The organism is Hymenobacter jeollabukensis, from assembly GCF_005771675.1.
GTDB lineage: Bacteria > Bacteroidota > Bacteroidia > Cytophagales > Hymenobacteraceae > Solirubrum > Solirubrum jeollabukense.
Genome location: NZ_VAJM01000011.1, coordinates 57,672 through 115,342 on the forward strand (window position 1 = coordinate 57,672; position 57,671 = coordinate 115,342).

The 57,671-nt window shown below is 64.5% G+C and carries 30 protein-coding genes (2 of these 30 cut by a window edge); 6 read left to right on the forward strand and 24 right to left on the reverse strand.

All coding sequences use genetic code 11. From position 1 onward, the window contains the following. The 4 genes from FDY95_RS19440 to FDY95_RS19455 all read left to right on the forward strand — a co-directional run. Positions 1-1,171 carry the 3' portion of a glycosyl hydrolase gene (locus FDY95_RS19440; RefSeq protein ID WP_171025756.1) on the forward strand. 2,345 nt of this gene lie to the left of the window's left edge, so the window shows 1,171 of its 3,516 coding nt (coding positions 2,346-3,516); its start codon lies off the left edge, out of view; it ends in the stop codon at positions 1,169-1,171. Positions 1,172-1,287: 116 nt separating this feature from the next. Next, a complete protein-coding gene (locus FDY95_RS19445) occupies positions 1,288-3,342 on the forward strand; it encodes an aceric acid hydrolase (protein ID WP_138080198.1) in 2,055 nt (684 codons plus the stop codon). A 273-nt stretch (positions 3,343-3,615) separates the two neighbouring features. After that, positions 3,616-5,046: a sialate O-acetylesterase gene (locus tag FDY95_RS19450; protein WP_138080199.1), complete on the forward strand. Its 1,431-nt coding sequence runs from the start codon at positions 3,616-3,618 to the stop codon at positions 5,044-5,046. Positions 5,047-5,174: 128 nt separating this feature from the next. Continuing rightward, a complete protein-coding gene (locus FDY95_RS19455; RefSeq protein ID WP_262710202.1) occupies positions 5,175-7,493 on the forward strand; it encodes a DUF5703 domain-containing protein in 2,319 nt (772 codons plus the stop codon). Positions 7,494-7,781: 288 nt separating this feature from the next. Here FDY95_RS19455 and FDY95_RS19460 read toward each other — a convergent pair whose 3' ends face one another. The 17 genes from FDY95_RS19460 to FDY95_RS19540 all read right to left on the reverse strand — a co-directional run bounded on the left by FDY95_RS19460 (position 7,782) and on the right by FDY95_RS19540 (position 38,131). After that, positions 7,782-9,368: an SLC5 family protein gene (locus FDY95_RS19460; RefSeq protein WP_138080200.1), complete on the reverse strand. Its 1,587-nt coding sequence runs from the start codon at positions 9,366-9,368 to the stop codon at positions 7,782-7,784. Between the two features lie 433 nt (positions 9,369-9,801). Next, on the reverse strand, positions 9,802-10,872 hold the full coding sequence (locus FDY95_RS19465; RefSeq protein ID WP_138080201.1) for a Gfo/Idh/MocA family protein: 1,071 nt from the start codon (positions 10,870-10,872) through the stop codon (positions 9,802-9,804). A 45-nt stretch (positions 10,873-10,917) separates the two neighbouring features. Continuing rightward, positions 10,918-11,691: an L-rhamnose mutarotase gene (locus FDY95_RS19470; RefSeq protein ID WP_138080202.1), complete on the reverse strand. Its 774-nt coding sequence runs from the start codon at positions 11,689-11,691 to the stop codon at positions 10,918-10,920. A 1-nt stretch (position 11,692) separates the two neighbouring features. Then, positions 11,693-13,885, reverse strand: coding sequence for an alpha-L-rhamnosidase-related protein (locus FDY95_RS19475; protein WP_138080203.1), 2,193 nt, complete (start codon positions 13,883-13,885; stop codon positions 11,693-11,695). Between the two features lie 151 nt (positions 13,886-14,036). Next, a complete protein-coding gene (locus FDY95_RS19480; RefSeq protein ID WP_138080204.1) occupies positions 14,037-15,947 on the reverse strand; it encodes a right-handed parallel beta-helix repeat-containing protein in 1,911 nt (636 codons plus the stop codon). 167 nt (positions 15,948-16,114) lie between these two features. Further along, positions 16,115-17,515: an alpha/beta hydrolase family protein gene (locus tag FDY95_RS19485; RefSeq protein WP_138080205.1), complete on the reverse strand. Its 1,401-nt coding sequence runs from the start codon at positions 17,513-17,515 to the stop codon at positions 16,115-16,117. Positions 17,516-17,661: 146 nt separating this feature from the next. Next, entirely contained in the window at positions 17,662-18,816 is a 1,155-nt protein-coding gene (locus tag FDY95_RS19490; RefSeq protein ID WP_212744933.1) for a sialidase family protein, read from the reverse strand. Between the two features lie 246 nt (positions 18,817-19,062). Next, entirely contained in the window at positions 19,063-21,828 is a 2,766-nt protein-coding gene (locus tag FDY95_RS19495; protein WP_138080206.1) for a glycoside hydrolase family 78 protein, read from the reverse strand. 206 nt (positions 21,829-22,034) lie between these two features. Beyond that, positions 22,035-22,988: a hypothetical protein gene (locus FDY95_RS19500; RefSeq protein ID WP_138080207.1), complete on the reverse strand. Its 954-nt coding sequence runs from the start codon at positions 22,986-22,988 to the stop codon at positions 22,035-22,037. A gap of 5 nt (positions 22,989-22,993) precedes the next feature. Beyond that, positions 22,994-23,632: a Fe(II)-2OG oxygenase family protein gene (locus FDY95_RS19505; protein WP_138080272.1), complete on the reverse strand. Its 639-nt coding sequence runs from the start codon at positions 23,630-23,632 to the stop codon at positions 22,994-22,996. Between the two features lie 146 nt (positions 23,633-23,778). After that, complete coding sequence (locus FDY95_RS19510; protein WP_138080208.1) at positions 23,779-26,616, reverse strand: glycoside hydrolase family 2 protein; 2,838 nt, start codon at positions 26,614-26,616, stop codon at positions 23,779-23,781. A 135-nt stretch (positions 26,617-26,751) separates the two neighbouring features. Further along, positions 26,752-28,650, reverse strand: coding sequence for a sialidase/neuraminidase family protein (locus FDY95_RS19515; protein WP_138080209.1), 1,899 nt, complete (start codon positions 28,648-28,650; stop codon positions 26,752-26,754). Further along, a complete protein-coding gene (locus FDY95_RS19520; RefSeq protein ID WP_138080210.1) occupies positions 28,647-29,612 on the reverse strand; it encodes a glycoside hydrolase family 43 protein in 966 nt (321 codons plus the stop codon). The genes FDY95_RS19515 and FDY95_RS19520 overlap by 4 nt, the downstream gene beginning before the upstream one ends. Before the next feature lie 150 nt (positions 29,613-29,762). Then, positions 29,763-31,229, reverse strand: coding sequence for a glycoside hydrolase family 140 protein (locus FDY95_RS19525; RefSeq protein ID WP_246074085.1), 1,467 nt, complete (start codon positions 31,227-31,229; stop codon positions 29,763-29,765). A gap of 68 nt (positions 31,230-31,297) precedes the next feature. Next, the gene (locus FDY95_RS19530; RefSeq protein ID WP_246074086.1) at positions 31,298-34,459 is read right to left on the reverse strand and encodes a DUF6298 domain-containing protein; all 3,162 of its coding nucleotides are present in this window, start codon (positions 34,457-34,459) and stop codon (positions 31,298-31,300) included. A 198-nt stretch (positions 34,460-34,657) separates the two neighbouring features. Further along, positions 34,658-36,322: a pectate lyase family protein gene (locus FDY95_RS19535; RefSeq protein WP_138080211.1), complete on the reverse strand. Its 1,665-nt coding sequence runs from the start codon at positions 36,320-36,322 to the stop codon at positions 34,658-34,660. A 138-nt stretch (positions 36,323-36,460) separates the two neighbouring features. Then, entirely contained in the window at positions 36,461-38,131 is a 1,671-nt protein-coding gene (locus FDY95_RS19540; RefSeq protein WP_138080212.1) for a fucose isomerase, read from the reverse strand. A gap of 664 nt (positions 38,132-38,795) precedes the next feature. Between FDY95_RS19540 and FDY95_RS19545 the strand changes: the two genes are divergently transcribed. Then, entirely contained in the window at positions 38,796-39,689 is an 894-nt protein-coding gene (locus tag FDY95_RS19545; RefSeq protein ID WP_138080213.1) for an AraC family transcriptional regulator, read from the forward strand. A 218-nt stretch (positions 39,690-39,907) separates the two neighbouring features. Here the strand turns inward: FDY95_RS19545 and FDY95_RS19550 are convergent, their stop codons facing one another. The 7 genes from FDY95_RS19550 to FDY95_RS19580 form a co-directional block, all read right to left on the reverse strand. Further along, a complete protein-coding gene (locus tag FDY95_RS19550; protein WP_138080214.1) occupies positions 39,908-40,834 on the reverse strand; it encodes a dihydrodipicolinate synthase family protein in 927 nt (308 codons plus the stop codon). Between the two features lie 79 nt (positions 40,835-40,913). After that, positions 40,914-42,509 (reverse strand): sodium:solute symporter, encoded by a 1,596-nt coding sequence (locus FDY95_RS19555; RefSeq protein ID WP_138080215.1) that lies wholly within the window; start codon positions 42,507-42,509, stop codon positions 40,914-40,916. A 298-nt stretch (positions 42,510-42,807) separates the two neighbouring features. Beyond that, entirely contained in the window at positions 42,808-46,380 is a 3,573-nt protein-coding gene (locus FDY95_RS19560) for a malectin domain-containing carbohydrate-binding protein (protein ID WP_138080216.1), read from the reverse strand. Between the two features lie 75 nt (positions 46,381-46,455). Next, positions 46,456-49,266: a glycoside hydrolase family 95 protein gene (locus FDY95_RS19565; protein WP_138080217.1), complete on the reverse strand. Its 2,811-nt coding sequence runs from the start codon at positions 49,264-49,266 to the stop codon at positions 46,456-46,458. Positions 49,267-49,329: 63 nt separating this feature from the next. Then, entirely contained in the window at positions 49,330-50,916 is a 1,587-nt protein-coding gene (locus FDY95_RS19570; protein ID WP_138080218.1) for a glycoside hydrolase family 28 protein, read from the reverse strand. Positions 50,917-51,169: 253 nt separating this feature from the next. After that, on the reverse strand, positions 51,170-52,717 hold the full coding sequence (locus tag FDY95_RS19575) for an MGH1-like glycoside hydrolase domain-containing protein (RefSeq protein WP_138080219.1): 1,548 nt from the start codon (positions 52,715-52,717) through the stop codon (positions 51,170-51,172). A gap of 130 nt (positions 52,718-52,847) precedes the next feature. Beyond that, the gene (locus tag FDY95_RS19580; protein WP_212744934.1) at positions 52,848-55,637 is read right to left on the reverse strand and encodes an alpha-d-galacturonidase; all 2,790 of its coding nucleotides are present in this window, start codon (positions 55,635-55,637) and stop codon (positions 52,848-52,850) included. Between the two features lie 761 nt (positions 55,638-56,398). Between FDY95_RS19580 and FDY95_RS19585 the strand changes: the two genes are divergently transcribed. Continuing rightward, on the forward strand, positions 56,399-57,671 hold the beginning of the coding sequence (locus FDY95_RS19585; protein ID WP_138080220.1) for a cation-translocating P-type ATPase. Its footprint extends 1,409 nt past the window's final position; only the first 1,273 of its 2,682 coding nucleotides appear in the window; the start codon lies at positions 56,399-56,401; its stop codon lies beyond the right edge, outside the window.

Below are 57,671 nucleotides of genomic sequence, written 5' to 3' on the forward strand. Positions count from 1 at the left end.
CGGGGCCAGCTACGCGCTGCTGGTGGTGCCCGGCGCCACCTCCCTCTGGCCCGACAGCACCTCCATGACGCCCGCCGTGGCCCAAAAGCTGCGGGAGCTGGTGCAGGCCGGCGCCACCGTGCTGCTCGACCGGCAGCCCGGCCGCAGCCCCGAGCTGCGCGGCTATCCGCAGGCCGACCAGCAGGTGCAGCAGCTCACGGCGCAGCTCTACGCGGCGGGCGCCGCCCAGGCTACCGCCGCCGCCACCGGGGTGCCCGCGCCGGCCGGCTCGGGGCGGGTGCTGCGCGGCCCCTACGCCGCCGACTCCTTCGAGCCGCTGGGCCTCCCGCGCGACGTGACGGCCCACTACGCCAGCGGCCAGCGGGCCCGCGGCCTGGCCTGGACGCACCGCACCGCCGAGCAGTTCGATATCTACTTCATTGCCAACCAGCTCGACTCCACGCAGACCATCGATTTGTCGTTGCGCGTGGCCGGGCGGCAGCCGGAGCTGTGGGACGCGGTGACGGGCGAAATCCGGTCCGCGCAGGACTGGCAAACCGACAACGGCCGCACCCGCCTGCCGCTGCGCCTGGAGCCCAGCGGCTCGGTGTTCGTGGTGCTGCGCCAGCCGACTTCGCAGACGGCTGTTCACAACGGCCCGAACTGGCTGACCACCACGCCCGCCCAGCCACTGAGCGGCCCCTGGCAGGTGCAGTTCGACCCGAAAGCCGGCGGCCCGGCCCAGCCCGTGGCCTTTGCGCAGCTCACCGACTGGAGCCAGCACCCGGACGCGGCCATCCGCCACTACTCCGGCACGGCCGACTACCGGCAGACCTTCCGCTGGAAGACCAAGAAACGCCCCGGCCAGCGCGTGTACCTGGAACTCGGGCAGGTGAACAATCTGGCCGAAGTGGAGCTGAACGGCCAGCCCGTCGGCACGGCCTGGACGGCCCCCTACCGCCTCGACATCACCGACGCCGTGCGCAAGGGCGACAATCAGCTGCGCATCCGCGTGACCAACACCTGGGCCAACCGCCTCATTGGCGACGCGGCCTTGCCCCCGGAGCAGCGCCGCACCAGCCTGACCACGGCGCCCGCGCCGGCTGCTACCCGGCCGCTGTTGCCGGCCGGCTTGCTGGGGCCGGTGGTCATCAGCACGGCTACTGAAACTGATTCAAAGACCTCGAAATAGAACGTCATGCTGAGCTTGTCGAAGCATCTCTACCGCTTCGCCTGCAACCATTCAACGAAGCGGTAGAGATGCTTCGACGGGCACAGCATGACGACCTCATTTACTCCGTTTGCTCCATGAATTTTCCCACCCATAAGCTCCTCACCGCCGCCCTGCTAGCTGGCCTGGCCGTGGCCGCCCGCCCGGCCGCGGCCCAGGACAAGGGCCTCGTCAATACCACCGCCAGCAAGCACGTCAAGCTCAGCAATGTTGATATGGGCAGCGTGCAGTGGCAGCCGCAGGGCTTCTGGGGGGAGCGGTTCCAGGTCTGCCGCGAGGCGATGATTCCGACCATGTGGGCGCTGTACCACGACCCGGTGCGCAACCACGCCTTCCGCAACTTTGAAATTGCGGCGGGGCTGGAGAAAGGCACCCACATGGGGCCGTCGTTCCACGACGGCGACTTTTACAAGCTGTTGGAATCGGTGGCGGCGACGTACGCGGTGACCCGGGACCCGAAGCTCGACCAGATGATGGACGAAGCTATTAGCGTCATTGCCAAGTGCCAGCGGGCCGATGGGTATCTGAATACGCAGGCCACCATTGCGGCCATCAATACGGGCAAGAGCACCGCGTTTCAGAACCGGCTGAACTTCGAAAGCTACAACCTGGGCCACCTGATGACGGCCGCCTGCGTGCACTACCGCGCCACCGGCAAGACTTCGATGCTGGATCTGGCCCGCAAGGCTACCGACTACCTCTACGCCTTTTACAAACGCTCCTCGCCCGAGCTGGCCCGCAACGCCATCTGCCCCTCGCACTACATGGGCGTGGTGGAAATGTACCGCACCACCCAGGATGCGCGCTACCTGGAGCTGGCCCGGCAGCTGATTGACATCCGCGGGCTGGCCGGCGACATCGGCACCGACGACAACCAAGACCGACTCCCGTTCCGGCAGATGCAGAAGGCCGGCGGCCACGCCGTGCGCGCCAATTACCTCTTCGCCGGGGTGGCCGACGTGTACGCCGAAACCGGCGACGCGACGCTGCTCACGACGCTCAACAAGATGTGGGACGACGTGACCCAGCACAAGATGTACGTGACCGGGGCCTGCGGGGCCTTGTACGACGGCGTGTCGCCCGACGGGACGGCCTACAAGCCCGACACGGTGCAGAAAATCCACCAGGCCTACGGCCGCGACTACCAGCTGCCCAACCACACGGCCCACGGCGAAACCTGCGCCAACATCGGCAACGTGCTCTGGAACTGGCGCATGCTGCAGCTCACCGGCGAGGCCAAGTACGCCGATGTGATGGAAACGGCCCTCTACAACAGCGTCCTGAGCGGCATTAGCCTCGACGGCAAACGGTTCCTCTACACCAACCCGCTGGCCTATTCCGACGCGCTGCCCTTCCACCAGCGCTGGTCGAAGGACCGCGTCGACTACATCAGCCTCTCCAACTGCTGCCCGCCCAACGTGGTGCGCACCGTGGCCGAAGTCGGCAACTACGCCTACAGCGTGTCGGACAAAGGCCTGTGGCTGAACCTGTACGGCGCCAACGACCTGACTACCAAGCTCCGCAATGGCGCGGCCGTGAAGATCCGGCAAACGACCAACTACCCCTGGGACGGCGCCGTGCAGCTGACGGTGCAGGAAGCCCCGGCCGCGGCGTTTTCCGTGTTCCTGCGCATTCCCGGCTGGGCCGCGGGCGCCAAGCTGCTGGTAAATGGCAAAGTGCAGTCGGTAGCGCTGACGCCGGGCAGCTACGCCGAAGTCAACCGCGGCTGGAAAAGCGGCGACCAGGTGGAGCTGATGCTGCCCATGCCGGCGCAGTTGGTGGAAGCCAACCCGCTGGTGGAGGAAACCCGCAACCAGGTAGCGGTGAAGCGCGGCCCCATCGTGTACTGCCTCGAAACCAAAGATTTCCCGGCGGGTCAGCCGCTGTCGGCCCTTACCATCCCGGCCGACGCCAAGCTCACGCCCAAGGCCATTACCATCGACGGCAGCCGGGTGATGAGTTTGACCGGCAAGGGCCTGCTGGCCGCCGACCCGCAATGGACGGGCAGCCAACTGTACCGCCCGGTACCGGCCCGCAAGCCCACCACCGTGCCGCTGACGCTGGTGCCCTACTACGCCTGGGGCAACCGCGGCCACGCCGACATGGAAGTGTGGATTCCGCTGAGCCGGTAGGGGCCTCACCCCCCGGCTCCGATGGCCTCACCCCCGGCCCCTCTCCCGTGGAGAGGGGAGCCAGCCATCAGCAACGATTCCGTTCAACGACGCGGGGCTGCTCCGCTCGCGCTCCGCAGCCCCGCCAACGATTCAACTATTTTCACCCGCATCATTTAACCTCCCCAGCCACTACAGCTGGTAGCAGTTGCAGCGGCCCGCGCTGCTGCAACTGCGCTGCCGTCGTCAGGCTCCCCTCTCCCCTAGGAGAGGGGGCCGGGGGGGTGAGGCCCCATGAAACACCTGCTGCTTTCCGCCGCCCTGCTCCTGGCCCCGCTGCTGCTGCGGGCCGAGCTGCGCCTGCCCTCCATCTTCACCGACAACATGATTTTCCAGCAGCAGGCCGAGTGCGCCGTCTGGGGCTGGGCCAAGCCGGGCAGCCGCATCACCGTGGCGCCGTCGTGGGGCAAGCCGAAGTATCAGGCCCAGACCGACGACAAGGGCCGCTGGAAGCTGAAGGTGAAGACGCCGGCCGCCGGCGGCCCGTACACGTTCAGCGTCAGCGGGGATGAGAAGCCGGTGACTTTGCAGAACGTGCTGGTGGGCGAGGTGTGGCTGTGCGGGGGGCAGTCGAACATGGAAATGCCGATGAAGGGCTTCAAGGGCCAGCCGATTCTGGGCTCCAACGAGGCTATTCTGCACGCCAGCAACCCCAATATCCGCCTCTACAACGTGCCGCGCAGCTCCCGCACCGCGCCCAAGGACAACAGCAAGCCCTTCGCCTGGAAGGTGGCCGAGCCCGAGGCGGTGGCCAATTTCAGCGCCACGGCGTACTATTTCGGGCGGCTCTTGCAGGAGCAGCTGCACGTGCCGGTGGGGCTGATTAACTGCAGCTACGGCGGTTCCACCATCGAGGCCTGGCTGAGCGAGGAGACGCTGCGGCAGTTCGCGGGCGTGACGATTCCGCCCCGCACCGACTCCATCAAGGTGGTCAACCGCACGCCCACCACGCTCTACAACGGCATGCTGCACCCGGTCGTCGGCTACGGCATCCGGGGGGCGTTGTGGTACCAGGGCGAGTCGAACTACGAGCACCCCGACGAGTACCCGGCCCGGCTGCAGGCGCTGGTGAAGCAGTGGCGCGCGGAGTGGAACATGGGTGAGTTTCCGTTCTACTACGCCCAGATTGCGCCCTACAACTACGCCCAGCTGCCGCCTTACAACAAGGGCGGTAAGTTCAACTCCGCCTTTATTCGCGACGCTCAGCGCAAGGCGGAAGCCACGATTCCCAACGCCGCCATGGCCGTGCTGCTCGACGTGGGCGAGGAGGCCAGCATCCACCCCATGCGCAAGGAGCCAGGCGGGCAGCGGCTGGCCTTGCTGGCGCTACAGAAAACCTACGGCCGCAAGGGCTTCGGGGCGGTCAGCCCGGCGTATGAGTCCATGGAAGTCAAGGAGGGCACGGCCGTGGTGAAGTTCCGCGACGCGCCGAACGGCATGACCTCGTTCGGCGAGCCGCTGACGGGCTTCGAGGTGGCTGGGGCCGACCAAAAGTGGTTTCCCGCCAAAGCCAGCATCGACGGCAGCGTGGTGAAGGTATCGGCGGAGCAGGTGAAGCAGCCGGTAGCGGTGCGCTACGCCTTCCAGGACTTCACCCGCGCCACGTTGTTCAGCACCGAGGGCTTGCCGGTGTCGTCGTTCCGGACTGATGATTGGGCACAATGAGGCATTTTCTTGACTTTTTAGCCCGCAGAAGGCGCAGAGGTTTTACGCAGAGGGCGCAGAACGTTCAGCGCCCTCTGCGTAATCTTCTGCACCCTCTGCGGGCCAAAAACGCATGGGTACTCCTGCTGCTGCTAAGCACGAAATCCGTTGCCCAGAGCCCCGAGCTGCCCACCAACAACATCACCTGGACCAGCCCGAGCCGCAACAGCGCCGAATCCATGCCCTGCGGCGGCGGCGACGTGGGCCTGAACGTGTGGAGCGAAGCCGGGGACGTGCTGTTCTACGCCGCCCGCAGCGGCACTTTCGACGAGAACAACAGCCTGCTCAAGCTCGGCCGCGTGCGCCTGCGCCTCACCCCGAACCCGTTCGGAACCGGCGGCCGCTTCCAGCAGACGCTGAACCTGCCGCAGGGCGACGTGACGCTGACCGGCACCAACGGCAACACCACCGCCCAGGTCCACATCTGGGTCGACGTATTCCGGCCGGTGGTGCACGTCGAGGTGAGCAGCAACCAGCCGCTGCAGGCCGAGGCCCGCTACGAAAGCTGGCGCGTGGAGGACCGCATCCTCAAGGGCAAGGAAAACAACCAGAATTCCTACAAATGGGCGCCGCAGGGCGAGGTCAAAACCCGCCACGACAGTCTCAGCTTTCGGGGGCAGACGGTCGAGTTCGTGCACCAGAATCGGCCCGAGACGGTGTTCGACGTGACCGTGCGCCAGCAGGGCCTCGACGCGGTGAAGGCGCAGCTCTACAACCCGCTCCAAGACCTGATTTTTGGCGGCATCCTGTGGGGAAACCGCATGCTGCCGGCCGGCACTACCGACGGAACGTACCAACGCACGCCCTTCCGCGCCTACACGCTGAAAAGTCAGGCCCCAGCCCGCTCGCACACCCTCACGCTGGCCCTGCACACAGCGAAGGTGGTGCCCCAGCAGCGCCAGGGGCAACTGCCGGTTGCCTCCCCGGCACAAGAGCAGTGGCGGGCGGGTTTGCAGCAACTGCTGGCTACTTCCCCAAATCCCAAAGCCGCCCGGCAGCAGACGCTGGCCTGGTGGCGCAGTTTCTGGCAGCGCAGCTTCATTCACATCCAGCCCACGCAAGCCGCCGCCAACGCGCCCCAGTGGCAGGCCGGCCGCAACTACCAGCTGATGCGCTATATGCTCGGCTGCAACGCGCTGGGCCAGTGGCCGACCAAGTTCAACGGCGGCCTGTTTACCTACGACCCGGCCCTGACCGACTCCACGCTCCGGTTCACGCCCGACTTCCGCAACTGGGGCGGCGGCACCCACACAGCCCAGAATCAGCGCCTGGTGTACTGGCCCCTGCTCAAAAGCGGCGACGCGGTCCTGCTCAAGCCGCAGTTCGACTTCTACCTGCGCATCCTGAAGAATGCTGAGCTGCGCAGCCAGACCTATTGGAATCACCCCGGCGCCTGCTTCACCGAGCAGATCGAAAACTTCGGCCTGCCCAACCCCGCCGAGTACAACTGGAAACGCCCCGCCGACTTCGACAAGGGCCTGGAATACAACGCCTGGCTGGAATACGAGTGGGACACCGTGCTGGAGTTCTGCCTGATGATGCTCGACGCGGAGCAGTACGCCGCCCAGGACGTGCGGCCCTACCTGCCCTTCATCGAAAGCTGCCTCACGTTCTTCGACCAGCACTACCAGCACTTGGCCCGGCAGCGCGGCGCCAAAGCCCTCGACGGCGAAGGCCACCTGGTGCTCTACCCCGGCTCGGGTGCCGAGACCTACAAGATGGCCTACAACTCCACCGCCACCGTGGCCGGCCTGCGCACCGTCCTCACCCGCCTGCTGGCCCTGCCGCCGCAAATTGGCTCGGCGGAGCAGCGCAAAGCGTGGACGGCCATGCTCGGCCGGATTCCGGCTATCAGCTTCCGCGAAATCGACGGGCACAAGCTCATAGCGCCGGCCAAAAGCTGGGAGCGGGTCAACAACGTGGAAAGCCCGCAGCTCTACCCGGTGTTTCCCTGGGGCCTGTACGGTATCGGCCGGCCCGACCTGGAACTGGCCCAAAACACCTACCGCTACGACCCGGACGTGCAGAAATTCCGCAGCCACGTGGGCTGGAAGCAGCACAACATCTTCGCCGCCCGCCTCGGCCTGACGGACGAAGCCGCCACCCTCACCATGCAGAAGCTGCAGGATTCCGACCGCCGCTTCCCCGCCTTCTGGGGCCCTGGCTACGACTGGGCGCCCGACCACAACTGGGGCGGCGCGGGCATGATTGGCCTGCAGGAAATGCTGCTGCAAACCGCCGACCGAAAAATCCTGCTGCTGCCCGCCTGGCCCCGTGCCTGGGACGTGCACTTCAAGCTCCACGCACCGTATCAGACCACCGTGGAATGCACGGTGCAGAATGGCAAAGTCACGCAGCTGCTGGTGACGCCCGAGGCGCGGCGGGCGGATGTGGAGGTGAAATGGTGAGATGGTGAGTTGACGTTCGGTAACACTGGCCGTCATTGCGAGCGAAGCGAAGCAATCTTTCCTCTCGCGGCACGACGGTACGAGAAGCACAAACCGAAAAGTCGTCAGCACGAAAACGGCACCGCCCGAAACCTGAGTTACTTGGTTTCGGGCGGCGCCGTTTTGGGTTGTTGCCAGTTGGACCTTTGTGCCGCGAGAGGAAAGATTGCTTCGCTTCGCTCGCAATGACGGCCGCTGGGGCCGCCCGAACGTCAAACTCACCATTTCACCAGCTCACCATTTCACCGCCTAGTGCCCGTTGAACACCAAATACAGCGCCACCATCACTACGGCCAGCGCGGCCCAGAGCAGCTTTACCCGCGGCGAGGTGGCCGGCAGGGCGGTGCGGTCAAAGGGGACTCGGGGCTGGTGGGTGCCGTCGAGCAGGGAAATGACGATGGCGGCCAACAGCAGCACCGCGAACAGCAGGAACGAGAGGACCAGGTAGTGCGGCCAGAACGTGTACTCGCTCGGCGGCAATATCCAGAGGTAGACGACGCCCACGCCCAGGCTGAACGCGGAGCCGACGGATAGGGTAAAATTGACGGCCCGGCGGGTGGTGCGCGGCCAGAACACCGTCAGCAGAAACACGGCCGAGAGGGGCGGCGCGATGAAGCCGAGCACGGCCTGGAACACGTCGAACAGGTTCAGGCCCTTCACCGCGTCGATGGCCAGGGCCATGAGCACAGCGAAGGCGCAGCCCACCAGCACCGTGAGGCGGCCGACGCGGACTACGTCTTTTTCCGAAGCCTCAGGATTGATGTTGCGGGCGTACACGTCGAGGGCGAAGACGGTGCTCAGCGCGTTCAGGGAGGAGCTGATGGTGCCGACCAGCACGGCAATCAGCACCACGATAACCAGGCCCTTGAGGCCGGCCGGGAACAGGCTGGTTACCATCGTCATGTAGGCCTGGTTGGGGTCGGCCAGGTGCGGGAAAAGCACGTAGCAGAGCACCCCGGTGAGGATGAACAGCGGCAGCGACAGAATCTTGAGCCAGCCGATGAAGTTTACGCCCAGCTGGCCCTGTTCCAGGTTTTTGGCACCGAGCACCGACTGCACCATGGCCTGGTCGGTGCAGAAGAAGGCCACGGCCGACACGGGGTAGCCCAGCAGAATGGCGTACCAGGGGTATTTCGGGTCGGAGGCGGGCTGGATGAGGTTCCAGTAGTGGCCCGGCACGCTGTGCCAGAGCTGGCTCAGGCCGCCCACTTTCAGCACGCCGATGACGGTGAGCGTGAGCGAGACGCCGATGAGCAGCAGCATCTGGAACACGTTGACCTTGGCAATGGCCTTCAGGCCGCCGGCGAAGGTGAAGAAGCCCGCGAACAAGACCAGCACGATAACCGACTGCCACATCGGGATGCCCAGAATCTGGCGCACCAGCACGCCGCCGGAGAAGAGGCCCAACGACAACCAGGAAATCAGAATCTTGATCAGCGCGTACCAGGCCAGTATATTCTGCGTCGAGCCGCCGTACTGCTGGCCCATGAAGCCCGGCATGGTGCTGACGCGGGCCGCCAGGTAGCGCGGGGCAAACACGGTGGCCAGCAGCAGCAGGAACACGAAGGCGTACCACTCGAAATTCACCGCCACGATGCCGGTGCTGTACCCGATGCTGGCAAAGGCCAGCAGCATGCTGGGCCCCACGTTGGTGCCCCACATGTTGAAGCCGATGCTGGCCCAGCCCAAGGACTTGCTGGCCAGGAACTGGGAGTCTTCGGTCTGCTCCTTTTTCGAGGCGCTGGCCCGGTAGCCGATGCCTACGAGGATGACGACGTAGGCCGCCACGATGGCGTAGTCCCAGGGGCTCAGGTGGCCGAGTAGATTGTTTCCCATGCGGGTGGGGGTGGTTCGGGTGGGAGTTAGAACGGTATTCGTTGGGTGGCATGGTGCGCGAAGCCGGACGGCCTCGCGCGACCTGACATGGCCTTCGGCGGCAGTGACATGGACCTCAATGAGCGTGACATGAGGTTCGACGGAGGTGACAACGACCTTGCACGGAGTGTCAACGCGCTCAATTGAGGCGTCAATGACCTTGAAGCGGGTGTCAAGGCGTTTGCTGAAGGTGTCAATGAGCTTGCCCGGGGCGTCAAGGCGTTCAACGAGCGCGTCAATGACCTCGCGTGCGGTGTCAAACCGTCCGGGCAAGGTGGCAGCGCGTTCAACGGGGGTGACAATGGGTTGAGCGGAAGCGCCAAGCCGTTCAACATCAGCACGTGAGATGCCTCGACAAGCTCGACATGACGTTCTGTTGTAGCTGTTCTGCCAACTATAGCGTCAGGCCGTGCTCGTCGAGCAACTCCTGCACCCGCACGGGGCGGCCGGTTTGCAGGGAGCGGTCCATGGCCTGGAGCAGGGCAATGGTGCCGATGCCTTCGCGCACGTCGGGGTAGGCGGTGAAGCCTTCGGTGATGGAGTCGGCGAAGTATTCGAGGTAGTTCTGGTACTCGCCGGCGTGGTGGCTTTTGCCCTCGAAGCGGAAGTAGTGCTTGAGCTTATGCTCCCAGGTGACGAGGCGTTCCTCCCCGGTGCGGTCGGTAATGGCGTAGCGCAGGTCCATGTAGTCGCCCTGGCTGGCGCCCTCGGTGCCGCGCAGCACGCAGCTCATTTCCGAGTCGCGGGTGACGGGCTGCACCGGGCCGGTATAGCAGCCGCTTACGCGGGCCACGCGGCCGTCGGTGCTTTTGAAGATGAAGTGCATGGTGTCCTGGTGCTTGAGGCCGCCCGCCCGGCCATTCGAGCTGAGCATGCCGTAGCCCATGACTTCCTCGATGTTGGGCAGGTACCAGCGGATGAAGTCGACGGGGTGGCTCAGGCCGCCGTAGAGCCATTTGAAGCTTTGCTGCAGGGACCAGCCTTTGGCGAGGAACCAGCGGTGGTCGGCGTGGTAGTAGCTTTCCACCGTTATCAGCTCGCCGATGAGGCCGGCCTCGTAGTCGGCGCGCTGCCGCTTCATGGGCTCGAAAAAGCGGGAGCTTTGGCCCACGAACACCTTTTTGCCGGTTTGTTCCACCAGCGCCAGCAGCTCCCTGGCCTGGCTGAGGTCGTCGATGAAAGGCTTGGTGCAGACCACGTGCTTGCCCGCCCGCAGCGCCTGGCCGACGTGCTCGGCGTGCAGGTGGTCGGGGGTGTATATGGCAATGATGTCGATTTCGGGGTCCGAGAGCAGGTCCTGGTAGTCCTGCGTCACGCGGCCCTGAAACTGGAATTCGGCCACGCGGTGGCGGCACAGCTCCTCGTTCCGGTCGCAGATGGCGCGCAGCTCCAGCTTCTCGCTTTGCAGGGCGGCCGACATGGTGCTTCTCCCCTCGCCCAGGCCCAGAATGGCTATTTTCAGCATTGATTGTGAGTTGTCAGTTGGTAGTTGTCAGTTGTCAGGGCGGGCTTAGCCTTTCTTGGCGGGCTGCTTCGGCTTGGCCAGCAGCGGCGGCAGGGGCTGCAGGAATACCCAGACTTCGCCGGGTTTGGCGCCGTTGCGGCCTTCCTGGTACTGGCGCATGCGCTGGTTCCACTCGTCCACGCGCGGGTTGTTTTCGGTGGTTTTGGGGTTGAGCGCGTCCAGGCTCTGGCCCTTCGGAATGCTGATGACCAGCATCAGCTCCCGGCCCCGGCGAAACACCAGCAGCTGCTGGAAGCTGGCGTGGCAGAAACCGTTGGATACCTCGGGCCACTGCTCAAACTGCGTGGCGTGGTAGCGCAGGTACTCGTTTTGCTTCGCCGTATCGGCCACCAGGCTTGCGGTGAGGATGATGTTGTCCCACTGCCGGGCCGTCGTCTTATCGGTGCAGCGGCTGCGCTCGAAGCGGTAGAACGGGGCGGCGTATTCCTTGACGCGGGCCGTGGGGTAGGCTTGTTTCAGCGCGGGCCGCAACTCCCGGATGCGGGCTTGGGGGGCATAGGCGACCAGGTGCGTGAGGTGGTTGGCGTCCTGCCAGCGGCGCAGGTCCACGTCGGGGTAGCGCTGGCCGAGGGCTTGGAGCTTCTGCGGCGGCAGGCGCAGGTCGTAGTCGGTCAGCTCCACGATGGACATGGGGCCGCGGGCCTGGGCGGGGGCCAGCAGCGGGAGCAGCCAGAGCAGCAGCCCCACTGCCAGGCGGCGCGAACGACGGAGCCCGCAGAGGGCGCGGAGGTTTCGCAGAGGACGCAGAGGTCGTTCCATTTTACTGCGCCTGATAGGTCACCACGTATTCGCGGCCGGGAGCCAACGAAAGCTCGTACAGCCCCCCACCTTTCGCCTCGATTTTGGCGCCTTTCACGCTGGGTTTCGACTTGCTCTTGAAGCGCAACACCCCGGTACCGGTGGTGCCTTTCACTTTCAACTCTTTAGGGGTGGCGCGCAGCGTAATGTCGCCCTGGGGCGTAGGTACCGAGCCTTCCATCCACTGCAGGCCGCCGAGGTTGGGCGTCACTTCGTAGGTGGCGTAGCCGGCCGAGAGGGGTTTGACGCCCAGGTAGTACTTGCCCAGCAGGTAGATCGGGCTGGCGCCCCAGGCGTGGCAGAGGCTTTTGCCGAAGGGGCGGCCGTACATCGAGAGGTGCTCGGTGCCCTTCTTGGTGGGGTCGTATTCTTCCCAGAAGGCGGTGGCGCCCTCATTCAGCATCCCGCCCCAGTAGGCCTTCATTTCCTTGAGCACGTAGGGCTGCTCGCCGAGGGCGCAGAGGGCTTCCAGCTCGTAGAAGCGCATGTAGGGCGTGGTGATTTTGGGCACCTGCGGGTTCAGCAGCACCGACTGCTTCACCTGCTGCTGCTGCGCGGGCGAGAGGTAGCCGAAGAAGATGCTGAACATGTTGGCGTAGCGCGTCACGTTCTCCGTCGGCTGCCCGCCGATGCGGCTGTGGACCAGCGCGCCCTTCGCGGGGTTCCAGTAGGTAGCAAAGATTTTGGCTTTCAGCTCAGCGGCCAGCTGCTGGTACTTCCGGGCGCCGTCCTGGTCATTTACCAGGTTGGCGCACAGGGCCATGCTTTCCAGGCTGCGGCACAGCAGCAGCTGCTCGAAGCTGACCTCGCCCTTCTTGCTGAGCCCGTCGGCCCAGTCGATAAACACCCAGTCGCCGGCCAGGCCTTCCATGTAGCCGTCCTGGTTGCGCCGGCTCAGGCAGTAGTCCATCAGGCTCTGCATGCGCGGGTAGAGCTGCTGCACCACGGTTTTGTCGCCTGAGTACTGGTAGGCGTCGTAGATGCCGATAAACCAGTAGAAGGTGTAGTCCATGATGGTATTCACGTGGCTGGTCACCGGGTCTTTGCCGCGCAGGGCGAAGGTGGTCCGGTTCACCGTCGGCGTGTCGAAGTACAGGTAGTAGTTCATCAGGTAGCTCTGGTAGGCGTCGCCCGACCACACCCACCTGTCCCGCTTGATGCCGTCGATGAAAAACTCCCGGCTCGTCAGCTGCATGGTGTAGGCGGCCACGTCCCAGATCTTGTTGAGCTGCTCATCCGAGCACCGGAACCGCCCCCGCACCGTCAGCGGCGCGTACTCGTAGAGCATCGACACCGAATCCAGGGTCACGCCCTTATCCGGCCGGATGTTCACGAAGCGGAAGGCCTTGGTCAGCGACGTGAGCTTGTCGGCCTTCTGCGGCTGGTTCACTTCCAGGCGCTCCAGCGTCTCGCAGCCCTCCACGCTCAGCGCCTCCTCCTTCGACTCGCCGAAGTACAGCGTAGTCGGGCCCTGCCCCTGCAGCCCGTGCAGGCGCACGTAGCCGAAGGTTTCGCGGCCGAAATCCACCAGCATACTGCCGTCGGCATTGCGCGTGACCTGGGCGGCCCGCCGCGGCTCGGTCTTCAGCTTAAAGGCCGAAGGCACGGCCTGCGCATCGTTGAAGTTCCAGCTGCCGGCCGTCAGCCAGGTGGTGCCCGACTGGTCCGACACCTTGCCCGAGGCGTCAATCCACTCCTTGTCCTCGTAGGTCACCAGCCACTTGCCGTCGGTGCCGATGGTTTTGCCCCGCACGAACACCGCCGGTACGTGCTGCTGGTTGTACACTTTGATGTTGAGCCGGTGCTTGCCTGCGGGCACCGTCAGGCGCGTGGGGTAGCCGGTTATCAGCTTGCCATCGAGCTTGACGTTGTACTGGCCCTCGGCGCGCAGCTCCACCTGCTCGGCCTCTTTCAGGTCGAAGTCCTGGTGGAAGTCGATGAGCGGGTAGTGGCTGTCGAGGCGCCAGAAGGGCGGGAAGAAGGAGCCGCGCTCGGTGCGGCGGTTTTGCATCTGGTTGCTGAGCCAGATTTCGTAGTCGCCGGGGTACCAGATCCAGGTGGCCTTGCTGGCCTGCTGGGCCTGGGTGGTTTCGGCGGCAAACAGCGTGAGGAGCGCGGCGGCAGTGGTGAAGCGTTTCAGGGTAGCGTGGGGCATCCGGGGAGGTTGATGGCTGCAAATCAGGGCGTCATTCCGAGCTTGTCGAAGAATCTCGCGTGCTGACGTTGGGTACTATTGTTCTCGTTGGGGTTGCTCTCGGAAGTCAGCACGCGAGATGTCTCGACAAGCTCGACATGACGTTCTTTTACTACTGACTCTTGCCGGTTTTCTGTCCGGCCTTCGGCGCCGCGCCGCGCAGGTCGCGGAACGCGGCTTCCAGCCCGGCGGCCTGCTTGATGGCGTCGGCCACCATCGGGCCGTTGTTTTTCCAGACGTTGTTCGGGCCGTTGGCATTGGCCAGGAATTTCTCGGCCGGGCACCAGTTGTCCTGCACCGTAATGCCGGAGGAGCCTTCGTCGAGGTAGAGGTAAAACCAGTGCTCCGGGTCGTGCACGTAGGCGGCGCGGCCGATTTCGTCGATGCGGTTTTCGCTGATGACGGTGCCGGGCTGGGCCGAAAGGGTGTACACACCGGCCACGTCGTAGGTGTGCTGGGCGTAGTGGTGGATGTAGTTACGGGTCACCCGGTTGCCCTGCATGGCGTTGGCCGATTTGGTCCAGCCCCAGCCCAGGCTGATGCCGGTGTAGGGCACCTGGCTGATTTCGTTGTGGCGGATAATGGTCTGGCGCACGTAGCCGGCGGCAATGCCCACCGCGCCCCAGTCCTCGTTGCCGCAGTCGGTCAGCAGGTTGTTTTCCACCAACTCGCCCGTGCAGATTTCCCGCTCGTCCTTGGGCAGGTAAGGCAGGTGGGTTTCGATGCCGGGGTCGGAGAACTTGCCCAGCTGCAGCCCGTTCACGGCCACGTCGCGGAACACGCAGCCGACGATGGCATCGTCGTGGGTGCCCTGCTGGTAGTCGAGGCCAGAGGCGCCCAGGTGCTCGAAGCGGCAGCGCTCAAAGCGGGTGTGGTCGGCGCCGCTGAGCTGCACCGCGCCGGGCGGGCGGCCGATCCAGGCCTGGTTTTCGAGGCCGGCCTTGTCGGGCGTGCCGGGCTTGACCAGGGAGTAGCCGTCGAGCAGGTACATGCCGGCTTGCAGGGGTACGTGGCCCTGCTCGGAGGGGCGCAGCCAGGTGGTGTAGGCGAAGGTCAGGCCCTTGAACTGCACGTGGCTCACCGGCGCGTCGAGGGAGCCGGCCACCTGCACCAGCGTCTCCAGCGCGGGCACCACGGCTTGGGCCGTGCTCATGGTTTCGCCGGGGCGGGGCCAGTAGAGCACCTGCCGCCGGGCCTGGTCGTAGTACCACTCGCCGGGCTCATCGAGCAGCTCCGGGGCGTTGGCGATGTAAAAGGCCGAGCTGCCGTTTTTGCCGTTGATGATAGGCCGGGGCCAGGGGTGCTCAAACTGCACCCGGCTTTCGGGCTCGTGGAAAGTAACGCGGGCTTCCTTACCCTGCACGGTCACCGATTTCACGCGCAGCACGTTCACGGCCCACATCTGGTGCAGCACCATTTCCAGCTGCCCGGCCCGCGTCACGCCGTTGAGGGCGGCGGCCGGAATCCAGGCTTCGCGCTTGTCGGTGTCCCAGCGCAGCAGGCGGGGCAGGTTGTCGTCGGTGGCGGTGCGGGCGCGCTGGGCCTTGCGGCCGTTCACCCACAGCTGCCGGAAGTCGAAGCTGCGGCCGGCCAGCAGGGGCGCATCGGCCACCCACACCTGGCCCTGGGCAGCTTTCGGCAAACCCGTTACGGCACCTGCCGCCTTTTTCCAGCCCGTTACCGATACGCCGCCGCTAAGTACCGGCTGCTCCCCGGGCGCGGCTTCGATGATGGTCGGGCTCGTGGCGGTGCCGGCATCCTCGGGCCGGAACAGCCAGGGCTCCTGCAAGCGGTACTCGCCGCCTTTCACCCAGATATGGATGCCGTTCGTCACCGAGGCATCGTGCAGGCGGCGCAGGTCGCGGGCCTGGCGCAGGGCCATGTTCAGGGTCGCCAAGGGCTGGGCGGCGGTGCCGGGGTTGCGGTCGGAGCCGGTGGGCGCCACCCAGATATCGGCGGCAGCGGCTGGCAAAGTCAGCGCACTGAGCAGCAGGAGCAGACTGGCAGAAATCGAGCGGGTCATTTGCGAGGGATGTAGCGCTGAGCGGTGCTCGGCGCTGGCGCCGAAGGCGACAATGTGGTTCTGGGTTATTCGGGCAAAGCCTGTGCAAGCGAAACAAACGGCCCGGTTCCGCATCGGCGCGTGCCGCGCCGGCGCCGAGCACCGCTCAGCGCTACACGCGGGCGGCGCTAATGTCCTTGCGCGGCGGTTTGATTGAACAATGCCTGCAGCGCCTCGAAGCCGTGCAGGGCATTAGCCGGCAGCCCCTCCCCTTTCGGGCCGAACACCAGCTGCTGCTCCTGCTTTTCCACGGTCACTTTCGATTCGTCCAGCTGGCCCGCCGCGTCCTCGGCCATGCGCAGGCCCAGGTGCTGGGCCATGAACTTGTACATGGCCTGGCGCTTCGAGGCGCCGTAGTCGTGGCCTTCCTTGGGAAAATGGGCGTTTTGCACCAGTTCGGGCCGGCCGTAGTAGCCGTAGATGGTTTTGAGGTAGGGCATGGCTACGTCGGGCGTCTGGGCGGTCCAGTCGCCGCCGTCGGTAATGGCCAGCATCGGGCGCGGGGCGGCTATGGCGGCCAGCTCGGCGTTGTTGGTGCCGCCCCCGCAGAGGTGCACCGGCATGCCGCTTTCGCAGGGGCAGCCCCCGCTGTGGTAGGTGGAGAGCATCACCACCGGCACGCTGACTTTGATGCGGTCATCGAGGGCGGTCAGCAGCATGGTCTGGCTGCCGCCGCCCGAGCCGCCGGTTACGGCCACGCGGTCCTTATCGGCATTTTTCTGGGCCAGCAAGAAGTCCAGGGCCCGCAGGCCGTTCAGCGCCTGCACCGTCATAGCCAGGCTGCGGCGGTGGTCTTCGGGCTTAAACTGCAGGGTCGATTCGCCCCAGGCAAACAGGTCGTAGCTGTAGACCATGGCGCCCATGCGGGCCAGCGTGGCGCAGCGCTTCTGCGCGTCGGCCCGGTAGCGCCCGTCTCCGAAGTGGCCGTCGGGGCTGATGATGATCGGGATTTTACCCTTCGGCTTCAAGGGCCGGTACAACGAGCCGGTGACGTACACGCCCGGCAGCGTCTCCAGGGCCACGTTCTCCACCGAATACCCGTCGTACACCCGCTTGTTGGTCACGATGGGCTTGCTGGTGGGCCTGGCCGGCATCGGCGCCAGCCGCAGGGCCGACCACATGCAGCTGCGCAGCTCGGCCCGGCGCTGCTCCCAGCTGGCCTGGTCGTGGTAGCGGGCGGCCAGCTCTTTGAGCTGCGCGGCGCCTTCCTCCGGCGTTTTCAGGTGGTACTGGTAGGTCTTGATTTTGTAGGTCTTGTCGCCGGTTTTGGCGGCCTGGTAATCCAGGGGGCCCAGCACGTTGCGCAGTGTTTCGTCCACGTCAGGGCGGAAGCGCCACTGGGCGTAGGTCACGTACTTGTCCTTCACCATCGCCGCGTCGGGCCGGATTTTCACCCCGTAGCGCTGCTGAATCTCGTCCAGCACCTGCTGCAGCGGCTCGCGGTACTGCTCGTCGGCGGTCTGGGCCCGGGCGGCGCTGCCGGCGGTCAGCAGCAGACCGGCGGTGAGAAGGCAGAGTTTCTTGAACATGGGTGGGAAATGCGAAGCTTTTGGGCGTCATGTCGAGCTTGTCGAGACATCTCGCTCGATAGTAATTCCAAGCGTTGAGGTTACTGTCGGAAGTCAGCACGCGAGATGTCTCGACCTTGCTCGACATGATGTTCTGATAAGCAGAATCAGTCCTTGGTGATTTCCGCCGTGCCCGTCGGGGCGGTGTAGCCCTTCAGCGCCGGCCATTGGCCGTTTTCAATCTTCACCAGCTTCAGCTTTTTCAGGTCGATGACGGCGTGCTTGATGCTCTTGCGGCGCCAGGTGTACACGAAATGCACCTTGCCGTCCTTGGTCTGAATCACCGAGGGGTACGAGTACTGGCTGATGGGCGAGTCTTCCAGGATGGCCGCCGCGTACCACTCCTTGCCGTCCTTGGACACAGCCACGTTCAGCGGGGTGCGCGGGCCCTTCGCCAGCGTACCGGGCGGCAGCACGTGGTTGTATACCAGCAGCTGACGCCCGTCCTGAAGGGTCACCGCGTCGGTGCCGGAGTTGTTGTTGGGCAGCGAAGTCTTGGCCAGCGGCGTCCACGTCTTACCCTGGTCCGAGGACCACGACTCCAGCAGGGCCCGGTCGCGGCTGCGGCAGAGCAGCTGCAGGCGGCCGTCCTGGTGCGTCAGGATGCTGGGCTGAATGGCGCCCTGGGTCGCGCCGTTCTCAATCGGCCCGATCATCGTCCAGTTCCTGCCGAAGTCGGTGGTGGCTTCCAGGTGCACGCGCCAGCCGCCGCTGCCCTCGGTGCTGGTCGGGCTGAGCAGGGTGCCGTTCGAGAGCAGCACCGGCTTGTTTTTCACCGGCCCGATGCAGCCCTCCGGCAGCGCCTCGGCCGCCGACCAGGTCCGGCCGTTGTCTTTCGAGCGGCGCATCCAGCCTTTCCAGTCCGAAGGCTTCGGCCCGATCTTGTAGAACAGCAGCAGCTCACCGCCGGGCACCTGAAACAGCACCGGGTTCCAGGTCGGGTAACGCAGCGTTTCATTGACGATGCCATTAGCCACTTCCACCGGGGCGGTCCACCGGCCGTTTTCCTGCCGGCTCACCCAGATGCCCACGTCGGGGTTCCGCTCCTTGGTGCCCCCGAACCACGAAGCCACGAGGCCCGCGGGCGTCTCGGCAATGGTGGCGGCGTGGCTTTCCGGGAAGGGCATCTTCTCCAGGATGAATTCGTCGACAATGACGGCGCGCTGCCAGGGGTTCTTCGGGGCGGTTTTCGCCGGGTTCTGGGCGACGGAGCAGCCCGCGGTGAGCAGGCCAAAGAGTAGTATGGGCAGGGTTTTATTCATGTTCATCATTTAGGTCGTCATGCTCATCTGGCGTCCGCTTGTCGAACCAGAGGTCGGCGCAGCCAAGCATCTCTACCGCTTCGTTTGGGCCCTATCGATAGCCCAGGGTTTAAACCCTGGGCTAATGAGGCGTTACCGTCGATTGGCTTAGCTCAGCATGACCTTCATTCTAGTGCTGTTCACGCGAAGCGGTAGAGATGCTTCGACTGCGCTCAGTATGACACTCTGTTGTTGGTCGTTCAGGTTCTACTTCACCACGAAAGCATAGTCCCCCGAACCTACTTCAAACACGGCCCGGTCGCCTTCCTGGCGCAGAAATTTCACGCCGGGCGCGGCTGAGGCTTTCTTGCCGCCTTCCTGCACCCGCTCCGCGTCCTTGGCCGGGAGGTAGACCACGGCCTTGGTATTGCCGGGCACCGTCAGGTTCCAGGTGAAGCGCTTGGCCTCCTGCTGCCAGCTGCTTTTGATGAGGCCGCGCACCGATTGGTAGGAGGCCGTAACCGAGGTCAGGCCGCTAGTGGGCGTGGGCTTCATTTCCAGGCGCTGGAAGCCCGGCGCGTCGGGGGCGGACTTGATGCCTGCCAGGTTTTCGTACTGCCAGATGAGCAGGTCGCCGAGCAGCATCACGTGGTTCTGGGAGTTCATGGCCGGGTCGGCGGTGTTGCCGTTCCACAGCTCCCAGATGGTAGTGGCCCCGTTGGCGGCCATGTAGCCCCAGCTGGGGTAGTCGCGGTTGGCGGCCAGGCGCAGGGCCACGTCGGGGCGGCCGTGCCGGGTGAGGCCGCGCATCAGCCACTGCGTGCCGATGACGCCGGTGCTGATGTGGCCCTGGTTGTCGACCATAATCTTGTCGACGATGTTCTGGAACATCTTGGCCTCGGCCTCCGGCGGCACCAGGCCGTAGGACAAGGGCAGCAGGTTGGCCGTGACGGTGTTGTTCGAGTACTGGCAGCTTTCGGGGTTCAGGAATTTCTGGTTGAAAGCGGTTTTCAGCGCGGCCATCTGCTGGGTGTACTCGTCGGCGTCCCGGGTCTTGCCCAGCGTCGCGGCGAAGCCGCGCATCAGGTCCAGCATGTGGTAGTAGGTGCTGCTGGCAATGAGCACGCCGTCGGTGTTGCGGGCGGGGTCTTTGGCGTGAATCAGCTCCTTGGACTCCGGCGGCACGCACCAGTCGCCGTACTTGTCCTTGGTCACGAGGCCATTTTCCGTGTAGTTCTGGCCCATGTACACCAGCCAGCGGCGCATGGAGTCGTAGTGGCGGGCCAGCACCTGCTCGTCGCCGTACTGGCGGTAGAGCATGTCGGCCACGGTGAGGTAGGTGCCGGGCCAGGTCACGTTGTCGCCGTAGTAGCGCCAGAAGGCGGGGGCCACGTCGGGGATACTGCCGTCGGCTTTCTGGGCCTGCTCTATGTCGCGCAGCCACTTGGCGTAGAGGCGGGAGTTGTCGAACATGAAACTCTCGCCGTAGGCCCCGGTGGTCCGGTCGCCGAGCCAGGGCTGCCGCTCGTTGCGCTGCGGGCAGTCCACAGGCATGCCCTTGTAGTTGCTGCGGATGCCCCAGTAGGCGTTGCGGTACACCTGGTTGATGGTCTGGTCGGAGGTGGTCAGCGCGCCGGTGGTGGCCATGTCGTCGTACACCACGCGGCCGTCGAAGTCGGCCAGGGTGGGCGTGGCGCCGGCGGGCCAGCCGCTGATTTCCACGTAGCGGAAGCCGTGGTAGACGAAGCGGGGCTCCCAGGTTTCGCGGGCGCCGCCTTTTAAGGTGTACACGTCGGTCACGCGGGCGTCGCGCAGGTTGCGCACGTACAGCTCGCCGCTGGGCTGCAGGGTTTCGGCGAAGCGCAGCGTCACCTGGTCGCCGGCCTTGCCCTGCACGCGCAGGCGCAGCCAGCCGGCCAGGTTCTGGCCCATGTCGAGGATGTACTTGCCGCCGGCCAGGGGCTTGAGGGCCACGGGTCGGAGCGTTTCCATCACCTTCATGTTCTCGTTCATCTGCGCCTCGTAGGTGCCGCCGGGCTCCTGCACCAGCTCGGCCTTGAGCCAGCTTTTGGCCTCGAAGCCGGCGGTGGCCCAGCCGGGCATTTCCCTGGTGGCGTCATACTCCTCGCCGTCGTACTCGTTGTTGGTGCGGATGGGGCCGTCGGCGGTGCCCTGCCAGCTCTCGTCGGTCTTGACGATGTCGCGCGTGCCGTCGGCGTAGGTCACCTCGATCTGCATGAGCAGCTTGGGGTAGCCGAAGGTCTTGATCTTGTAGGGCTTGTAGTGCTGGCGCATGGCGTAGAAGCGGCCGTTGCCCAGGGTCACGCCCACCGCGTTGGGACCGGCTTTCAGCAGGCCGGTCACGTCGTAGGTATTGTACTTCACGCCCTGGGTGTAGTCGGTGGGGCCGGGGGCCAGCACCTGCTCCCCTACCCGCTGCCCGTTCAGGTACAGCTCGTACAGGCCCAGCCCGATGATGTAGGCCGTGGCCTGGCGGATGGGCTTGTCGGCCCGGAACTCCTTGCGGAAGTAGCGGGCCGAGAGGCGGGCGTGGCTGGTTTCGTCGTCCCAGGGAAAGGCGCGGTCGAAGCCGATCCAGCGGCCTTTCCAGTCGAGGTAATTGAGCAGGCCCATGCTCCAGCGGGCGGGCGGGCTCCAGGCGGTTTGGCCCTGGGTGGTCCAGGTGCGCACCTTCCAGTAGCAGCGGGTGCGGCTGCGCAACGGGGCGCCGGCGTAGGCCACGTGCACCGACTGCCCCGAGGTGACTTGGCCGGAGTTCCACAGGTCGCCCTCGTCGGCGGCCAGCTTTTCGGGGGTGGAGGCCACCAGCACCTGGTAGGCGGTTTGCTCCAGGCCGCGGGCGGAGCCGCTCAGCTCCCAGCTCAGGCGCGGTGCGGTAGCGTCGATGCCTTCGGGGTTGGTGAGCAGCTCGCAGCGCAGGCGCAGCAGCTGCACGGGGGCGGGCTGGTCGGCGCGGAAGGCCGTCAGCAGCAGGGCGGTGAGAAGCGAAGAAAGTACAATGCGCAGGTTCATCGGGACGGGCAGCCGCACCCCGCGGCCCCCGCTACGACAGCAGCGGGGAAGCCAGCCGCTACACGGGCCGGCGCCACGGGGCGGTGCTAGGCACTTTTGGCGTCCACTAGTTCACCATTTTTCCCGGGACAACATTCTACGATCTTAGCATAAAGCTTTAGGATTTGGGCATGGTGGGGTGAGACAGAATGTTCTAACAAATGTCTTTAATCATTACTAAAATGAAAATATCCTAACTCTTCCGCCCGCTTACTAAACGCCTCAGTGTCATCCAAGCTAATTAGATCATAGTACTCCCCAGGTGTAAAGTTAGTTCTATGAGTAAAATGCTCACCAATACCAGCAATTGACAATGGACCATACCCGTTTAATTTTAATCCACAAGCGATACACTGAAATTTTGTAGGTATTACAGCCTGCCTCACGATTATCTCATCATCAGCATGTTCTATCACATCTTTCCCATAAATTTCACCTTGAGTTGTAGCCACTGAACTACAAGCAGGGCACGTCACCTTATGATGCTTATTATGAGACAAAATTTCACCTTGCTTTTCCGCTTCAGCCCTTAACTCTTGAATCTCATCTTCTGTCTTTGCTTCAAATACTTTTGTGTGTGCCGCTATTAAGCTTTTCGTTTTTTCAGTAACCTTGGTCTCAGTTTCAGAAATAATCAAATTAGCTACTTCCGCCTCTTCCTCATCAAAAAGAGTCTCTAATGTCTCGCCTAGTGATTCAGCAAGCACCTTACAGCATTTATAAAAGCCCTCTATCCAGTATTGCGTTTTATAATCTAAAAAGGCTGCAGAGCCTGTATGAACCTCCTCATTTCTCCTGTTTGTTATTGCCGAAGCTATTTTTAGATGATCTTCAGTAAATTCAGGAATGAGAGCTTTACACAAAAGTAAAACTTGAGCTGTACCGACAGATTTTTTCTGAACTTTAGCGGAACCTAAATTTAAAGCATGCAGCAGATTCTGCTGATCTTTATCAGGGTCAGCCAGAAGTGTTGGGCTTATTCTTGAAATGGCCGCTCGTGACAGTACCTCTAGGCCCATTGCGCAGAATAGGCCAAAAAAAATCTGTTCCTTATCCTCTTGAAATGCTTTTTCAAAGAAGATTCTTGATTTCGCCCAAAGTGAATCTTTGTCCCAGCTCATTTTTACTATTTTATGTAAATGCGTTTCAAAATTCTTTGTTCTTCATTGATATATTCAGCGCGGGCGTGAAGCATACGCCAATTATCTACTATAGCAATATTTTTTCCCGTCCATTCTACAACAACAGGATTGACTTTAATTAAAAATGCATTTATTATATCAACAGCACATGTTGAATATTTATTATAAGGCATCATTATGTTAGGATCATACCTTAGTACTATCTTACCATCATAAGCAAATAACAATGAAACAAATTTACTACCAAGAGGAGTTTTAAGCAAAAAAACCGCCTTCTCCAATATCTTCATATCAGCTTGGTCTAAGGACTTAAAAAGCTCTGATGAATCCACAAGCAACGTGTGGCATTCACTGATTTTTTCACTAGCAAGAACAAAGTACCTGACCGGTATATCCCAAAAAGCTGTATCAGTATGATACGGGAAAGATGCAAAACCGTAATTATAGCTAAAACTATCTTTTATTCCACTCCCCTTCCTCTTAGGAACGAGCTTATGGATTGCAGAATTATTCTCGGGGACTATCTCACCTATTTTGCTTGAAAATCCAATCAATTCACTATCAGATGTATCATAATCAATAATACACCATCCATTTTTATCTAGGCATTCTTGAGAAGTCATATTCTTGAATTAGGCATCCACACCTATACTAAAAACATCTTACCAATGTAGCTATTCAAATAACGCACATATAATCTTAACACGCAAACAGCGGGTAGCAAACCTCATCGGTTCACTACCCGCTGCTGCATTCGAGCCCTAACCGTCTACCGCTGCCCGACCGCCCCGGCCGGGGCCTGCTGGCCGGAGAAATCGAAGTACAAGGTCATTTCCTTGGCGTACGAGGGGTCTTTGCCGTAGTCGTAGTACATGTTGGTTTTGCCCATCGGGCCCATGTTCTCGGCTTTCTGCGACTTGGTGCCGATGGGCGTGATGCCGTGCATAAAGGAGAGCTGGCCGCCGGGGAAGGCCGGGGCCGTGTTGTAGGGCGTGGCCGAGAAGCGCGGCGTGAACAGGCGCAGGTACACGTCTTCCTGGTCGCAGACTATCGTGAGGGGCTGGCCGGTGGTCTGCAGGGTGAGCCAGTAGAAGTTGGAGTAGTAGCCCTTGAACTCGGGGTACTCGGGGCCGCGGGTGCCTTCCATTTCGCCGGTGCTGGTGTTGTTGTAGGCCTTGGTCCACACGCCTAGGGTGGTGCCCTTCAGGCGGTCTTTCCAGACGCGGTAGGGCCCGTCGCCGCGCCACTGAATGCCTTTGACTTCCTTTTCGGGGTAGTTGAAGTTGAGGCCGGCCAGCTGGAAGTCGTAGTCCTTGGGGAAGTACTTGGCGGTCATCTTCACCCAGCCCGAGGGGTATACCGTCCACTGCAAGGACTGGTAGCGGCTCTGCTTGCCGAATTTGGCTTCGATGACGACGTTGGCGCCGTCCTGGCGCTGGCTCAGGCCCTCGAAGGCGGTTTCGCCCTCGGCCAGCACGGGGCCGTTGGAAAGCGGGATGATGCCCTTGGTGTTGCGCACCTGGCGCAGCAGGCCGGAGCGGCGGCTGAAGGTCAGCTCCACGCCGTTGGCGGCCACCGCGTAAAGCGAATCGGTTTCGGTGAGCTTGGCGGCACCGGTGCCTTCGAGGCGCACGAGCTGCTGGGCCACGGCGCTGGGGCGGGCAATGGGCCAGCTCCAGGTGTAGATTTCGCGGCCGTCGGGGTACTGGGCGGTGATGTAGAGCACGTCGTGCTGCTGCCAGTCGGCGGGCAGGGCCACTCTCAGGGTGCCGTAGGTGCCGTTGGGGGCAATGCTGGGCGCGGTGAGGGTGCCGGTTTTGGTGACGGGCGCGGCCTTGCTGCCGGGGCCGGGCAGTTGGGCGAGTTTCCAGGTGAACTTACACTGATTCAGGTCGGTGAAGTGGAAGCGGTTTTGCACGCGGAAGGTGCCGTCGAAGGCCGGGGTGATGTCGCGGCGTTCGAAGAACACGGGGCTCCAGACTTCCTTGATGGTGAAGAAGCTGCCCTCCTTTTCGCGGTAGGGCCCGAGGATGCCGTCGGCGCCGTGGTTGCCGTCGGTGTCGAGGATGCCGCCCTTGTCGGTGCGCACCACGCCGGCGTCGGAGAAGTCCCAGAGGAAGCCGCCGGCCGAGCGCGGGTGGGCCCACATCTGCTCCCAGTAGTCTTCGAGGCCGGCGCCGTGGCCGCCGTCGTAGAGGCCGTGCAGGAACTCGGTGGGAAACACCACGTTGTGGCCCTGCAGGTGCGTGCCGTTGCCGTAGTCGTAGTTGATGTAGTGCTGGGTATCGGTGCCGCGGAACACCTGCCAGGCGTGGATGACGGGGCGCTGCTGCAAATCCATGCGGTCGAGCACCGGGTCGAGGTCGAAGTTGTGGCCGCCCTCGTTGCCGTTGACCCACACCACGATGCTGGGGTGGTTTTCGTCCTTGCGCACCATTTCCTCGGTGAGCTTGGTACCGGTGGGCGTGTCGTAGTTGCCGTGCCAGCCGGCTATTTCGTCGAGCACCATCAGGCCCAGCGAGTCGCAGGCGGCCAGGAAATGGTCGTCGGGCGGGTAGTGGGCCATGCGCACGGCGTTCATGTTCATCTCTCGCATCAGGTTCACGTCCTGGATGCTCAGGGCCTTGCTGGTCACGCGGCCGGAGGTAGGCCAGAACGAGTGGCGGTTGACGCCCTTGAACTTGATTTTGACGCCGTTCAGGTACATGCCGTCCCGCTCGCGCACTTCCATGGTGCGGAAACCGATGCGCTTGTCGACGACGTGCACCGGCTGCCCGCCCTTGCGCAGGGTGAAGGCCACGCGGTAGAGGTTGGGTGTTTCGGGCGTCCAGAGCTGGGCCTGATTCAGCGAAGTTTGCAGGCGGGTGGTGGCCCCGGCGGCTACGGCCGCGCGGAACTCGGCGCCGGCTTTCTGCCCATCCAGCGTGTAGAGCTGGCCCACGACTTCGTCGGCCCCGCTGCCCTGGGTGTACACGTCGGCGCGCAGGGAGCCGTCGGCCTTGGCATCCACGGCCACGCGGCTGATGTGGGTGACGGGCAGGGCCTCCAGGAACACCGGGCGGAAGATGCCGCCGAACAGCCAGAAGTCCCCTCGCCGCTCGGCGTCGTTGACGGATTCGTTGGCCGAGTGCTTGCTGACGGTGGCTTCGAGCAGGTTGGTTTTGCCTGGCTTGAGCAGCCGGGTAATGTCGTACTTGAAGCGGTAGTAGGAGCCCTGGTGCATCGGCCCGGCCGACTGACCGTTGATTTTGACCTCAGTATCGGTCATGGCGCCGTCGAAGACGATATTCACCGTCTTGCCGTCCCAGTTCTTGGGCACCTTGAACTCGTACTTGTACTGGCCCACTTCCTTGCCGCGGGCGGTGTCCTTGGCGTGGCCGTAGTTGTACTTGCCGAAGCCCTGCAGCTCCCAGTTGGAGGGCACCGGGATGGTGGTCCACTTGCCGGCGTTGCGGCCGGCCGAGCAGTGGAATTTCCACTTCACTGTGTGGTCTTTGTCGGTACCGGAGAGGTACTGAATCTGCGTCTGCTGGGCGTGGACGGATGTCAAGGGCAGCATCGTCAGCAGCACGGCAGCCAGGCGGGACGCGGTAGAGGTAATGGGCATGCGGGAAGGATTGGTAGAGACGCGACCCATCGCGTCTCAATCGTTGCTGATGTTGTTTTGACTGCCGGGGCCGCTCGTTCAACGCAGACCGTTCAACGACGAGACGCGAAGGGTCGCGTCTCTACACCGGGCGGCTTAGTTGGCGCCAGAACCTTTGGCCGCCGAACCCGTGGCCGCATCCGGTGCCGACGTCTTCAACGACTTCACATAGAACACCGCCAGCTTCTCCGACTCCCCCGCGCGGGGCAAATCGTAGGCCTGGTCGGCGGGCGTATCGGGCGTGGGGAAGTGGCGGGCGGGGCCGGTGCGCAGCATCACCCGCTCGAAGGAGGCCACCGGGGCGAAGAAGATGAAGGTGCTGTTCTTGCCCCCGTTCACCGATACCGTGCAGGTGCGGTTGGGCGCATCCAGGGTCACTTTCAGGTCGAGCTGCTGGCCGGCCTGGTACTTGGTCACTCCTTTGAAGCGGGCCCCGGCCTTGTAGCTGAGCGTGCCGGTGGAGTCGAACGAAAGCTGCACAGCGGGCTGACCCTTGGCATCCTGAAACTCGATTTGCAGAAGGCCGTGGTCGTTCTGGGCGGGCACTACCGACAGCTCGGCCGTCAGCTGCTTGCTTTCGGGGATGATGCGCTCGGCCTTGCCGTAGTCGAAGCGGTCCGAATCCTTGAACACCAGGCCCTTCGAGCCGTCGGGCAGCGGGCCGATTTCCACCGGGGCCTGCACCAAGCTGTAGGTATTCCACTGGTCGAGCTCCTGCCCGGCGGGCAGCCGGGCGAAAACCTCGTTGGCATGGCTGCTGGCCGTGGCGCGGATGGGCACCGGCACCGAGGCAATCCAGAGGTCCTCCTTGTTCACGCTGTAGCTCACCCACATTTTCTTGTCGGGCGGCACCCCGTCGCCTTCCTGGATGCCGCGCACGTACTGCGGGCCGTAGCTTTTGTAGTTGCCGCCGTAGCGCATGGGCGTGATTTCGCCGTGTACCAGCCAGAGGTCGGTGTAGTCGAGGCCGTTTTGCGACGTGGAAACAGCCAGTGGCCAGCGGAACTCCGAGGGATTATACACGGTAGCATAATGGCCGTCGGCGGTGCGCTGCCCCCAGATTTTGGCGTTGCTGTTGACGAAGTGCGGGGCGCGGATGACCGGGTTGGGCCAGGTCCGGCCGCCGTCGGGGCTGATGGTGGTCAGCGCGTGCTTCCAAAGGCCCACCACCCGGCCGTCGGGCAGGTGGTAGTAGCTGAAGGCCTTGTAGTCCTTGTGAATCGGAATGAGCGGGTCGTCCTTGTCCTGTTCCTCCACCATCTGCTGCATCATCAGCGGGTTGCTCAGGATTTCCTCGCAGGCCGCCACGAAGCCCTTGTCCTTGCTCTTGGTGTAGAAGGGGTAAGCGGATTTCGACTGGTCCCAGGTCTTGTTGTGGCGCAGGAAGTAAATCGGCCCGAACTTGCCGCCCGGCAGCACCTCGCGCACCACCCGCCCGATGCCCTGCCCGTCGTTCGGGTCGTCCTTGGCGTCGAGGGCCACGCCGTAGTAGCCCAGGGTCAGCAGGCGGTTCTTTTTCGACACGTAGAAGCCGATGCGCTGGTGCATCACGGCCTCCAGGTTCCGGGCCACTTTGCCGGGCTGGTCGGGCTTGGTGAAGCCGTCGGGCACCTTGTAGGGCGGGAAAATCACTGTGGGGTTCGACCAGATGTAGCCGTCCTTGGAGGTCAGCAGCAGGGTGCGGCCGGGCGGAATATGCTCCCCGGCGGGGTTGCTCAGGTACTGGTAGTAGAACTGTCCCTGCCAGTAGGCCAGCATGGGCGCGTGGTTGTAGGTCCACCCTTCCCCGTTGGCCGCGCTGGGCTGCTCCCGATTCGCCCGCAGCACCTGCCGGGCGTGGGTGCCGATGGCCGGGCGCAGCTGCCCGTGGTGGTAGTCCACGTTGCTGAGCGTGGTGCCGGTGTAGCGGATGGTTTCCGGCGCCGTCTGGGCCTGGGCCGAAACGCCGCCCAGCGTCGCCGCGGCTGCTACCCAAATTCCTATCTGCTTGCTCATGGATTTCCGCTCGTGGTAGTCGTTGCAGGTGCCGTCGGGGCGCTGCGCAACAGGTTTTTCAACGTCCGGCGCGGCGCCATGAACACGGTGCCGTGCTTGTGCCCCTGCGGCACGCTGGTTTGGGCCGACACGTCGGTGAACGTCTTGAAATCGGCCGTTTTCATCACGCCGAAGCGCTTTTCTTTGTAAGCGTCGTAGTAGATCAGCCACTGCTTATCCGGCAGCGCCAGCACGCTCGGGCCCTCGGTGAAGTTGCCGGTGAAAGGCTCCGATACGTTCGGAAACGGTCCCAGCGCCGAGGGTCCAAACGCCACCTTGATGTTGCGCATGGGCCGGGTATTGTCTTTCACCACCAGCACGTAATCCTGCGGCCCACGCGGCACCACCACCGCGTCGATGGCGCTCCAGCCCGGATCGAGGAAGAGCTTGGCGGGCGTGAAGGACTGGAAGTCCTTAGTCGTGGTGTAGTAGAGCCGGTGGTTGTTGTCCTCATCCTCGATGCCCCGCGGGAAGCGCAGCGGGATGGTACTGGCCCACACGATGAGGTACTGCTGGGTCGGGGCGTCGTAGAAGATTTCCGGCGCCCACACGTTCACGGTCGTGGGCTCGTGGCCCATCACGTCGATAAAGCGCTGCGCCGACCAATGCACCAAGTCCTTCGAGGAGGCGTAGCCGAAGCCCTTGTCACCCTTCCAGCCGCAGGTCCAGACGAGGTGGTACGTCCCATCCGGCCCGCGGGCAATGCTTGGGTCGCGCATAATCTTGCTCGGCCCCACCTGCGGCTGCAGGAAGATGCGGTTCAGGTCCTGCCACTTATACCCGTCGTAGCTGTAGAGCAGGCGCAGCCCTTCATTGGCCGGCTCGTGAAACGACGTGAACATGTACACGTCGCGCCCACAAGCTGTAAGCAGCGCGGCCCCGAGCAGCGGGGCGAGGAAGCGGACGGCTTTGGTGTTGAGCATGGGAGCTTTTAGAACGTCATGTCGAGCTTGTCGAGACATCTCGCGTGCTGACGTCTGATACTATTCTATTCGTTGATTTTACTCTCGAACGTCAGCACGCGAGATGTCTCGACAAGCTCGACATGACGTTCTTCTTTTCCGTTGCTGTGGCTACACCCCGTCCAGCACCAGCACCCAGTCGTTGCCGTTTTTCGGCTCGCCGGGGGCGTTGAATTCCTGCGTGCCCTTGTTCGGAAAGGTGCCGATGGCGGTGGTTTTCCCGTCGCGCGGGCTGAACCACGACGCCTTGACCTTGCTGCCGCCGATTTTGCCCAGGTTCACCTTGATGTTGCGGCCGGTGTAGGTGTATACAAAGGCGTAGCTTTTGCCCCGCGTGGCCAGCAGCCGCTCGTACTTCTCCCCTTCCCCGCCAGCAATGATGGACTGATCCGGCACCCGCTCGAAGTAGGGCCGCGACAACATCAGCTGCTTGAGGTACTGCATCTGCGCGGCACCCGGCGCGTTCAGGGCCGACGACCACAGCTCCGACGAGCCGTAGGCACTGCCTTTGTCGAAGGCGCTGTGCATCTGCATCACCGAGTTCTGCCCGTAGGTGTAGCCGAAAGCCCCCGCGAAAACCGACCAGTAGCCGTAGCGGCGCACGTCGGCGTCGGTCCAGCGGGGCTGGGTGATGTCGTGCAAACCCTGCGGAATGCCCTCGTACGACGGCTCCCCGTCGAGGCTGGGCTTGGCGGGCTTCAGGGCCTGGTCGACCTGCTGGTAGCGCCAGTTGTCCTCGCCGTAGTGCTTCTGCTCGTTGCGCGAGGTATCCTGGGCGTAGCGCCGGTGCCCCGACTGGTACATGTTGAAATCCAACCACTTCGCGTTATGAAACCAGTCCGACGACTGCGTGCGCCCCCGCGGGTGGTAGGTCACCAGATGGTTCGGGTCGACGGCTTTCAGCGTGCTGCCAATGGTATTCCAGACCTTCAGCGAGTCGGAGCCGGCAATGTCGCCACCGTTCAGCCAGATGATGTTCGGGCGGTTCCGGTAGCGCTCCGCCAGGAAAGTGGCGTAGGCTTTGGCTTGTACCTGGTTGACTTTGCCGCCCTTCACGTTGGTGCCCCATACCGGCACCAGGCCCATGTACAGGCCCTTTTTGGCCGCCAGATCCACGATGTAGTCGACGTGGTCCCAGAAGTCGTACTGGGCCGGGTCGGCGGGCGAGTTGCCCTTGGTGACGAGCGGCGTGGCCACGTTGCCGTGCACCAGGGCGGAGTCGCCGTACACGTTCACGGCGGGTACCTGGTGCAGCACCATCACCTGGATGACGTTGAAGCCCTTTTTGCGGCGGTCTTCGAGGTAGGTTTCAGCTTCTTCGCGCTTGAGCTTGTTGAATAAGAGCCAGCCGGTGTCCCCCAGCCAGAAGAAGGGCTTGCCGGCCTCCGTCTGCAGGTAACGGCCGTTGCTGGCGACCTTGAGCTTGCCCAGCGGCTCCGAAGGCGCGGCGGCTAGGGTTAGAGCTGAGACAGTTAGAACTGAGAGCTTAGAAAGCCAACGATTCACCTTACGGGCCGGCCGCTGCTTCGCCAGCTTGCGCCACATTTGCTCCCCGCCGGGTTTGTTCTTTTGGGTCATTCGATTCTGGTTTCTGTTCTTCTAAGTTCTAGGCTCTCAGTTCTCACTTCTAAGTTCTACATCAAGCTCTACCCTTTATCCACCCACAGGATGGCGGGGGCGGCCTGGGGGTTTTTGAGGTCGAGCACCTGCCCGCCCTTCACTTTCTGGGCCTTGCCGAGCAGGTGCCCGTCCTTGGCATCGAGCCACTGCACGCGGAAGGCGCCAGATTCCTGGCGGAGGTCGAGTTGGGTGGCGGCCGTCGGCTCGCAGTAGCGGATGTAGCCCTGGCCAGGATTCACTAGCTGCCACTGTTTCGCCACGGCGGCGGCTTGCTCGGCGGGCTTCATGCGGGCCACGGCGGCCAGGAATTCCTGGCTGGGCACGGCCGGCACGTCGGGCAAAGAGCCGCCGGCCAGCAGCACGGCCCAGCCGAATTTATCGGCCCCGTCGCCGGAGTAGAGGACGGCTTTGTCGGGAAACTGCTGGCGGTACTCGCGCACGGCCCGGTACACCTGCTCAAACGACGAGGCCTTGGGCTTCAGCAGGCGGGCGTGCTGGCGCGGGGCCAGGTTCTGCCCGCCCGCCGGGGCGTAAGCCGCGCCGTCGGCCTGGTAGTGCCAGTAGCGGATGTCGATGATGTCGACCACGGCGGCGCGGGCGGGGTCGGCCAGGATGGCGTCCTGCACGTCCTTGGTCGTGCTCAAGCCAATCAGCACGTTTTTGCCCGTCTCCTGCTCCCACTCTTTAATCGTGTCGAGCCAGAACTGCACGAAGGGCAGCGGGCCGGTAAACTCCTCCCCGATCAGCTGAATGACGCCGCTGTTGTCGGTGAAGTTATTGAGGCACTGGCGGATGTAGGCGCGGTGCAGGGCGCGGCGCGCGGGGTGCGTCACGTCATAGAACTGCTCGGCCATGAAGATGCGCTTGTCGCCGGCGTAGTTGGGCGGCTCGGGGAAACCGGTGTTGTTCACGTTGTTGGCCGGGCGCCAGGGAAAGTCGGCGTAGTGCGCGCCGGCTTCGATGATGTTGTGCTGGAAGTAGTTCTGATGCACCAGCACGAGGCCCTTCTGGTCAGCCAGCTGGGCAAACTCGCGCAGGCGGCCCCAGTACCAGGGGTTGTACTTGGTCAGGTCGTACTTGCTCAGCCCGTCGTAGCCCGCGCCCTGCCCGCTGCGGGCGAAGGGCAGCTCGTAGAAGGGCGGCCACACGTCGCCGTCCATGCGCCGCACCCGCTCGTGGTCGTCGCGGCGCCGCTCGTACCAGAGGGCGTAGTTCTGCTCCATCCCGATCTGGTGGCGGGCCTGCATCGAATCGGTCAGGGCCGTGAGGTCGTCGGTGTAGCCGCGGCCGGTGCGGCCGGGCACGTAGCGGGTAATGGCGGGCTTGGCCTGGCCGATGCCGTAGGGCCGCGAGGAGCCGTTCCACCACGGCACCGAGCCCCGGCTGCCGGTCTGCACCACGCTGCCACGCACCAGCACGCCGTTCTGCACCCGCAGCGGCGCCAGCGTCGGCGCGGGTGCCGGAGCCTTGATTTTCAGCTGATCCAAACCCTTGGCGCCGTTCGTGGAAGTTGAAATCGGCTGGCGCTGCGGGGCCTGCCGGATCCAATCAATCAGCTGCGGGGCGGGCTGCTTGGCCTGGGCCGTCAGCTCCTGGGCCACGGCGACGCTGGGGCTGCTGGAGGCTTCGGTGGGCAAGGCCAACAGCTGCGGCTGCACGGCGGTTTTGCCACCCAGGCGCTCCGCCAGCTGGGCATAAAACAGGCTGCGCGGGTTGATGCTGTTGTTGGACTCACCCCAATACCCGTCGCCCTGAAACTGCGCCCAGGTGCCGAACGCCCAGTTCTGGGCGGTGGGCGGCTTGGGCAAATCGATGCGGGCGGCGGTGCTCTGGTAGACCACGCTGTTGGCGGCCGTCCAGCCCGCGCCCTGCCCGTCCTGCCCCCGATTGGCCAGGCTCAGCGCATTGCCATCGATGTTCACGAGGTCGAACAAGAGCCCCGAGGCCCAGCTGTCCACGGCCCCGCTGAAGCCCAGCGACTCCCGGCTCTGGCACTGCACGAAGGCGTTCGGCCCGGCGGCGCAGAAGCCCGCGGCAAAGTCGTGGTAGCCCTGCTCGGAGTACAGGCGCTGAAACAGGGTCTGCTGCCCGGCGGTGAAGAACGCGTTGCGCCGCTGCCCGCCCACTTCCGACACCGGCGCCAGGCTCAGGCAGTCCTCCACCGTCACGCGCTTCGCCGACTCGAAGGCGGCCACCGCGGAACCGGCGAAGTGCTCAAACGCCACCTGCCGCACCCAGGCGTCAGCCACGTTTTCCAGGGTCACGCCCATCCAGCGGTGCGCCTCGTCCTTGGGGTTTTGCGCGTCGAAGGCGGAGCGGCAGCGCAGGTTTTCCACGCCCACCTGGCTGATGCGGCCCGCCCAGCGGTAGGGCTGCACGGTGCCGCTACCATACTGCGCCTCCAGCGCGGTAGTCAGCGGGGCATCCAGCGTCACCACGTCGCCCTGCACGCTCACCACCTGCCGGTCCCAGGTCAGGTCGCGCTGGCCCGGCTTCCAGCCCAGGGCCGAAATGCCGCCGCCGAAGGTTTCGGTGCCCAGGGCCTGAATCCACTCCTTGGTGGAGGGCCGGCGCACCAGCACCATATCCCCCGCTTTCAGCCCGTGCCCGGCCAACTTGAGCTGATTGGCGCCGACGGGCACGTAGGCATCGGTCACGGCCACGGCCTTGTCGAGTTGCCGGTCGTCGCGGCCGATAATGCGGATGAGCGTCTGCCGGTCCAGGCCGCTGCCGAGCAGTACCGTTCCATCTTCGCCCATGCCGCTACCGCGCAGCACCACGCCGGAAGCCCGGATCAGCAGGCCGCCGGCTACGTCGTAAGTGCCTTTTTCGAGCAGCACGGCGCCTCGCAGGCCGGTGGCTTTATCAGCGGGCAGGGCGGCCACGTAGTCCAGCGCGGCCTGAATGCGAGCAGTGGCGTCGCCTTGCTTCAGCGGCACCACCACGCGCACGGGCACCAGCGGAATGGCTTTTTCGCTGGCCGCGTAGCCGCAGGTGGAAAAGTCCGGCACGCGGTTGCCTTGCGCGTCGGCCACGTACACCAGCTGGTGGTCCTTGCCTTCCGACAGCGGCGGCAGGGGCCGCTCCACCTTGGGCTTCTGGGCGTAGACGGCCACCGGCCAGGGCGCGGCGCTCAAAGCCAGGCCCAGGGCCAGCCCGAGCAGACGCGGGTGAAAACGGAAAACCAAAGGGGAGGCGGGCGAGGTCAAGAGCGAGGGGTGGTTTTAGCTGACGTTGAACGTCGATGTAGCGCTGACTTTCTAGTCGGCGCCGGCGCGGCACACGCCGATGCGGGCCTGCGCAATTAGGCGACAACAGCACCAGCGGCGCGGTTCCGCATTGCGGCGTGCCGCCGCAGCGCCGACTAGAAAGTCAGCGCTACACGCTTACGATTTGCGCGTACCGGGCGCGGCGGGCTTCACTTTCTGGGTATCGACCACGCTGTTGAGGTACTCCTCGATGTTGGTGTAGCCGTCGTTGTCACGGTCCTTGGCCGCGTCGGCGGCATCCTTGGGGTTCAGGCCATGCTTTTTCTCCCAGTCGTCGGGCATGCCGTCCTTGTCCGAGTCCACGTAGGGCTTGCCCTTGTACTCGGGGTAGCCGCCCACCTGCTGCGGGTCGGTGATGATGCCCTGCTTGTAGGAATCGGCGGGCAGGCGGCGCTTGATGTAGGGGTTGACCGGGGTGTCCTTGGCGTCCTTGGCGTACACGATTTTGCCGGTGCGCACTTCCTCCACGATGCGGGCGTCGACGGCGTCGCGCCGGGGCAGGGCGGCGCCCACGTTGTCGAGCACGTAACGGTAGGCCTCCTGGGCCGACAGCACCGTGCCCACGTTGGGCATGGCGAAGGGTTTGTCGGTGCGGATGGCGGCCAGTATTTTCTCCGGCTCGGCCACGTCTTCGAGCTGCACGCCCCCGGCCCAGTTGTCCTTGGTCACCTTCTCGTTGCCCTCGATGACGTTGCCGGCCACGTAGGCTTTGCCATACACCTGGCCCAGGGCCTTGTCACGGCTGGCCTCGGCCTTGAGGATGCGGAAGCTGATGGGCTGGTCGAGCGGCGTAATCGGGCCGGGCTTGTAGTAGTTGTTCACGAAGTTGTACTCCGAGCGGTTGTCGCCGCCGTCGGCCGAGCGGTTCCACCAGTTGAACACCACGTTGTTGGCGAAGTTGAAGTCGCCGTACATGCCCACCGAGGGGTTGCGGCTGATGTTGTTGGCCCAGAGGTTGCGCACGAAGGCGCTGTTCAGCCCCCCGATGGTGCTGCCGAAGGCGTGGTTGTAGGTGTCGAGGCCCTCCGAGAAAATCGAGTTCTGGATGGTCACGTTCACCGTCGGCAGCTTGTCGGCCTTGCCCGTTTCGGGATTGTGGTACACGTGCCGGTACATCGACATGTTCTCGTCCAGGCCCCACGAAGCCGAGACGTGGTCGATGATGATGTTGCCGATGCCGTTGCCGCCCAGCCCGTCGTCGCGGCGGCCCACTTCGGTGGCCCCGCGGCGGAAGCGCAGGTAGCGGATAACCACGTCGTGGGTGTCAATCCACAAGGACTCCCCGGCCACGCACACCCCGTCGCCGGGCGCCGTCTGGCCCGCAATGGTGATGTAGGGCGCCCGGATGCTGATGGGGCTTTTGAGCCGGATGATGCCGGCTACGTTGAAGACCACCGTGCGGGCGCCGCCCTGCTCACAGGCCTCGCGCAAGGTGCCCGGGCCGCTGTCGTCCAGGCTGGTCACCACGAACACCTTACCCCCGCGCCCGCCGAACGCGTACGCCCCGCCGCCCTCGGCACCCGGAAACGCCGTGACCTTGGCCTGCGGCAAATCCGAAGGCTTGGCCGCCCAGGGCACGTAGGGCTTGCCCTGCTTGGCTTCCTGCTCGATGATGGGCAGGGCCTTGGCCCAGGCTTCGTCGGAGTGCTTCTGCGCATCGGCCAGCAGCGCGTCGGCCTTGGCCTGCACGTCGGGCGGAATGGTAGGGTACTGGGCCAGCGCGGGCTGGGCCGCGCAAGCCGCCGCGGCGGTAACGGAGAGGAAAAGCAGGCGGGTTTTCATGCGGGTCGGGTAGGTGTAGCGCGGGCTTTAGCCCGCGTTTTGCAGAACATTTACGGCAGGTGGTGCTGACGTCGAAGCTACTGTCAAACGGACGCAGGCTGGACCGAAGGTCAGCGAAGTTAAGCCCCTCTTCTTGACTTAGTTGGCCAAAGTAGCCAGCTCGATGTCCTGGGGCACGGCGCGGGGCGTGAGGCCTTCCACGGCGCCGCAAAAGTGTACCTGCAGGCCCATTTCGGCCAGCGCGGCGGCTTTGATGCGGCAGGCGGCGTGGGCCTGGGCCTCGTCGGCGGCGTACACCACCTGAATGTGGTTGGCCTTGTGGCGGGCCATCATCTGGTCGCGGGTCACGCCTTTCAGCGTGGCGTGCATGATGGGCCACTGCGGGGTGGTTTCCTGCCAGCGGCGCTGGGTTTCGGCTTCGGGCAGCTGCACGGCCTCGCCCACGCCCAGGTCGCAGTGCAGCGCGTTGTCCTGCACGTACACCCGGCTCCAGACGATGGGGCCCGGGCGGCTCACGCCCTTCAGGCTGCCCCCGCCGAGGCGGAAGTACATGGGCGGCTGCCGCTCGGAGCTGGCGCCCCGGTAGCCGCCCGCGAAGTGGGCCGGCGGGGCCGCGCCCGAAATCAAAAACACCCACACGAACTCCTCGCCCGCGCCGGTATTAAAGTTCTGGCCCCAGCGCAAATCGTGCAGGGTGGTTTCGCCCGACAGGCCCAGCTCCTGCCAGAGCCCGTAGGTCAGCAGCGCGTCGAGGCCGGCGCACTCGTCCACTTCGTTGAAGTGCGGCAGGGCTTGCCCGGCGTACAGCTCGCGGCCATCGGCGCTGAAAACGGGCGGACGGTCCTGGTTGTTCAGGAGGCCTTCCACCAGGTCGCTGGCCACGGTGAGGTCCTTCAGGCCCTGCTGGTACTGAATACCGATGGTGGCGCAGCCGAACTCATCGGCGAGGCGCACGGCGGCTACGTACATCTTGCACTGCTCCAGCGTCTGCGCTTCGGTCAACTCGGTGGCTTCGTCGGTGCCCCAGTTGAACGTCATGCCCTTGGCCAGCAGCCAGTCGAGCACCTGCCGGGCCTCCTGGTCGGTGACGGTGCGCATGGCGGCGTACAACGTCGATTGGCTCAGGCGCTCCTTGAAGAGGCCGGTGGCGTGCAGCAGCTCGTCGGGCACGATGGCGTTGTACATGCCCATGCAGCCCTCGTCGAACACGCCCATGATGGCCTTGTCCTGGCGCAGCCGGCGGCCGAAGGCGCGGCCCTGCTCTTCCTCGGCGGCGGGCAGCTGCACGGCGCTCAGGCTGCGCACGTGGCTGGCGTCCTGGGTGATGCTGCCGGTGCTCAGCCACTGGCGCAGGCCCTGCTCGAAGAACGCGTCGGTGAAGTCCTCGCTCCAGAGGGTGCTGTACTTCACACCGGCCTTGGTGAGGCAGCCGTTCAGGTTCAGCATCCCCACCAGCCCGGGCCACTGCCCGCTCCAGTTGGCCACCGTCAGGATGGGGCCGCGGTGGGTGGTGAGGCCGGCCAGCACGTGGTGCGAGTACTGCCACACGCTCTCGGCCACGATGAGCGGCTGCGCGGGGTTGAGCTGGCGAAACACTTCCATGCCCATCTTCTGCGAGTCGAGGAAGCCGTGGCGCTTGTCGGGGTCGTAGGCGTGGGCGCGGCGCACCGTGTAGCCCTGGCGGGCCAGGGCGGCGGTCAGCAGTTCTTCCATGGCCTGCTGGGCGGCCCAGCAGTCTTGGTTGGCGGCCAGGCGCAGGTCGCCGCTGGCGAGGAGGAGGACTTCGTTCGGGGGAAAGTTCGGGGCCACGTCGGAGCAGGGTTTTGAGGTGGGGAGGCAAGGGCCGGCAGCCGGGGCCGGGCAGGCGGCGGGCGGGCGCGGGAGCCGTTCGACTCACCGGCCATTTGCCGCCGCAGACTTCAATGGCAAATATGCGGGGTGCCCGCCCCGGCCTCCTCCCGCTTATTATCTACTTAGTATAGGATGTTAGCATGGGGCTTTTTCGCCCACCAGCCACCGCGCCGCCGGGTTTCTTTCGCCTTTCCCCAAGCCGCCGAACCGCGCTTTTCGCCACCCGTCCGCAAGCCCGAAATCGATTTAAATTCAGCAGCAAATCAGCGCTGAACAGCGGCTATATAGGCCCACCCGCCGTGTGTGGGCGCTTTCCGAACATGAAGAAAAAGTTAAGCGGGCAGTAGTCTACAGGAGAGTATCGGCTACCCCGGCCTCTACTTTAGTAAGTACGCACTAACCCGGAGTGCTCCGGCTGCCCCTCGGGCGGCCTGCTCGCCGGGCAGGATAATATCCTAGAGTGCGGCGCCGGAACCGCCGACGCCTTCCCGTAGTCCAACTTCTGAGTCCAACTCGTTCCCGTTTGCGCGGCGCCCACTCGCCGCTTCCCACCTGACCAGGGCCGGTGCTTCCCACTCCCGGCCCGCCGAACGCTCACCCAGACCGCTCACCGCATTCCCACATGAAGGCTCACTTCCACAAAATTCCGATCAGCTCGCAAAACTCCTTCAGCATCCGCCACGACGTGAAGCCCAACTTCGGCACCATCTGGCACTACCACCCCGAGCTGGAGCTGCACTACGTAATTAAGGGCGAAGGCGTGCGCCTGATCGGCGACAACATCAGCAACTTCTCGGCCGGCGAAATCGTGCTGGTGGGCCAGAACCTGCCCCACACCTGGCGCTGCCGCGAGGAGTACTTCCAGAACGACCCGGAGCTGGAAGTGGAGGCCGTCGTGATTCAGTTCATGCCCGAGTGCCTGGGCCGCTACCTGCTGGGTTTGCCCGAAGCCTACCTGGTGCCCAAGCTGTTCGAGAAGGCCAAGAGCGGGCTGCTCATCACCGGCGAGGCCCGCGAGCAGCTGGCCCCGCTGATGCGCCGCGCCGTGGAAGCCACCGACCTGGACCGCATCATCATCTTCCTCTCCATCCTGAAGATTCTGTCGGAAACCAACGAGGTGGAAACCATTGCCTCCAAGCACCACGCCTTCACGCAGTCCAACGAGTCGGACACGATGCGCATCAACAAGGTGTGCAACTACACCCTCTCCAACTACCGCAACGAAATCACGCTGGAAGAAGTGGCCAGCATCAGCAATCTGAGCGTCACCTCGTTCTGCCGCTACTTCAAGCTCATCACCAAGAAGACGTACTACGATTTCCTGATCGAAATCCGCATCAGCCAGGCCTGCCGCCTGCTCATTGAGGACAAGCTGCCCACCGAGGTCATCTGCTTCGACTGCGGCTTCAACAACGTGTCGAACTTCTACCGGCACTTCAAGAAAATCACCAAAATGACGCCCCTGGAGTACAAGCGCAAGTACCTGCGCAACTACCGGGAGCTGGTGGCGGCGTAAGGGCCTCACCCCCCGGCCCCCTCTCCCGTGGAGAGGGGGAGCCTGACGTCAGCAACGACAGCGGCCCCAATGCGCTCAGGCGCATTGGGGCCGCTTGCAGTTCCGGCTAATTTTACTCAAGCAGCTGTACCTCAGTCGCGCCAGGAGCGGCGGGGTGGCTGAGGTTGCTGGCGTTAGGCTCCCCCTCTCCACGGGAGAGGGGGCCGGGGGGTGAGGCCCTACGCCGCCCACTCCAGGTCCTTGCGCAGGTTGCTGTAGTCGAGGCAGAGGGTTTCCACGCCCTTGCGCACGCTGCTGGACAAGGTGCCCACTTTGCGGCGGGTGAAGGTGGAAATATCGATGCCGCGCTGCTTGAGGGAGTACTTGGCCACGATGGGGTACACGTTGTGCATCACGCCCATGTTGCGCACGAAGAAGCGCTGCACCTCGGCTACCTCGGCCGTCAGGTAGGGGTTGTCGTAGTTGTTGCAGAGCCACACGATGAGCTCGGGAAAGAAGTTGCCCTGAATGCAGGACAGCCCCGCCGCCCCGGCCTTGAGCGACTCCACCGCATGCACCATGTAGGCGTCGTAGAGGCCGAACTGGTGGCCTTCGACGGCGGCCAGCTTCTGGCGCACCTGCTCGATGTCGAGGCAGGTATCCTTGTGGTAGATGACGCGGCCGGTCTGCACGAAGGCGCGCAGCTGCTCGGCCGAGAGCAGACGCTTGTAGGGCTCGGGGCATTCGTAGAAGCCCAGCGGAATGCCGCTGGTCTGCTCCAGCAGCTGAAACACCCGCTCGTTGAACACCTCGTCGGACGCCTGCTGCGGCGCCAGCAGGCCGGTAATGGCAATGACGGCCTCGGTGCCGGCGCCGTAGACCTTCTTGACGAAATCGGCCTGCTCGGTGAGCGTGCCGGCGAAGGTGCCGGTGGCCACCACGGGCACGGCCCCGTCGACCACGTCCACCACGTGGCGGATGGTCTGCAGCCGCTCATCGGCGCTGAGCTCGAACATCTCGCTCGAGAGACAGTTGGCAAACAAACCAGCGGCGCCGGCCTTTAAGTACAACTCCGTCAGGCGGGTAAGTGCCGGGTAGTCGACTTGCCCGTCGCTCTGAAAAGGCGTGAGCATGACCGGGATAAATCCCTTGCGCGATTTTTCCATTTCCTTGAATCCAGTCTTATGAGGGTCGGCGGGCGCGATAGGGCCCACCGGGTTGGGGTTGCAGCGTGAGGCCGCCGGGCTAGACCACCGAGTGGCGGGCCGGCGCCGGGGTTTCTTGTAAGGGTTTGGGGCGGCGCAGCTTGCCGAGCAGCAGGCCGATAAGGAAAATCGTGAGCGTACCCACGACGATAATCATGCTCTTGTGCAGCGGGTTTCGGAAAGCGGCCAGCTCCTCAGGCAGCTTGCCCGAAAAGGTCATCCACAGAATCACCAGCACGCCGATGATGGTAGCCGTCAGCGCCTCCGCGTTGCCGGTCTGCCGGCTGATGACGCCCAGCAGGAACAAGCCCAGCATGCCGGCCGCGAAGATGCCCGACAGCTCCCACCACACGTCCAGCACGCTCTTGACGCCAATCATGGCAATGCCCACGCCCATGCCCGCCAGCCCGACCACCACCGTGCCGATGTGCAGCAGCCGCAGCATCTGCCGGCCGCTCAGCTCGGGCCGGAAGTAGCGCTGGTAGATGTCGGCGGTGAAGACGGTGGCCGAGGCGTTCATGCCCGAGCTGATGGTGCTCATGGCCGCCGACAGAATGGCCGACACGATCAGGCCCACGAAGCCGGCCGGAATCTTGGTGACCATAAAATGCGGCATCACCTTGTCGCCGTAGTCGGCGGGCAGCAGCGCGGCGGCGGCCCGGCTGATTTCGGCGGCGGTGGCGCCGGGGTTGAGCTTTTCGGCGGCCACTTTCAGCTTCACGGCCTCAATCAGCTCGGGGTGCACCTGATAGTAGGCGTACAGGGCCGAGCCAATGACGAAAAAGAGCAACGAAGCGGGCACGTACAGCCACACGCACAGCCAGATGGACTTGGACGCCTGCTGGGCCGAAGCCGCCGTGTGGTAGCGCTGCACGTAGTTCTGGTCGACGCCGAAGTTGTTCAGGTTAATGAAGAAGCCGTAGAGCAGCACCACCCAGAACGTCGACTGCGTGAAATCGGGCGCGAAACCGCCCAGGCTGAACTTGTCGTGCTGCTCGCCGATGCGCACCACGTCGGCCACGCCATTGGGCAGGTTGTCGACGACCAAGTACAGAATCAGCGCGGCGCCGAAGGTTTTGATGACGCCCTGCACCACCTCCGTCCAGATAACGGCCTCGATGCCGCCCAGCACGGTGTAGACGATGATGCAGATGCCGGTGACGAGCATAATCAGCTCCATCGAAAAGCCCGTCAGCGCCTGCAGGGTGAGGGCAATGCCGAAGAAGATGGAGCCGATGCGGGCCAACTGCGTGAGCAGAAAGCAGATAACGGCGTAGGTGCGGGCCCAGCTGCCGAAGCGGTGCTCCAGGTGGGTGTAGGCCGATATTTCGCCGGTGCTACGGTAAAATGGTACAAAGTAGCGGGCCGCCACCCAGGCCGCCAGCGGCATCGAAAGGCTGAAGACGAAGGCGTTCCAGTTGGTGCCAAAAGCCTTGCCGGGCACGCCCAGAAAGGTGTTGCTGCTCAGAAACGTCGCGTAAATCGACAGCCCGATGGCCCAGCCCGGAATCAGGCCCGAAGCGCTGGAATACTGCTCCGGATTGACGTTGCGGCGGGAAAAGTACACTCCCACGGCCACCATACCGACCAGGTACAGGGCAATGATAACGAGGTCGAGGACGCGCAGATTGCTCATGGTACAAGTTTGGGCAAAATGCCGCGAATCGGCGCCGGCGAGGGGAGTTGGTGACTGTTACAAATCTAGCTTCGCGCTGAGCCCCTGCCGTGTATGATTTTCCCCGAGTATTGTAGCATCTTGTCTTCAGCGGTTTTAGAACGTCATATAGCGTTTGGAACGTCATGTCGAGCGAAGTCGAGACATCTCGCGTGCTGACTTCTGCAAGTAGTTTCTTCGTTCAACGAGCAGTTTACTATCCGCCATCAGCACGCGAGATGTCTCGACAAGCTCGACATGACAGGCTAACGGCTGCGCCCTACTGTACGTCCAGGCCCGACACGCTCAACCCGGCCGCATCCGTAGCCGTGAGCTTGATGCGGTAGCTGCCGGCATTAATCATGGTGCCGGTGGACGAGGCCAGGTAATTCCACTTGCCGGGCTTGGAGGGCAGCAGTTCCACCGTTTCCTCGCGCAGCAGGGTGCCGTCGGCGGCTGAGACGGACAGCTTGCCGGTGAGCGGGCGGCTGAGCGGGTTGGCATAGCGCACGGTGAGGGAGTACACGTCGGCCACGCCGGTCTGAATGGTCCACTCCACGGCGGCCCCGGCGGCTTTCTTGTAGGTGATGCTTTCCTTGCCGTTGACGGTTTCGCGCGTCAGGCCGGCGCCGCTGAGCCGGGCGGTGGCGGGCTTGTAGCCGGTAATGGCCTTCAGGTCGTAGGCCGGTTCGATGTTGCTGGTCCGGCCCACGGCCACGAAGCAGGGCAGCAGGCCCGGCGCATCGGGGCCGGGCGTAACGGTGGCGCCAGCCGAGAAGCGGCGGCGGAACACGCGCAGGGCCCGGGCGCCCTGCTGGTTGATTTCGAGCGTGGTTTTGGTATCCTCGTAGTCTTTCAGCCAGTCGGGGCGGCTGCTCTGCCGGGCATCGACGCCCACGTACACGTCGGCGGCCGTGGTCAGCTGGAAGGTGGGGGCCGCTTTGCTGGTAGTACCCGGCTTCTGCGGCCGGCGCAGCCACTCGGCGCCGAACAAGGCCGAGGGCAGCTGGCTGAACGTGGCCGGCGCATCCGAATAGGGCTGCTGGCCGGTGTCGAGCCAGGTTTCGGCCGACCAGGAGCCGGCGGCGTTGCCAGTCTGCATATTGCCGATAACGGCCGGGGCAGTGGGGCCCGGTTTCAAGCTGGCATCGGCCGAGGCCACGGCAATGGCCGCAATCAGCGCCTGCCCGGAGGCTACGTTCGGGAACGATACGACCAGCTCCCCGCCCGCCACGCGGGCCCGCACGGTTTTTTTCAGGGCGCCGTCGTGGCCGGCTTCGCGCCAGATGTCGAGGTCTTTGAGCACCGTCTGCCCGTTGATGGCCACGTCGAACAGGCGCCAGCCGGTGCAGTCCAGGCCGCCGCCGGTGCCCAGCCAGGGCTCGGCGAAGTACAGCTCCACCTGGTACTCGCCGTCGGGCACCGGGAAGTGGTAGCGCAGCTTGTCGCGGCCGTAGCGGAAAGTCTGGAACAGCGGCCAGTCGCGGGTGCCCCGAATCGGGTCGAAGGTGCGGCGCTGCGAGGCGAAGAAGGGCGCGAGGCCGGGAAAGTCCTCGGTCCAAGACGTAGAGCCGGCCATGCCGGGGCCGGTGCGGGGTTGGTCGGCCCGCCAGCGGCTGCCGTGCTGGTCCACGTACTCAGGCCCGCCGCAGTTGACGCGGTAGAGGTAGTTCAGGCCGGGCTGCGGGGCCGTCAGCGGCTTGGCATCCGCCAGCAGCTTGTCGAAGCTCGGGGCTTTCGGCAGGTGGTGCAGCACGATAAGGTCGCGGGCCACTGGTTTGCCGGCCACGTAGCCCACGGCCTGCAGTACGTTGTAGCGGATGTCCACGCCGTCCCACTGGAAGTGGGTGCCGAAAGCGCCGCGTTTTTTGCGACCGAGCGAAACGGCTCCCACGTCGTTGAACAGCTCCACTTCGTCGCAGTTGGAGTACACGATCAGGCTGTCCTGCCGGCCGGGCTGCAGCCACCGGTCGGGCCAGGTGTGCGAGGCCAGGTACACCATCGGCTCCTTGTCCTTGGGCGCGTAGTGCGAGCGGAACATGTAGAAGGCGTCGGTGGGCTCTTCCCAGGGCGTGAGCAGACCCTTGTAGTTCACCGGGCCGATGCGGTCCAGCTCGCGCTGCCCTTCGCCGCCCTGCACCCGGCCAGGGTTGTCGTGCGAAGTCAGCAGCCAGAAGAAGTGGCCGGCGGTGCGGTCCTTGGCCGCTTCCGCGAGGCGCACTTTCAGCTGCATGAGCTGGGCAAACCGGTCTTCGCTGTACGGCCCGGCGTTGATGGCGGGCGGGCCCGAGCGGTGCAGGTCGAGGGTGCGCCAAGCGCCGTACTCGCCGATGAGCACCTGCCGCTCCACGTCGGCCCCGTAAAGGTTCGGGTCGCCGCCGTAGGTGCCGGTCCAGTTCTGGGGCACGTCCCAGTCGGTGCCCTGCCCACCGTTGCAGGTAGTAATTTTCCGCTCCCGGGAGGCCGTGGGGTCGAGCTGCCGGATGAGGGCCGAGCACTCTCGGGCGAAGTCGGCCGGCAGCGTGCTTTCGTTTTCCAGGCCCCAGAGCACCACCGAGGGCGAGTTGCGCCGCTCCTTCACCCACTCGACGAGCAGGGTCTTGAAGTTCTGCCGGAACGCGGGCGAGTCGTACCAGACGTGGGCGGCCATCTGCGGCCACCACAGCCAGCCCAGGGAGTCCCAGTTGGCCTGGTAGCGCAGGTTGTGGGGCTGGTGCGCGTCGCGGAAGGCATTGAAGCCAGCGGCCCGCATCTGCCCCACGCGGGTGCGAATCTGTTCGGCCGAAAAGGCGTGGCTCTGGCCCAGCAAATGCTCGTACTCGGCAATACCGTTGATAAACACCGGCTTGCCGTTCAGTAAAAACTGCTTCTGCCCCGCCGCCGCGGCCCGGCCAATCGGCCAGCTGATCCAGCGGATACCGTAGGGCGTCGTCAGCTCGTCCACGGCCTGCTTGCCCGCGCTGATTCGGGTGACGAGCCGGTACAAATACGGGTCCTGCAACGACCACAGCTGCGGCTGATTCAGCTGCGGCAACGCTTGGCGCAGCTCCGCCGCCGCCCCGGCCGCCAGCTTCTGCTTCGCGCTGACTTCGGCCACCACCCTCCCCTGCCGGTCCAGCAGCTGCTGGCGCACCGTCAGCGTCTGGGCTTTGGCGCCGTAGTTTTTCAGCTCGGTGGTTACGCTGAGCCGGGCCGCCTGCGCCGTCAGGGTGGAGTCAGCCCAGATGTGGACGCCGAAGGGTTGGATGCGGGTGGCGCTGGTGGTGACAAGCGTGACGGGGCGGAAAATGCCCAGCGGCTGGGAGCCTTCGGAAAAACCCCGCTCCTCGGAGCAGCCGCCGCAGACCCAGGGCAAATCCTGGATGCCGGCCGGGTGGTCGGCGCGCACGGCCAGCAGGTTCGGCCCACCGTCGCGGCGCAGCGCCTCGGTTACGTCCAGGGTGAAGGTGGTGCGCCCCCCGGCGTGGCTGCCCACCGGCCGGCCGTTCAGCCAGACGGTGGCGTAGGAGCCCACGCCCTCGAAAAACAGGAAGCTGCGCTGCTCCTTGCCGGGCGCGGGCGCGCTGAAGCTCTTGCGGTACCAGGCGTGGCCGTGGCGGTTGCCGTGGCGCTGGCGGCGGTAGCCCTCGTAGGCGTCCCAGTTGTGGGGCACGGCCACCGCTTGCCAGCTTTTGTCCTCGTACTCAGCCCGCTCAAAGCCATTGTGGGCCTGCTGGTTCCGCTCGTCGGCCAGGGTGCGCCAGCCGGCCAGCAGCGGCAGTTCGGTGCGCAGCGCGGTTTGGGCACGGGCGCCGGCGGCCGTCAGCAGCAGGAGTAGCAGGGGGAGCAGACGGGCGGGAACGGAGCGTGGCATTGGTTGGGTAGAGTTAGCTCGGCTGTTGGCCGCACGCCGAATTTAGTTTCGCGCTATGACGCGGACGGCCCGACGCTACAGTGGTTGCAGCTCAGCGTTGAGCTTATAGGTTTCACCGGCTTTGGTGTTCAGGTTCAGTTTTTTGTCGCCGTAGCGCAGCTCGCAGGGCCGCCCGGCTTCCGATTTGATATCCACCCCGGTCAGCTTTCCGGCCTGCCAGCGCAGGCTGACCACGAAGCCGCCGCGGGCGCGCAGGCCGCGCACTTCGCCCGCGGGCCAGGCCGCGGGCAGGGCGGGCAGCACATCGAGGTAGCCGGCGTGGCTTTGCAGCAGCATTTCGGCCATGCCGGCCGCGCCACCGAAGTTACCGTCGATCTGGAAGGGCGGGTGGGCGTCGAAGAGGTTGCGGTACACCCCGCCCCGCTCGCTGCCGCTGCCGGTTTCGGCCGGCGCGAGGAGGTTTTCGAGGATGCGCAGGGCGTGGTTGCCGTCGCGCAGCCGGGCCCAGAGGTTGACTTTCCAGGCCAGGCTCCAGCCGGTACCCTCGTCGCCACGCTGGGTGAGCGAGGTGCGGGCGGCCTGGGTCATTTGCTGATCGGCCCAGGGAATATCGGTGCCCGGAAACACGCCCCAGAGGTGCGAGACGTGGCGGTGGGTGTCCGTGGGGTCGTCCTTGTCTTCCAGCCACTCCTGCAGCTGCCCGTGCTTGCCCACCTGGTTCGGGGCTAGGTTGACGTACGCTTCCAAGAGTTGTTTTTCAAAGTCAGCGTCGATTTTCAATGTCCGAGCAGCCTCCCCGGTGTTGCGCAGCAGCTCCCGGATGATCTGGTGGTCCATGGTGGGGCCGGCTACCAGCCCGCCGTGCTCGGGCGAGTTGGAGGGCGTGCTGATCAGCCAGCCGGTGCGCTCATCCCGCACCAGGAAGTCAAGGAAAAACTGGCTGGCCTGCTTCATGATGGGGTACTGCCGGCGCAGAAACTCCCGGTCCTGGCTGAACTGGTAATGCTCCCAGATGGGCTGGGTGAGCCAGGCCGCGCCCGTCACCCAGATGCCGTGGTTGGAGGCGTTGATGGGGGCCGTGCCGCGCCAGAGGTCGGTGTTGTGATGCAAGACCCAGCCGCCGGCGTTGTAGTGCTCCTTGGCGGTGACTTTCCCCGCCTCAGCCGCTTCGCCGATCAGCCCGAACAGCGGCGCCGCGCAGGCCGAGAGGCCCAGCAGCTCGGCCGGCCAATAGTTCATCTGCAGGTTGATGTTGGTGGTGTACTTGCTGCCCCAGGACGGCGTCAGCGACTCGTTCCACAGGCCTTGCAGGTTGGCCGGCTGCCCGCCCGGGCGCGAGGAGGCAATCAGCAAGTAGCGGCCGTACTGTTGGTAGAGGGCCAGCAGCGCCGGGTCGGCCGCGGGGCTGAACTTCAGAATCCGCTCGTCGGTGGGCAATTGCTCGTTCGGCGTGTGGCCCAGGTCGAGGTGGTAGGCATTGAACAGCGGCTGATAGTCGCGCAGGTGCTCCTTGTACAGCTTGTCGAAGCTCTGGCCGCTGACGCCACGCATGGTTTCGGCGGCGCGCTTTTCGGGGTCGGCATCGGCTTTCTGGTAACTCTCGAAGCTGGTGGCGGCCGTCAGGTACAGCGTCACCTCGTCGGCGTCCGCCACCTGAATCTGCTCATCGGTTACCGAGACTTTACCCTTTTTGGCGGCCACGCGCAGGTAGCTCACGCCGCGCAGCACCCCGTCGCGCACCTGCACGGCCAGGGCCAGCGTGTGGTCGTCGATGCGGTACGTGCGGCGCTGCTGATGCGGGCTGTCGAAGCGGGCCCTGAAGTTCAGGCGACCTTTCTCGCCGGCGCGCAGGCGGCCCACTACGGCGTTGCGCGGGTAGCTGGCCAGATACTCGCGGGTAAACGTGGCGCCGTTCTGCTGGTACCGCGTGCGGGTCAGGGCCTGCCGAATGTCCAGCTCGCGGCGGTAGTTGGTCGTCGGGTCAGTCGATGCAAAATCCAGCAGCACGTCGCCGAAGGGCTGGTAGGCGGCCTGGTAGGTGGGCGTCAGCGGCGGGTTCTGGTCCTGTACCCAGTATTGCCAGGCGGGATTCAGTGCTATGCCGGTGGCGGGGTCGGCCGCTTCGGGGTAGGCCACGAACACCGGCTGCTGCTCCTTCACCCCGATCAGCCCGCCTTTATCATAGTAGTTGATGACCTGGATCAGCACCTCGTTGCGGCCGGCCTTGAGCGCGGCGGTGGGCACCCGGTAGCGCCGCTTCTTGCTGATGCCCTCGTCCGAGCCGATCAGCTGGCCGTTGACGTAGGTCAGGTCCTGGTCGCGGATGCGGCCCAGGCTCAGGGTGAGGTCTTTGCCGGCCCAGGCGGCGGGCAGCTCGAAGCTGGTGCGAAACCACACCGCCCCGTCGAGGCCATCGAGACCGGCCACTTCCCAGCCGTTGGGCGTGGGGATGCTGATGGGCTGCCAACCGGGGGCGGCCAGGGCCTGCGGAGCGGTTACGGCCTTGATTTTTTGCAGCCAGGCGGCTTTCAGCGGCTCGTAGCCGTCTTCGTGGTCGCGCAGGCCCATGAAGTGCTGGGCGGCCAGGACTTCGGCCTCGGCCTGCTTGCCCTGGGCCAGCAGCTGCCGGATCTGGGGGAGGTACTGGGCGGCGCCGGGGCGGGCGTAGGGGCGCGGGCGGCCGGTCCAGAGCGTGGTTTCGTTGAACTGCAGCCGCTCCTGCCCCACCCCACCGAACACCATGGCGCCCAGCCGGCCGTTGCCCAGCGGCAGGGCGTCGGTCCACTTCTCGGCGGGCTTGGTGTACCACAGCGTCAGCGGCTGCTGGGCGGCGGCAGTTCCGAGGCTGAGCAGCAGAGCGAGGAGCAGTAGAGAGGTTCGGAGCATTCGGGGCAGACGAGTTTTAGCCCGCAGAGGGCGCAGAAGAAACGCGTAGGGCGCTGAGTCGTTTTATTTCGGCCGGATAGCCGGCGCCACTTCGGCGGCGGTAATTTCTATTGGCTGCTTTACTTCCTCGCCCTTGGCAATCGGGGTTTTCACCGCCTTCAGGTAGTTATTCTGCAGCACGATGCCGCGGGTGTCGGCGCCTTTCAGCTTGAGGAAGGTGTCGAGGCCGGGGGCGGGGAAGCAGTTGTACACGAAGGCGTCGGCGACGTTGCCCAGCTCCACGAGCGGGGCGCCGGCGGGCACCGTGCCGCGCAGCCCGTCGATGCGGAGCTGCTGGGCGTTTTCGGCGCGCAGGGCCGGGCCGATCTGCGTGTTGACCTGCACGTTGTGGAAGGCCACGTTGCGGGCTTCGCGCACGGTGAAGCCCTGCTTGGCGTCGAAGTCGAGGTTCGAGAAGGTGACGTTTTCGATGGGCATTTCACTCAGGCCGTTGAGCAGGCCGGCCTGGTTGCCCTCGGCGCTGATGTTGCTGAAGTGGATGTTGCGGAAGCGCGGCGTGCGTTCCGACACCGGCTCGGCGGGCGTGTTGGCGTACTGCATGTCGAGCACAATCATCTGCTCCCGGATGTTCTTCATCACGATGTTATCGACGCGGATATCCTCCACCACGCCGCCCCGGCCCCGGGCCGTCTTGATGCGGATACCCCGGTCGGTGCCGTCGAAAATGCAGTTGCTGATGACGATTTTCTTCACCCCGCCCGACATTTCGCTGCCAATAACCACCCCGCCGTGCCCCGAGAGCATGGTGCAGTTGGTGATGGTGTAATTCTCGGCCGGCACGTTCATCTGCCGCCCCGCCCGGTCCTTGCCCGATTTGATGGTAATGCAGTCGTCGCCGACGCTGATGTGGCAGTCGGAAATGTGCACGTTGCGGCAGGACTCGGGGTTTATCCCGTCGGTGTTCGGCGACTTAGGGTTGTTGATGGTCACGCCCGTCACCGTCACGTTGTCGCAGAACTCGGGGTTGACGGTCCAGAACGGCGAGTTGCGGATGGTAATGCCCTCGATGCGCACATTCTTGCAGTACATCGGCTGGATGAAGGGCGGGCGCATGAAGCCGCGCTCAATCACGCCCGGCAGATCGGGCTTCAGGATGTCCTTGTTCAGCCGGAAAAACTCCTGCTGCCACTTCGAGTCCTGGCTGGCCCGCGACTTGCCCTCCGCAAAATCCCACCACTTCTTGCCCTGCCCGTCGATAATGCCCCGGCCCTTAATCGTAATATTCTCGGCTTTGTAGGCGTAAAACAGCGGCGAGAAGCTGGTAATGTCGATGCCCTCGTAGCGGGTGGGCACCATCGGCAGGTAGTCGTCGAAATTGTCGCTGAAGTAGAGGATGGCCCCCGCGTCGATGTCGATGGTGATATTGCTCTTGAGGTGGATGGCCCCGGTGCGGTACTTGCCCGCCGGGAAGTACACCGTGCCCCCGCCCGCCTTGCTGGCCGCCGCAATGGCTTTCCGGATGGCCTCGGTGCTGAGCCTGGTGCTGTCGTTGTGGGCGCCGTACTTGAGCACGTTGTAGTACCGCTGGGCCTGGGCGGCCGAGGCACCGAGCAGCAGGAGCAGCAGACTGAGGAAGGAGCGGGTTTTCATGGGCAAGGGAAGCGGAGGGCGAAAAACTCCCCTCCTTTTTGAAGGAGGGGACGCTTCGGCTTGCCGAAGCTGGGGTGGTTGCGTCGTTGCTGACGGCTGGTTTTTTTGGATGGTTCTAGCCTGAGGAAGTTACTGCGGAGGGCGCAGGGTCGGGCTGGTAGGGTCGTTCAGACATCAGCAACGATTCAACCACCCCAGCCAAGCCTTGCGGCTTGGCGTCCCCTCCTTCAAAAAGGAGGGGAGTTTCGTGCGGCTACAGCTTGGCCGTCAGCCGCTGCAGCTTGGCCGCCCGCCCGATTTCCTTGCCGTCGGCAAACACGCGCAGGCCCGGGCCCTTGCCGTACTTCTGGCCCGTCTTGTCCCAGATGACGGTGAGGGTGCGGCCGTGGTAGCGCAGCTCGTCGAGGCAGAAGTAGTCCCACTGGCCCTCGGGCACCAGCGGCGTCAGCTCCACCACGTTGTCGGCGCGGGGTTTCAGGCCCACGAGGCCGGTGATGATGAGGTCGGCGAAGCCGGAGTGATGGTAGTAGCTGCTGCGCGGATTGTCGCCCTTCAGCCACTCGCCGGTTTTTTCGTCCTGGTACTCGCCGAGGTAGGGCTGGCCGTTTTTGCGGTGCGAGAGGGCGTACTTGCGCAGCTCGTCGTAGTACACCTGCCGGCTCATGCCATCCTGGTGCTTGTACTCGGTGAGCAGGTTGGCCAGCCCTTTGAGCGTCTGGGTGGTGGCGTAGGGCCACACGGCGCCGTCCCACTCGCAGCCGTGGCCCGAGCCGTGGGTGCGGAAGCCGGGGGCGCGGCGCTCGGCCGTGGTCAGGCCCCAGGGCGCCTTGAAGCCGCCCTCGTCGGTGAGCTGCTCCCACTGCTTGGCGTACTTGGCCTTGTCGGCGGGCAGCGAGAAGTACCAGGGAATGTAGCCCAGCTCCTCGCGCCACTCGCAGAGGCCGCCCTGCTCGTACTGCACCTTGAAGAAGGCATCCTGGTCGTCCCAGAGCACCCGCTGCACGTCGGCGCGCAGCTGCTTGGCCTTGGCGGCGTACTTGCTCGCCAAGGTGTCATTTTTGGTCAGCTTCGCCATTGCCGTCAGCGCCTTGGCGTTGCCGTACATGTAGCTGTTGATGGTGGGGCGCACGTTTTTCACCTTGCGCCCCCCGCTGATGGATTCCTCCATGGCGTCCTTCACGTCGTACTGCCAGAACATGCCATTGGGCAGCATCCGCTCCTTTTCCCAGAGGTGGTAGTCGGCATTGAGGGCCGGCAGCAGCTCCCGCACCAGCGGCTGGTTCTGGTTGACCAGGTACAGGCTCCACACCGCGTCCTGCAGCCAGCTGCTGAAGCCGTGCAGCTTGGGGGCGGTGCGCTTGGCGTCCACGTACAGCCAGAACTTGGTGTACTGCTCGATGTACTGCGGGTCGCGCAGCCAGCGGCCTTCGTAGAGGTGGTGGCCCAGGGCGCTGCTGATGGTGTTGTGGGTGCCCGCGTGCTTCATCGGGGTGATGAACTCGGTGAACACGTAGCCGTCGGGCGTCTGCTTGAGGTGCTTGCGCATGCACCACCAGCGGTAGTAGTAGGTGTGCTGCAGCGCCGAGTCGGGGCACTCGAAGCGGGGCACCTGCTGGCTCAGCCAGTCGGCGGCCTTGGCGTTGGGCACCAGGTTTATCACGTCCTCCTTGTCCAGCGCGTTGAAGCGGGCCACGTCGGCGCGCAGCGTGGCGTCGCTCAGCACGAAGCCGGTTTGGGCCTGGGCGGCGGGGGCCGTCAGCAGGCCAAACAGCAGGAAGGTCGTTCGGATGGATATGGTCATGCGGGTGGGTTCGGATTCAGAAGCGGGCAGGCGAGGCGAACGACTTTAGCCCGCAGAGGACGCGGAAGAAGCGCGGAGGGCGCAGAGGCAACGACCTGTCACGTGTTACCTGTCACCTCATCACCTAAGATTACTCAAACAGCCAGTCCAGCTCCCCGTCCTTGTTGGTCACGCCCAGGCCGGCATTGTAGGTGCGGATGGGCTCATCGGCGGGCACGAAGCCTAGCAGCAGGGCCGCGCCCTTGCCCAGGTTCAGCGTGTGGGTGCCGGGCTTGAAGCTGAAGGTGTGCACGTTCACCGGCGGAAGGCCGGCCACCATGGCGGCGTTGCTGATTTTGATGTCGGCCTGGCCGTAGTCGTTGGCCGTAGCGTCGATTTCCAGGGTCGGCACGGGCAGGTAGCGCGGGTTCTTGCTGCCGAAGTAACCCACCAGCAGCTTCACCGGCTGTTTCGTGCTGAAGCGCAACTCGGTGCGCTGGCTCTGCATCTGGGCTTTGCCGAGGCGGATACCTTTCAGCCCCAGCAGCTCCGGCGCCAGGGCCGTCAGCTGGGCGGTGGTATCGGCGAAGACGGGCTGGCCCGCCCCCACGGTGTAGGTCTGGGCCTTGCTCAGCAGCGTGACGGGCGCCGGGGTCAGGCGGGCTGTTTTCTGGCTGGCGGGCAGCGGGCGTACTTGCTTCAGGGAATCGAGATTGTGGCGCAGGTTGGCCAGCTCGCGCTGGTACACCGGCAGCATTTCCACCCAGGTTTTGTAGGTGCCGTCCACGCCGCGCATCGGGATTTTGCGCTGGGCGGTCTGCATGCTGTTGGCGTACAGATACGAGTCCTTGGTTAGGGCCACCATCCGCTCCCAGTGCTGCACGCTGCGGGTCAGCAGGGGCACGGCAGCTTCCAGGTCGGCCACGTTATGGCTGTACTTGTATCGCAGCACCTGCAACGCGGCGCGCACCTTGTCGGCGTAGAAATTGGCCAGCGCGTCCTGGCAGTACATGTCGTTTTTTACCCGGGCAAACTCGGCCTGGTTCTGCGTCACGCCCGGCGCGGCCCCCTCGATGGCGGCAATGGCGGCTTTGCCGTGCGCCACCACCTCGTCGGCTACCTGCGGCGGGGTTTCGCCGATGTGCTTCTCCCCTTTCGCCTCCTTCTCGGCGTAGTCGATAATCATTTCGCCCTCCGGGGCCTCCGACTCATACAGCAGCGTGAACAGCCCGTAGCGGCGCGGGTTGATAAGCTGGGTCATGAGCATGCCGAGCGTGAGCGTCTGCCGGTTGCCGTCGGTGATGCCGTAGCGGCGCAGCAGCTTGGGCTCGATTTCGCCGGCCGCCTCGTAGGCTTCCAGTACGCGCTTGCCGGTTTCGGACCCGCCGCCAAACTGCTGCCCGATCTGCTGGCCCCAGTAGTCGATTTCGCCCTCACGTGGGCGGTCGGCTTTCCAGGCGTAGCGGGCCCACTCCTTGTACCAGAGCCAGTCCCGGTCGATTTGCAGCTGCCGGGGCTCCACCTTGTCGGCCGTGTAGGGCCAGTCCCAGTACGACGACTCGGGGTACAAATGCAGCCCGTTGGAGCCGTAGATGTTGTGCATGGCCTGCACCGATTTCTGGATAAAATCGGCCGAGCCGTAGCGGAACGGCTCCAGGTTGGCCAGGATGTGCACGTTCTGAATGTGCACCGAGTTCATGCTGCTCAGCTTGCGGTGCAGCTCGGCCCAGGAGCCGCGCGGGGTGTAGGTCGTCAGCGCCTCGCCGTTGAATTTGGCCTCGGTGTAGAGGTTCTTGTACAGGGGCAGCGCCGCGCTGATAACCCGCGGCGCGTCGGTGTCGTGGGCGCGCAGCACGATGGGCGGCAGCTCGGTCTGGCCGAGGGCCCGCAGCCCGTCCTGCACGCCGGGAATGATGGTTTTCGTAAACCAGTCCACGTCGTCCTGGCCCACGCCTTCCATGGCCTCGCCCAGGGCCACCATCAGCCCCACGTGGGGGTACTTCTCCACGAAAGCGGCAATGGACTTGCGGGTGTAGTCGGCAATGAGCGGGGTGATGGGCCGGTTGCGGTCCTGGGTTTTGATGTTGTGGTGCTCGGCAAAGGGCTTCGACACGATGATGTTGTAGAACATCTGAATCACCCAGATGCCGCGCTTGTCGGCCTCCTCGGTGAGGAAGCGGAACATTTCCTCGTTCTTCTTGAACGTCGCCTCGTCGACTTCCACCGCATAGGGATACTCCTTCAGCCGCACCAGCGAGGCGAAGGGGTGCCCGTTCCAGAGGTAGAGCGAGTTCATGCGGTTGTCGACGAGCATGTCGAGGTAGCGCACCCACAGCTGCTTGTCGTAAAACCACGGAAACGACTCGGGCGTGTAGGGGTACTCGTACACCTGGCGGCCCGGCAGGTAGGTGGGCTTCTGCACCCCGATGCAGGCCCCGCGCATCACCATTTCGGGCTGGTCAACGAGCTTTATCTTGCCCGCGAGCTTACCCTCCAGGGTCCCCTTCAGCTGCTCGGCCAGCTCCAGGCAGCCGTAGAGGGCGCCGGAGTTGTCGGTGCCGCTGATGACGATGGTGTTGTTGTCGCCGCTGGTAATGGCAAAGCCTTCCTTGCCCGGCGTCTGATCGGCCGAGGCGTGGAAGGCGGTGGCGGCTTGCTGCAGCAGCGCATCGGCGGCGCGGCCCACGACAATCAGGTCTTTCTTGCCGCTGAGCTGGTCCTGCTCGGTGATGGTGGCCGGGCTGCCGGCGCGTTGCAGGGCCTCGCGCAGCCGCTCGGCGCCGTAGCGCAGGCGCGGGTGGGCGCCCTTGGGCAGCACGATGGTCCGCGCCACGCCTTTAGCGGGCGGAGACGAGCCAGCGGCCGGAGCGGCGCCGGTCAGCAGCAGGCAAACAGCGAGAAGGTAAGCGGCGGTAACAGACTTCCAAAAACTCCGGGGCATCAGGGCGGCGCGGGGGCTTGTGGTCGGCGCGGCCGGGGTAGTCGGGCGCGGGGCCGCAGGTCCCAGGCAGGCCGACAATCGGGTGGCAGGATTGCGGGCGGGGCTTGCTTCGGGCGGTGGCGGCCGAGGGGGCGGCGCGATGATTCCCACTCTTGCGCGCCGCCCCTACCAGCCCGGGGCGCGTGCCCCGAGCCTGGCCGAATTTCACCGCTTCTTGGTCGAAGGGAGTAATTCAAAAGTACAGGCCGCGCGGGCGGTCCATGTATACGCCGTTCTCCAATTCCTATATGATCTTGTCACAAGGCCGCATCCGCGCCCTAAGGCGCGGCGCCGGGGCCGGTTTCACTCCGGTGGCCGCGCCTCTCAGCACTTTCCGGCCATCCAGCCCCGACCTGCATTTACCGCTTTGCCTTGCCGGCAGCGCGTTTTCAGCCCATTCAGCGCGCTTTTGTCTTGTTCCGGCTCGACGCGTGCCCCCCGCTCCCACCCTGCGGCGCCCCGGCAGTGCCGCAGCCGGCATCCCCGGATTGTCGACTTCCGGCAGCTTACACAATCGATAATTCACGGAAACCGGCGGCCAGCACAATGGGCAACGCGCTTGCTAACATTGATGAATAAGCTGCCGGCCGCGTCGTGGCCAAACCAGTGGCAGCGAGCCGGCGCCGACTGTCTATATTAGGACGGCGCCCCGCCCCTGGCGTACCGTCCAGGCAGCCAGCGTCCGGCCGGCTGCCACTGGTTTCACCGCCTTCTTCCCGCCCATGTCCGTTGCCTCGTCCATCGCCGATACGCTGCAGGAACTGGCCGTTGATCCGGCTACCGGCCTCACGACGGCGGAAGCCGAGGCGCGGCTGGCCCGCTACGGCCCGAATCAGCTGCGGGGCCGCAAGCCCAAAACCATCCTGCAGCTGCTGCTGGGCCAGCTCAACGACGCGCTGATCTACGTGCTGTTCGGGGCCGTCGTCATCACGATTTTCCTGGGCGAATACGTCGACGCGGTTATCATCCTAGTGGTCATCTTCGTCAACGCCGGGCTGGGCGTGGTGCAGGAAGTAAAGGCCGGCAACGCCATCGAAGCGCTGCGCCAGCTGGCCACGCCCCGGGCCCTGGTGCGCCGCGACGGGCAGGTGCGCGAAATCGACTCGGCCGCCGTGGTGCCCGGCGACGTGCTGGTGCTCGACGCCGGCCGCTTCGTGGCGGCCGACGTGCGCCTGCTCGAGTCGGCCAACCTGCAGATCGAGGAATCGGCGCTGACGGGCGAATCGGTGCCGGCCAGCAAGGACGCCCGGGCCGTGCTGCCCGCCGCCGACACGCCCCTGGGCGACCGGTGCAACGCCGCGTTTATGTCGACGCTGGTGTCCTACGGCCGGGGCACGGGCGTGGTCACGGCCACCGGCATGCGCACCGAAGTGGGCAAGATTGCCACCATCATCGACCAGGAAGAAGCCAGCCAGACGCCCCTGGAAAAGCGCCTGCACCGGCTCGGCAAAACCCTGGGCCAGGTCGCGGTGGGCATCTGCGTGCTGATGTTCGGCATTGCCTACCTGCAGGGCCGCGACCTGCTCGACATGTTTCTGACGGCGGTTTCGCTGGCGGTGGCCTCCATTCCGGAGGGGCTGGCGGCCATCGTGGCGGTGGTCCTCTCCATCGGCGTCACGGCCATGTCGAAGCGCAACGCCATCATCCGGCGGCTGCCGGCCGTCGAAACCCTGGGCTCGGTGAACGTGGTGTGCTCCGACAAAACCGGCACGCTCACCCAGAACCGGATGACCGTGACGCGCTGCTTTCTGCCGGGCAGCGCCGCCGACCTGCCCATCGGCGAGGGCCAGGCCGCCGAGCTGCCCGAGGAGGCCCGCCAACTGGCCCAGGCCCTGATCCTGTGCTCCGACGCCACCTACGCCGACGGCCAGGGCACCGGCGACCCTACCGAAATTGCCCTGCTCGTGTTCGGCGACCAGCTCGGCCTCGACCGCCGGCAGCTCACCAACAGCAACCCGCGGGTGGGCGAGCGGGCCTTCGAGTCGGACCGCAAGC

Excerpts from the sequence above, each read along its gene's own strand:
- FDY95_RS19445 (WP_138080198.1), top strand. The coding sequence starts at position 1,288 with ATGAATTTTCCCACCCATAAGCTCCTCACCGCCGCCCTGCTAGCTGGC.
- FDY95_RS19450 (WP_138080199.1), top strand. The coding sequence starts at position 3,616 with ATGAAACACCTGCTGCTTTCCGCCGCCCTGCTCCTGGCCCCGCTGCTG.
- FDY95_RS19460 (WP_138080200.1), bottom strand. The coding sequence starts at position 9,368 with ATGGGAAACAATCTACTCGGCCACCTGAGCCCCTGGGACTACGCCATC.
- FDY95_RS19465 (WP_138080201.1), bottom strand. The coding sequence starts at position 10,872 with ATGCTGAAAATAGCCATTCTGGGCCTGGGCGAGGGGAGAAGCACCATG.
- FDY95_RS19470 (WP_138080202.1), bottom strand. The coding sequence starts at position 11,691 with ATGGAACGACCTCTGCGTCCTCTGCGAAACCTCCGCGCCCTCTGCGGG.
- FDY95_RS19475 (WP_138080203.1), bottom strand. The coding sequence starts at position 13,885 with ATGCCCCACGCTACCCTGAAACGCTTCACCACTGCCGCCGCGCTCCTC.
- FDY95_RS19480 (WP_138080204.1), bottom strand. The coding sequence starts at position 15,947 with ATGACCCGCTCGATTTCTGCCAGTCTGCTCCTGCTGCTCAGTGCGCTG.
- FDY95_RS19485 (WP_138080205.1), bottom strand. The coding sequence starts at position 17,515 with ATGTTCAAGAAACTCTGCCTTCTCACCGCCGGTCTGCTGCTGACCGCC.
- FDY95_RS19490 (WP_212744933.1), bottom strand. The coding sequence starts at position 18,816 with ATGAATAAAACCCTGCCCATACTACTCTTTGGCCTGCTCACCGCGGGC.
- FDY95_RS19495 (WP_138080206.1), bottom strand. The coding sequence starts at position 21,828 with ATGAACCTGCGCATTGTACTTTCTTCGCTTCTCACCGCCCTGCTGCTG.
- FDY95_RS19500 (WP_138080207.1), bottom strand. The coding sequence starts at position 22,988 with ATGAGCTGGGACAAAGATTCACTTTGGGCGAAATCAAGAATCTTCTTT.
- FDY95_RS19505 (WP_138080272.1), bottom strand. The coding sequence starts at position 23,632 with ATGACTTCTCAAGAATGCCTAGATAAAAATGGATGGTGTATTATTGAT.
- FDY95_RS19510 (WP_138080208.1), bottom strand. The coding sequence starts at position 26,616 with ATGCCCATTACCTCTACCGCGTCCCGCCTGGCTGCCGTGCTGCTGACG.
- FDY95_RS19515 (WP_138080209.1), bottom strand. The coding sequence starts at position 28,650 with ATGAGCAAGCAGATAGGAATTTGGGTAGCAGCCGCGGCGACGCTGGGC.
- FDY95_RS19520 (WP_138080210.1), bottom strand. The coding sequence starts at position 29,612 with ATGCTCAACACCAAAGCCGTCCGCTTCCTCGCCCCGCTGCTCGGGGCC.
- FDY95_RS19525 (WP_246074085.1), bottom strand. The coding sequence starts at position 31,229 with ATGACCCAAAAGAACAAACCCGGCGGGGAGCAAATGTGGCGCAAGCTG.
- FDY95_RS19535 (WP_138080211.1), bottom strand. The coding sequence starts at position 36,322 with ATGAAAACCCGCCTGCTTTTCCTCTCCGTTACCGCCGCGGCGGCTTGC.
- FDY95_RS19545 (WP_138080213.1), top strand. The coding sequence starts at position 38,796 with ATGAAGGCTCACTTCCACAAAATTCCGATCAGCTCGCAAAACTCCTTC.
- FDY95_RS19550 (WP_138080214.1), bottom strand. The coding sequence starts at position 40,834 with ATGGAAAAATCGCGCAAGGGATTTATCCCGGTCATGCTCACGCCTTTT.
- FDY95_RS19555 (WP_138080215.1), bottom strand. The coding sequence starts at position 42,509 with ATGAGCAATCTGCGCGTCCTCGACCTCGTTATCATTGCCCTGTACCTG.
- FDY95_RS19560 (WP_138080216.1), bottom strand. The coding sequence starts at position 46,380 with ATGCCACGCTCCGTTCCCGCCCGTCTGCTCCCCCTGCTACTCCTGCTG.
- FDY95_RS19565 (WP_138080217.1), bottom strand. The coding sequence starts at position 49,266 with ATGCTCCGAACCTCTCTACTGCTCCTCGCTCTGCTGCTCAGCCTCGGA.
- FDY95_RS19570 (WP_138080218.1), bottom strand. The coding sequence starts at position 50,916 with ATGAAAACCCGCTCCTTCCTCAGTCTGCTGCTCCTGCTGCTCGGTGCC.
- FDY95_RS19575 (WP_138080219.1), bottom strand. The coding sequence starts at position 52,717 with ATGACCATATCCATCCGAACGACCTTCCTGCTGTTTGGCCTGCTGACG.
- FDY95_RS19580 (WP_212744934.1), bottom strand. The coding sequence starts at position 55,637 with ATGCCCCGGAGTTTTTGGAAGTCTGTTACCGCCGCTTACCTTCTCGCT.